The organism is Bradyrhizobium sp. AUGA SZCCT0283 (genome assembly GCF_018130385.1).
GTDB lineage: Bacteria > Pseudomonadota > Alphaproteobacteria > Rhizobiales > Xanthobacteraceae > Bradyrhizobium.
In genome coordinates this window covers 1-55,010 of the sequence record NZ_JAFCLU010000039.1, presented here as the reverse complement: position 1 = coordinate 55,010, position 55,010 = coordinate 1, and the positions used below count along the sequence as shown (strand labels likewise).

At 63.3% G+C, this 55,010-nt stretch carries 60 protein-coding genes and 1 tRNA gene (1 of these 61 running past the window's edge); 25 read left to right on the top strand and 36 right to left on the bottom strand.

Annotation, left to right across the window (positions count from 1 at the left end):
• A protein-coding gene (locus JQ624_RS33330) for an AI-2E family transporter (protein WP_212423133.1) crosses the window boundary here: on the top strand, positions 1 to 14 show its final stretch. 1,117 nt of this gene lie to the left of the window's left edge; the window shows 14 of its 1,131 coding nt (coding positions 1,118-1,131); its start codon lies off the left edge, out of view; it ends in the stop codon at positions 12 to 14.
• Positions 15 to 20: 6 nt separating this feature from the next.
• Here the strand turns inward: JQ624_RS33330 and JQ624_RS33325 are convergent, their stop codons facing one another.
• From JQ624_RS33325 to JQ624_RS33300, 6 genes are all read right to left on the bottom strand, one after another.
• Positions 21 to 323 carry an antibiotic biosynthesis monooxygenase gene (locus JQ624_RS33325; RefSeq protein WP_212423132.1) on the bottom strand — a complete coding sequence of 101 codons (303 nt, stop codon included), beginning with the start codon at positions 321 to 323 and terminating at the stop codon, positions 21 to 23.
• 101 nt (positions 324 to 424) lie between these two features.
• Entirely contained in the window at positions 425 to 661 is a 237-nt protein-coding gene (locus JQ624_RS33320; RefSeq protein ID WP_212423131.1) for a hypothetical protein, read from the bottom strand.
• 117 nt (positions 662 to 778) lie between these two features.
• Positions 779 to 1,996, bottom strand: coding sequence for a GGDEF domain-containing protein (locus tag JQ624_RS33315; protein WP_212423130.1), 1,218 nt, complete (start codon positions 1,994 to 1,996; stop codon positions 779 to 781).
• A gap of 234 nt (positions 1,997 to 2,230) precedes the next feature.
• Positions 2,231 to 2,707: a 30S ribosomal protein S9 gene (rpsI, locus tag JQ624_RS33310; protein ID WP_108513524.1), complete on the bottom strand. Its 477-nt coding sequence runs from the start codon at positions 2,705 to 2,707 to the stop codon at positions 2,231 to 2,233.
• A 1-nt stretch (position 2,708) separates the two neighbouring features.
• Complete coding sequence (gene rplM, locus JQ624_RS33305) at positions 2,709 to 3,173, bottom strand: 50S ribosomal protein L13 (protein WP_212423129.1); 465 nt, start codon at positions 3,171 to 3,173, stop codon at positions 2,709 to 2,711.
• Between the two features lie 154 nt (positions 3,174 to 3,327).
• Positions 3,328 to 3,756 (bottom strand): PaaI family thioesterase, encoded by a 429-nt coding sequence (locus JQ624_RS33300; protein ID WP_108513525.1) that lies wholly within the window; start codon positions 3,754 to 3,756, stop codon positions 3,328 to 3,330.
• 86 nt (positions 3,757 to 3,842) lie between these two features.
• Here JQ624_RS33300 and JQ624_RS33295 point away from each other — a divergent pair, with 86 nt between their 5' ends.
• From JQ624_RS33295 to nadC, 8 genes are all read left to right on the top strand, one after another.
• Positions 3,843 to 4,667 (top strand): enoyl-CoA hydratase, encoded by an 825-nt coding sequence (locus tag JQ624_RS33295; protein WP_212423128.1) that lies wholly within the window; start codon positions 3,843 to 3,845, stop codon positions 4,665 to 4,667.
• Positions 4,668 to 4,759: 92 nt separating this feature from the next.
• Positions 4,760 to 5,344, top strand: a complete 585-nt coding sequence (locus tag JQ624_RS33290; protein ID WP_212423127.1) for a CoA-binding protein — start codon at positions 4,760 to 4,762, stop codon at positions 5,342 to 5,344.
• Between the two features lie 152 nt (positions 5,345 to 5,496).
• Positions 5,497 to 6,777: an O-acetylhomoserine aminocarboxypropyltransferase gene (locus JQ624_RS33285; protein ID WP_212423126.1), complete on the top strand. Its 1,281-nt coding sequence runs from the start codon at positions 5,497 to 5,499 to the stop codon at positions 6,775 to 6,777.
• Positions 6,778 to 6,939: 162 nt separating this feature from the next.
• Positions 6,940 to 7,458, top strand: coding sequence for a hypothetical protein (locus JQ624_RS33280; RefSeq protein WP_212423125.1), 519 nt, complete (start codon positions 6,940 to 6,942; stop codon positions 7,456 to 7,458).
• 36 nt (positions 7,459 to 7,494) lie between these two features.
• A complete protein-coding gene (locus JQ624_RS33275; RefSeq protein WP_212423124.1) occupies positions 7,495 to 8,448 on the top strand; it encodes an NrtR DNA-binding winged helix domain-containing protein in 954 nt (317 codons plus the stop codon).
• Positions 8,449 to 8,502: 54 nt separating this feature from the next.
• Positions 8,503 to 9,489, top strand: a complete 987-nt coding sequence (nadA, locus tag JQ624_RS33270; RefSeq protein ID WP_212423123.1) for a quinolinate synthase NadA — start codon at positions 8,503 to 8,505, stop codon at positions 9,487 to 9,489.
• Positions 9,486 to 11,039 (top strand): L-aspartate oxidase, encoded by a 1,554-nt coding sequence (locus JQ624_RS33265; RefSeq protein ID WP_212423122.1) that lies wholly within the window; start codon positions 9,486 to 9,488, stop codon positions 11,037 to 11,039. Before nadA ends, JQ624_RS33265 begins: the two co-directional genes overlap by 4 nt.
• The gene (gene nadC / locus JQ624_RS33260; protein WP_212423121.1) at positions 11,036 to 11,905 is read left to right on the top strand and encodes a carboxylating nicotinate-nucleotide diphosphorylase; all 870 of its coding nucleotides are present in this window, start codon (positions 11,036 to 11,038) and stop codon (positions 11,903 to 11,905) included. The genes JQ624_RS33265 and nadC overlap by 4 nt, the downstream gene beginning before the upstream one ends.
• Before the next feature lie 10 nt (positions 11,906 to 11,915).
• Here the strand turns inward: nadC and JQ624_RS33255 are convergent, their stop codons facing one another.
• Together JQ624_RS33255 and JQ624_RS33250 are read right to left on the bottom strand one after the other, a co-directional pair.
• Positions 11,916 to 12,728: an FTR1 family protein gene (locus tag JQ624_RS33255; RefSeq protein WP_212423120.1), complete on the bottom strand. Its 813-nt coding sequence runs from the start codon at positions 12,726 to 12,728 to the stop codon at positions 11,916 to 11,918.
• Between the two features lie 150 nt (positions 12,729 to 12,878).
• Entirely contained in the window at positions 12,879 to 13,970 is a 1,092-nt protein-coding gene (locus JQ624_RS33250; protein ID WP_212423119.1) for a COX15/CtaA family protein, read from the bottom strand.
• Positions 13,971 to 14,088: 118 nt separating this feature from the next.
• On the opposite strand from JQ624_RS33250, the gene JQ624_RS33245 reads away from it, so the two are divergent.
• The gene (locus JQ624_RS33245; RefSeq protein WP_212423118.1) at positions 14,089 to 14,301 is read left to right on the top strand and encodes a DUF2842 domain-containing protein; all 213 of its coding nucleotides are present in this window, start codon (positions 14,089 to 14,091) and stop codon (positions 14,299 to 14,301) included.
• Positions 14,302 to 14,387: 86 nt separating this feature from the next.
• Here the strand turns inward: JQ624_RS33245 and JQ624_RS33240 are convergent, their stop codons facing one another.
• Positions 14,388 to 15,440, bottom strand: a complete 1,053-nt coding sequence (locus tag JQ624_RS33240; protein WP_409334403.1) for a polysaccharide deacetylase family protein — start codon at positions 15,438 to 15,440, stop codon at positions 14,388 to 14,390.
• A 131-nt stretch (positions 15,441 to 15,571) separates the two neighbouring features.
• On the opposite strand from JQ624_RS33240, the gene JQ624_RS33235 reads away from it, so the two are divergent.
• Positions 15,572 to 16,762 carry a GNAT family N-acetyltransferase gene (locus JQ624_RS33235; RefSeq protein ID WP_212423117.1) on the top strand — a complete coding sequence of 397 codons (1,191 nt, stop codon included), beginning with the start codon at positions 15,572 to 15,574 and terminating at the stop codon, positions 16,760 to 16,762.
• A gap of 54 nt (positions 16,763 to 16,816) precedes the next feature.
• Here JQ624_RS33235 and JQ624_RS33230 read toward each other — a convergent pair whose 3' ends face one another.
• Positions 16,817 to 17,779, bottom strand: coding sequence for a LysR family transcriptional regulator (locus JQ624_RS33230; RefSeq protein ID WP_212423116.1), 963 nt, complete (start codon positions 17,777 to 17,779; stop codon positions 16,817 to 16,819).
• A gap of 102 nt (positions 17,780 to 17,881) precedes the next feature.
• Here JQ624_RS33230 and JQ624_RS33225 point away from each other — a divergent pair, with 102 nt between their 5' ends.
• Positions 17,882 to 18,862, top strand: coding sequence for a tripartite tricarboxylate transporter substrate binding protein (locus tag JQ624_RS33225; RefSeq protein WP_212423115.1), 981 nt, complete (start codon positions 17,882 to 17,884; stop codon positions 18,860 to 18,862).
• A 104-nt stretch (positions 18,863 to 18,966) separates the two neighbouring features.
• On the opposite strand, the gene JQ624_RS33220 is transcribed toward JQ624_RS33225, so the two are convergent.
• Positions 18,967 to 21,237 carry an exopolysaccharide transport family protein gene (locus JQ624_RS33220; protein ID WP_212423114.1) on the bottom strand — a complete coding sequence of 757 codons (2,271 nt, stop codon included), beginning with the start codon at positions 21,235 to 21,237 and terminating at the stop codon, positions 18,967 to 18,969.
• A 181-nt stretch (positions 21,238 to 21,418) separates the two neighbouring features.
• Here JQ624_RS33220 and JQ624_RS33215 point away from each other — a divergent pair, with 181 nt between their 5' ends.
• The 4 genes from JQ624_RS33215 (at position 21,419) to JQ624_RS33200 (ending at position 26,309) form a co-directional block, all read left to right on the top strand.
• Positions 21,419 to 22,069, top strand: a complete 651-nt coding sequence (locus JQ624_RS33215; RefSeq protein ID WP_212423113.1) for a polysaccharide biosynthesis/export family protein — start codon at positions 21,419 to 21,421, stop codon at positions 22,067 to 22,069.
• Between the two features lie 2 nt (positions 22,070 to 22,071).
• A complete protein-coding gene (locus tag JQ624_RS33210) occupies positions 22,072 to 23,205 on the top strand; it encodes a glycosyltransferase family 4 protein (RefSeq protein ID WP_212423112.1) in 1,134 nt (377 codons plus the stop codon).
• A gap of 115 nt (positions 23,206 to 23,320) precedes the next feature.
• Positions 23,321 to 24,868 carry an undecaprenyl-phosphate glucose phosphotransferase gene (locus JQ624_RS33205; protein WP_212423111.1) on the top strand — a complete coding sequence of 516 codons (1,548 nt, stop codon included), beginning with the start codon at positions 23,321 to 23,323 and terminating at the stop codon, positions 24,866 to 24,868.
• 172 nt (positions 24,869 to 25,040) lie between these two features.
• Positions 25,041 to 26,309 carry an O-antigen ligase gene (locus JQ624_RS33200; RefSeq protein ID WP_212423110.1) on the top strand — a complete coding sequence of 423 codons (1,269 nt, stop codon included), beginning with the start codon at positions 25,041 to 25,043 and terminating at the stop codon, positions 26,307 to 26,309.
• Positions 26,310 to 26,410: 101 nt separating this feature from the next.
• On the opposite strand, the gene JQ624_RS33195 is transcribed toward JQ624_RS33200, so the two are convergent.
• The 3 genes from JQ624_RS33195 to JQ624_RS33185 form a co-directional block, all read right to left on the bottom strand.
• Positions 26,411 to 27,589, bottom strand: coding sequence for a trans-acting enoyl reductase family protein (locus tag JQ624_RS33195; protein WP_212423109.1), 1,179 nt, complete (start codon positions 27,587 to 27,589; stop codon positions 26,411 to 26,413).
• A gap of 129 nt (positions 27,590 to 27,718) precedes the next feature.
• Positions 27,719 to 28,504, bottom strand: a complete 786-nt coding sequence (locus JQ624_RS33190; RefSeq protein WP_212423108.1) for a DUF169 domain-containing protein — start codon at positions 28,502 to 28,504, stop codon at positions 27,719 to 27,721.
• Between the two features lie 75 nt (positions 28,505 to 28,579).
• A complete protein-coding gene (locus tag JQ624_RS33185) occupies positions 28,580 to 29,383 on the bottom strand; it encodes a YdcF family protein (RefSeq protein WP_212423107.1) in 804 nt (267 codons plus the stop codon).
• Positions 29,384 to 29,450: 67 nt separating this feature from the next.
• Between JQ624_RS33185 and JQ624_RS33180 the strand changes: the two genes are divergently transcribed.
• Positions 29,451 to 30,392, top strand: coding sequence for an acetamidase/formamidase family protein (locus JQ624_RS33180; protein ID WP_212423106.1), 942 nt, complete (start codon positions 29,451 to 29,453; stop codon positions 30,390 to 30,392).
• Between the two features lie 8 nt (positions 30,393 to 30,400).
• Here the strand turns inward: JQ624_RS33180 and JQ624_RS33175 are convergent, their stop codons facing one another.
• Complete coding sequence (locus tag JQ624_RS33175; protein ID WP_312014532.1) at positions 30,401 to 30,820, bottom strand: GrlR family regulatory protein; 420 nt, start codon at positions 30,818 to 30,820, stop codon at positions 30,401 to 30,403.
• A gap of 217 nt (positions 30,821 to 31,037) precedes the next feature.
• On the opposite strand from JQ624_RS33175, the gene JQ624_RS33170 reads away from it, so the two are divergent.
• Together JQ624_RS33170 and JQ624_RS33165 are read left to right on the top strand one after the other, a co-directional pair.
• Complete coding sequence (locus tag JQ624_RS33170; RefSeq protein WP_057839093.1) at positions 31,038 to 31,238, top strand: hypothetical protein; 201 nt, start codon at positions 31,038 to 31,040, stop codon at positions 31,236 to 31,238.
• 50 nt (positions 31,239 to 31,288) lie between these two features.
• On the top strand, positions 31,289 to 31,759 hold the full coding sequence (locus JQ624_RS33165) for a GcrA family cell cycle regulator (protein WP_212423105.1): 471 nt from the start codon (positions 31,289 to 31,291) through the stop codon (positions 31,757 to 31,759).
• A gap of 89 nt (positions 31,760 to 31,848) precedes the next feature.
• Here JQ624_RS33165 and JQ624_RS33160 read toward each other — a convergent pair whose 3' ends face one another.
• The 3 genes from JQ624_RS33160 to JQ624_RS33150 all read right to left on the bottom strand — a co-directional run bounded on the left by JQ624_RS33160 (position 31,849) and on the right by JQ624_RS33150 (position 34,543).
• A complete protein-coding gene (locus JQ624_RS33160; RefSeq protein WP_212423104.1) occupies positions 31,849 to 32,817 on the bottom strand; it encodes an SDR family oxidoreductase in 969 nt (322 codons plus the stop codon).
• Between the two features lie 473 nt (positions 32,818 to 33,290).
• On the bottom strand, positions 33,291 to 33,824 hold the full coding sequence (locus JQ624_RS33155) for a hypothetical protein (RefSeq protein WP_212423103.1): 534 nt from the start codon (positions 33,822 to 33,824) through the stop codon (positions 33,291 to 33,293).
• 146 nt (positions 33,825 to 33,970) lie between these two features.
• Complete coding sequence (locus JQ624_RS33150; protein ID WP_212423102.1) at positions 33,971 to 34,543, bottom strand: hypothetical protein; 573 nt, start codon at positions 34,541 to 34,543, stop codon at positions 33,971 to 33,973.
• Between the two features lie 629 nt (positions 34,544 to 35,172).
• Here JQ624_RS33150 and JQ624_RS33145 point away from each other — a divergent pair.
• The 3 genes from JQ624_RS33145 (at position 35,173) to JQ624_RS33140 (ending at position 37,344) form a co-directional block, all read left to right on the top strand.
• On the top strand, positions 35,173 to 36,249 hold the full coding sequence (locus JQ624_RS33145) for an acyltransferase (RefSeq protein ID WP_212423101.1): 1,077 nt from the start codon (positions 35,173 to 35,175) through the stop codon (positions 36,247 to 36,249).
• Between the two features lie 127 nt (positions 36,250 to 36,376).
• Positions 36,377 to 36,505 (top strand): hypothetical protein, encoded by a 129-nt coding sequence (locus tag JQ624_RS39420; RefSeq protein ID WP_283816993.1) that lies wholly within the window; start codon positions 36,377 to 36,379, stop codon positions 36,503 to 36,505.
• 392 nt (positions 36,506 to 36,897) lie between these two features.
• Positions 36,898 to 37,344 (top strand): hypothetical protein, encoded by a 447-nt coding sequence (locus JQ624_RS33140; RefSeq protein ID WP_212423139.1) that lies wholly within the window; start codon positions 36,898 to 36,900, stop codon positions 37,342 to 37,344.
• A 91-nt stretch (positions 37,345 to 37,435) separates the two neighbouring features.
• Here the strand turns inward: JQ624_RS33140 and JQ624_RS33135 are convergent, their stop codons facing one another.
• From JQ624_RS33135 to JQ624_RS33100, 8 genes are all read right to left on the bottom strand, one after another.
• Entirely contained in the window at positions 37,436 to 37,699 is a 264-nt protein-coding gene (locus tag JQ624_RS33135; RefSeq protein ID WP_212423100.1) for a hypothetical protein, read from the bottom strand.
• A 231-nt stretch (positions 37,700 to 37,930) separates the two neighbouring features.
• Positions 37,931 to 38,008, bottom strand: a tRNA-Pro gene (locus JQ624_RS33130).
• 90 nt (positions 38,009 to 38,098) lie between these two features.
• Complete coding sequence (locus JQ624_RS33125; RefSeq protein WP_212423099.1) at positions 38,099 to 38,653, bottom strand: MerR family transcriptional regulator; 555 nt, start codon at positions 38,651 to 38,653, stop codon at positions 38,099 to 38,101.
• A gap of 78 nt (positions 38,654 to 38,731) precedes the next feature.
• Entirely contained in the window at positions 38,732 to 39,061 is a 330-nt protein-coding gene (locus JQ624_RS33120) for an integration host factor subunit alpha (protein ID WP_212423136.1), read from the bottom strand.
• A 131-nt stretch (positions 39,062 to 39,192) separates the two neighbouring features.
• Positions 39,193 to 40,170: a beta-ketoacyl-ACP synthase III gene (locus JQ624_RS33115; RefSeq protein ID WP_212423098.1), complete on the bottom strand. Its 978-nt coding sequence runs from the start codon at positions 40,168 to 40,170 to the stop codon at positions 39,193 to 39,195.
• Positions 40,167 to 41,204: a phosphate acyltransferase PlsX gene (plsX, locus tag JQ624_RS33110; protein ID WP_212423097.1), complete on the bottom strand. Its 1,038-nt coding sequence runs from the start codon at positions 41,202 to 41,204 to the stop codon at positions 40,167 to 40,169. The genes JQ624_RS33115 and plsX overlap by 4 nt, the downstream gene beginning before the upstream one ends.
• A gap of 302 nt (positions 41,205 to 41,506) precedes the next feature.
• Positions 41,507 to 42,079 carry a DUF177 domain-containing protein gene (locus JQ624_RS33105; protein WP_249130252.1) on the bottom strand — a complete coding sequence of 191 codons (573 nt, stop codon included), beginning with the start codon at positions 42,077 to 42,079 and terminating at the stop codon, positions 41,507 to 41,509.
• An 11-nt stretch (positions 42,080 to 42,090) separates the two neighbouring features.
• Positions 42,091 to 42,642 (bottom strand): ubiquinol-cytochrome C chaperone family protein, encoded by a 552-nt coding sequence (locus tag JQ624_RS33100; RefSeq protein WP_212423095.1) that lies wholly within the window; start codon positions 42,640 to 42,642, stop codon positions 42,091 to 42,093.
• Positions 42,643 to 42,758: 116 nt separating this feature from the next.
• Here JQ624_RS33100 and JQ624_RS33095 point away from each other — a divergent pair, with 116 nt between their 5' ends.
• Both JQ624_RS33095 and JQ624_RS33090 read left to right on the top strand, forming a co-directional pair.
• Positions 42,759 to 43,235 (top strand): outer membrane protein assembly factor BamE, encoded by a 477-nt coding sequence (locus tag JQ624_RS33095; protein ID WP_249130251.1) that lies wholly within the window; start codon positions 42,759 to 42,761, stop codon positions 43,233 to 43,235.
• A 126-nt stretch (positions 43,236 to 43,361) separates the two neighbouring features.
• Positions 43,362 to 44,366 (top strand): tripartite tricarboxylate transporter substrate binding protein, encoded by a 1,005-nt coding sequence (locus JQ624_RS33090; protein WP_212423093.1) that lies wholly within the window; start codon positions 43,362 to 43,364, stop codon positions 44,364 to 44,366.
• Between the two features lie 76 nt (positions 44,367 to 44,442).
• Here the strand turns inward: JQ624_RS33090 and JQ624_RS33085 are convergent, their stop codons facing one another.
• The 3 genes from JQ624_RS33085 to thiL form a co-directional block, all read right to left on the bottom strand.
• Positions 44,443 to 46,563, bottom strand: coding sequence for a sodium-translocating pyrophosphatase (locus tag JQ624_RS33085; RefSeq protein ID WP_212423092.1), 2,121 nt, complete (start codon positions 46,561 to 46,563; stop codon positions 44,443 to 44,445).
• 324 nt (positions 46,564 to 46,887) lie between these two features.
• Complete coding sequence (locus JQ624_RS33080; protein ID WP_028345703.1) at positions 46,888 to 47,097, bottom strand: cold-shock protein; 210 nt, start codon at positions 47,095 to 47,097, stop codon at positions 46,888 to 46,890.
• Between the two features lie 208 nt (positions 47,098 to 47,305).
• Complete coding sequence (gene thiL, locus JQ624_RS33075) at positions 47,306 to 48,289, bottom strand: thiamine-phosphate kinase (protein ID WP_212423091.1); 984 nt, start codon at positions 48,287 to 48,289, stop codon at positions 47,306 to 47,308.
• Between the two features lie 174 nt (positions 48,290 to 48,463).
• Between thiL and JQ624_RS33070 the strand changes: the two genes are divergently transcribed.
• Positions 48,464 to 48,844, top strand: a complete 381-nt coding sequence (locus JQ624_RS33070) for a hypothetical protein (RefSeq protein WP_212423090.1) — start codon at positions 48,464 to 48,466, stop codon at positions 48,842 to 48,844.
• Here JQ624_RS33070 and nusB read toward each other — a convergent pair.
• The 7 genes from nusB to JQ624_RS33035 all read right to left on the bottom strand — a co-directional run bounded on the left by nusB (position 48,841) and on the right by JQ624_RS33035 (position 54,419).
• Entirely contained in the window at positions 48,841 to 49,335 is a 495-nt protein-coding gene (nusB, locus tag JQ624_RS33065; protein ID WP_212423089.1) for a transcription antitermination factor NusB, read from the bottom strand. The genes JQ624_RS33070 and nusB overlap by 4 nt on opposite strands.
• 2 nt (positions 49,336 to 49,337) lie before the next feature.
• The gene (gene ribH / locus JQ624_RS33060) at positions 49,338 to 49,829 is read right to left on the bottom strand and encodes a 6,7-dimethyl-8-ribityllumazine synthase (protein ID WP_212423088.1); all 492 of its coding nucleotides are present in this window, start codon (positions 49,827 to 49,829) and stop codon (positions 49,338 to 49,340) included.
• Between the two features lie 85 nt (positions 49,830 to 49,914).
• The gene (locus JQ624_RS33055; RefSeq protein WP_212423087.1) at positions 49,915 to 50,523 is read right to left on the bottom strand and encodes a riboflavin synthase; all 609 of its coding nucleotides are present in this window, start codon (positions 50,521 to 50,523) and stop codon (positions 49,915 to 49,917) included.
• Positions 50,523 to 51,674 (bottom strand): bifunctional diaminohydroxyphosphoribosylaminopyrimidine deaminase/5-amino-6-(5-phosphoribosylamino)uracil reductase RibD, encoded by a 1,152-nt coding sequence (ribD, locus tag JQ624_RS33050; protein WP_212423086.1) that lies wholly within the window; start codon positions 51,672 to 51,674, stop codon positions 50,523 to 50,525. Before ribD ends, JQ624_RS33055 begins: the two co-directional genes overlap by 1 nt.
• Positions 51,671 to 52,153, bottom strand: a complete 483-nt coding sequence (gene nrdR, locus JQ624_RS33045) for a transcriptional regulator NrdR (protein WP_108513565.1) — start codon at positions 52,151 to 52,153, stop codon at positions 51,671 to 51,673. Before nrdR ends, ribD begins: the two co-directional genes overlap by 4 nt.
• A 12-nt stretch (positions 52,154 to 52,165) precedes the next feature.
• Positions 52,166 to 53,476 carry a serine hydroxymethyltransferase gene (gene glyA / locus JQ624_RS33040; protein WP_212423085.1) on the bottom strand — a complete coding sequence of 437 codons (1,311 nt, stop codon included), beginning with the start codon at positions 53,474 to 53,476 and terminating at the stop codon, positions 52,166 to 52,168.
• A 319-nt stretch (positions 53,477 to 53,795) separates the two neighbouring features.
• On the bottom strand, positions 53,796 to 54,419 hold the full coding sequence (locus JQ624_RS33035) for a glutathione S-transferase family protein (protein ID WP_212423084.1): 624 nt from the start codon (positions 54,417 to 54,419) through the stop codon (positions 53,796 to 53,798).
• Between the last annotated feature and the right edge of the window lie 591 nt (positions 54,420 to 55,010).

Genomic DNA, 55,010 nt, shown 5'->3' with positions numbered 1-55,010 from the left:
TCACGACAGCCTGAACGATGTCAGCCGGCGGTCGTCAGCACCGTCTCGGTGTGTTCGACCTCCGGAGGTGCTGCAAAATACTGCCCAACGAGGGCGCGCCACGCCGTAAAATCTTCCGAGCCGCGAAAATCCACGGTGTGGTTCTCGAGCGTCTCCCATTGTGCCATCAGCCGGTAGCGCTGCGGCTTTTCGATCGACTTGTGCAGCTCAAAGCCCCTGCCGCCCTTGGCGCGGAGGAACAGCGGACGCGCCTTGGCGACGGCAGCCTCAAAATCCTTCTCGGTGCCCGGCTTGACGTCGATCTGTGCGATTTCGGTGATCATCTGAGTTACGCCTTCTCGTGAGAATGAGCGTGTCTAACCCAGACAAATCAAAAGAAAAAGGCGCCCTGCGGCGCCCTTGCATCGGCAAATGGCCCGGCAACTCAGCCGAACAGCAGCACCGTACCGGCGACCATCAGCGCACAGCCGACGAATAGGATGGCAGGCCAGCGCATTCTGCGCTGATCATAACGCCCCTGCGCACGACGCTCCGTGATGAGCGCCATCTCGAATTCTTCCGAGGTCGAGAACATGCAGCCAAAACCGCCGCGGGCCGAGGCTGCTGCCGCTTCGAGCGACATCAGAGCGGCTTGCGAATTTCGTCTGCGAGGTGAATCCATGCCGCAGATGATATGGACGGAATGGTAAACGCAAGGTTACCGCGCGTCATTTCCGGAGAGAGCGGCCCAAAGTGTTGGATCAATCTCCGGAGGTATCGCCTTGTTCGGGCGAAGCGTTTAGGACGCCGCCGGCACCTGGCGTTGCGAAGCGGTGCGGCCGGCGGTCTTGCGCCGCCATTTCTCCAGCGACAGCGGCAGCTCTTCGGCGGCCTCGACCCGGTTACGGCCGGAGCGCTTGGCCTGATAGAGCGCGGTATCGGCCGCCGCCAGCAACACGTCGAGCTCCGTGCCCGCCGGTCCGCCGGCGACGCCGATGCTGACGGTGGTGTCGACCGGGCCTTCCTCGCAGGCGATGTTGGACGCTTCGAATGCCTCGCGCACGCGCTCGGCCACGATCACGCCCTCTTCCAGCGGACAGGCCAACAGCGCCGCGAACTCCTCGCCGCCGATCCGGCCCGACAGATCGCTGATGCGCAAGTTGCTGACCACGACGGTGGAGAACAATTTGAGGATCTCGTCGCCCGCGGGATGGCCGAAGCGGTCGTTGATGCTCTTGAAATGGTCGATGTCGAAAATCATCACCGTCACCGGCCGCCCCGCGGCGGCCTCGCGTTCGATCACCTGGTTGCTGGCTTCCGAAAAACCGCGGCGGTTCAGCATTCCGCTCAAGGGATCGACCGAAGCGGCGGTCTTGTGCACCGTCACCGCGCGGTCCGACACCAGCATGAAGATGACGAACACCGTGCCGATCGCATACAGCACCAGTTCGATCGAGAACGCCGTCACCCAGATGCTGCTGGTGAAGGTTTCGTCATGCGGGCGCAGCAGACTGCCGAGCAGGATCGGCAGCGCCAGTACGCAACCATGCATCACGGGCACGACAATCGTCGGCCAGCGCTTGTGCATCGTCCGCCGCCGTTCGTTCCACAATTCGGAAGCCGTCAGCCCCGCATAGATCGCGACGATCGCCGCGCCGACGATCAACCGCATGGCGGGATTCAATGATGGCACAGCCAGCACCATGCCGACCCAGACGACCGCGCCAAACAACAGCCCCGGCAGATTGGGCTTGCGGCCGTGGAAGACGCGCGAGGCGTTCCAGACCATGCCGCAGGCCACGAAGCCGAGCGCATGCAGCGCCAGCAACAGCGGCTCGCCGAGTTTGGTGCCGCCGATGGTCCAGATCGCCACCGACGATGCGCCAAGCAGATAGGCCGTCCCCCACCACTTCAAGGCTGGAATGTTTTCCTGCTTGCCGAACAGCAACAGCATGGCCCCGAGCATGCCTGCGACCATCGTGGCAAACAGATATAACGTGGACGTATCGAACGACATGGGCTCACCCGAACGCGTGTGATGCAACTGTTCGGCGCACACTGAAAATGCAATTTCGCGCCAGCGCATTGGGGACACTAGGAGCGCCGTGTTCCAATTTCGTTTGTGCGGGTAAGCAAGTTTTCACGAAAATCCGTGGTAACCCATCACTAAATAGTAAGCACAAAGGGCGCCGATCGGCGCCCTTTTTCGTCTGGTGAATGCAGCAATCCGCTGCAAATTTTAGCGAAGCAATTAGCGCTTCGAGAACTGGAACGACTTGCGCGCCTTCGCCCGGCCGTACTTCTTGCGCTCCACGGTGCGGGAGTCGCGGGTCAGGAAGCCGCCCTTCTTCAGCACGCCGCGCAGATCCGGCTCGAAGTTCGTCAAAGCCTTCGAGATGCCGTGACGCACGGCACCCGCCTGGCCCGACAGGCCGCCGCCGGCGACCGTGCAGATGACGTCGTACTGGCCGGCGCGTGCGGCGGCGACCAGCGGCTGCTGGATCAGCATGCGCAGAACGGGGCGGGCGAAATAGACTTCGACTTCGCGGGTGTTGACCACGATCTTGCCGGCGCCGGGCTTGATCCAGACGCGGGCGACCGCGTCCTTGCGCTTGCCGGTGGCATAGGCGCGGCCGTATTTGTCGACCTTCTTGACGTATTTCGGCGCTTCCGGAGCCGCCGTCTTCAGCGACGCCAACTGATCGAGAGACTGCATGGTATCCGACATCTTATGCGGCCCTCATGTTCTTGCGGTTCATCGAAGCGATATCAACCTTCTCGGGCTGCTGGGCTTCATGCGGATGTTCGGCGCCGGGGTAAACGCGCAGATTACCCATCTGCACGCGGCCGAGCGGGCCGCGCGGGACCATGCGCTCGATGGCCTTCTCGAGCACGCGCTCGGGGAAGCGACCCTCGAGGATCGACTTCGCAGTGCGCTCCTTGATACCACCGATGAAGCCGGTGTGCTTGTAGTAGACCTTGTTGTCGCGCTTGCGACCGGTCAGCACGACGTGCGCCGCGTTGATGATGACGACGTTGTCGCCGCAGTCGACGTGGGGCGTATAGGTCGGGAGGTGTTTGCCGCGCAGGCGCATGGCGACCAAAGTGGCAAGCCGGCCGACCACCAAACCCTTGGCGTCGATCAAGACCCACTTCTTCGTCACATCGGCGGGCTTTGCCGAATAGGTTTTCATGTGAGGAAATCCGTGAAAAAGGAAATCGGCGCCAGATGCGCCGAACTGGCGGGTTTCTAGAGAACGGCGCGTCGTCCGTCAACGCCGACGCGCATAAATTATCTACGCAATAACAGCAACTTAGAAATATGGTGTAATAATACCGCTAAAAACTCTACGTATTTGGAATGGAATAGGTCGCCGTCACATGGGCGATCGGATCGGGCGACGAACCCGACAGCAGGTTCACCTCGCCGACCGCAAGCCGTTTGCCGAGCTTCAGCAGCTTCGCCGCGGCCAGCACGTCCTGCCCCGGCAGGCCCTTGCGCAGGAAATTGATGTTGAGATTGGTCGTCACCGCGAGGCCCACCGGGCCGATTGCCGAGAGCAGCACCACATACATCGCGAAATCGGCCATCGCCATCAGCGTCGGCCCCGACACGGTGCCGCCCGGACGCAGCATGCGCTCGTCATAGCGCCGCCGCAGCAGGCAGGTTTCGCCGTCGGCGCTCTCGATGGTGATGTCGCCATCGCTGAAGGCTTGGGGAAATTCCTCGCGAAGGAACTTCTCCAGCTCAGCCACGCTCATTTTCGCTGCCGCCATGCTACCCCTGCCCTCGATTAAGGGTGCCTGTTACATTAGGTTGTCATCAAAACCCAACTGAAAATCTCGGAGTGGAAACCTCGGAAATGCCCGCCCAGACTGCTCGCGCGCCCACGCCGCAACCTCCGATCCTGCTGCAGGAAAATGTCGGCAGCATCCGCCTGCTCACCCTCAACCGGCCGGCGGCGCGCAACAGCCTGTCGGAGGGCCTGATCGCCGAACTGCACGGCGCACTGAAAGAAATCCACAACGACAACAGCGTCCGCGCCGTCGTCATCGCGGCCAACGGTCCGGCCTTCTCCGCGGGCCATGACATGAAGGAACTGACCGCGCGCCGCAGCGATGCCGATCGCGGCCGCGCCTATTTTGGGCAGATCATGAACGCCTGCAGCGCGATGATGCAGGCGGTCGTGCATCTGCCGAAGCCCGTGGTCGCCGCCGTGCAGGGCATCGCGACGGCCGCCGGCTGCCAGCTCGTGGCAAGCTGCGATCTCGCGGTCGCCTCCGAGACCGCAGGCTTCGCCACCCCCGGCGTCGATATCGGCCTGTTCTGTTCGACGCCCATGGTGGCGCTGTCGCGCAACATCCCGCGCAAGCAGGCGATGGAGATGCTGCTCACGGGCGAGCCGATCTCGGCGGCGACGGCGAAGAATATCGGCCTCGTCAACCGCGTCGTCGCCGCCGGCACCGAGCGCGATGCGGCGATCGCGCTGGCGCAGAAGGTCGCGCTCAAATCCGCCTATACCATCAAGCTCGGCAAGGAGGCGTTCTATCGCCAGGCCGAAATGAGCCTTGCCGACGCCTACCGTTATACGGCGGAAGTGATGACCGAGAACATGATGGCGCGCGACGCCGAGGAAGGCATCGGCGCCTTTATCGAGAAGCGTGAGCCGAAATGGCAGGATAAGTGACCGTCATTGCGAGCGCAGCGAAGCGATCCATAGCGCGGCATAACGGATGGATGGATTGCTTCGCTGCGCTCGCAATGACGTATGGATAAAAAATGAACCACGACAGCTACGACGACAACTACATCCGCGGCATCCTCAACGGCGTGAAGTCGATCGCGATGGTCGGCGCCTCGCCGGTCAATGTGCGGCCGAGCTACTTCGCCTTCAAATACCTGGCGCAGCGCGGCTACGACATGATTCCGGTCAATCCCGGCCATGTCGGAAAGAGCCTGCTCGGAAAACCCTTCGTCGCCTCGCTGTCGGATATCGGCCGTCCCGTCGACATGATCGACATCTTCCGCAACTCCAGCCATATCATGCCTGTTGTCGACGAAGCGCTGACATTGTCGCCGCTGCCGAAAGTGATCTGGATGCAGCTCGGCGCGCGCGACGACGCGGCCGCCGAGAGGGCCGAAGCGGCCGGCCTCAAGGTGGTGATGAACCGCTGCCCGAAGATCGAATATGGACGGCTATCGTCGGAAATTTCATGGATGGGAGTCAATTCGCGCACGCTGAGCTCGAAGCGCGCGCCGATCCCCACCCAAGGCATGCGGCTGTCGCTGAACAGGACGAGCGTCGGCGGCGGCGCGACCACCGCATCGGATCGCGCCGCAAAGAACAGAAGCGAGCCAACGTGACGCAATGCGAAACAATTATTTCGACGACGCGGCCTAACGAAGCAGACCCGTTTCCAATCCGCCAGATGTGAACCCCTCGCCTTGACGGCGGACGCGCCTGCGATCAGCATCGCCCGCGCATTTCGAGCAAGCTAACGAACAGGACGCAAAGAATGACCGACCGTCTCCCGGGATTTTCGACCCTTGCCGTGCATGCCGGTGCGCAGCCCGATCCCACCACCGGCGCACGGGTGACGCCGATCTATCAAACCACGTCCTTCGTGTTCAACGATGCCGACCATGCCGCCTCGCTGTTCGGGCTGCAGGCGTTCGGCAACATTTATACCCGCATCGGCAACCCGACCACCGCCGTGCTGGAAGAGCGCGTTGCGGCGCTGGAAGGCGGCACCGCGGCGCTTGCGGTCGCCTCGGGACACGCGGCGCAGGTCGTGGTGCTGCAGCAATTGCTGATGCCGGGCGACGAGTTCATCGCCGCGCGAAAACTCTACGGCGGCTCGATCAACCAGTTCACCCACGCGTTCAAGAGCTTTGGCTGGAACGTGGCGTGGGCCGATCCCGACGATATCGGCAGCTTCGAGCGCGCGGTAACGCCGCGCACCAAGGCGATCTTCATCGAATCGATCGCCAACCCCGCGGGCAGCATCACCGACATCGAGGCGATCGCGGAAGTGGCCCGCAACGCCGGCGTGCCGCTGATCGTCGACAACACGCTGGCCACGCCCTACCTGATCCGCCCGATCGATCATGGCGCCGACATCGTCGTGCACTCACTGACCAAATTTCTCGGCGGTCACGGTAATTCGCTCGGCGGCATCATCGTCGACGGCGGCACCTTCGACTGGTCGAAGGGCAACAAATATCCGATGCTCAACGAGCCCCGGCCGGAATATCACGGCATCAGGATCCAGGAGACTTTTGGCAACTTCGCCTTCGCGATTGCCTGCCGCGTGCTGGGCTTGCGCGACCTCGGCCCGGCGATCTCGCCGTTCAACGCCTTCATGATCCTGACCGGCATCGAGACGCTGCCGCTGCGCATGCAGAAGCATTGCGAGAATGCCAAGGCGGTCGCGGAATTCCTTGCCGGACATTCTGCGGTCGCGTCGGTGAACTATGCCGGCCTCGCCAGCGACAGGTACAACAAGCTCGCGCGCAAATACGCGCCGAAGGGCGCCGGGGCGGTATTCACCTTCAGCCTGAGGGGCGGCTACGACGCCGGCGTCAATCTGGTGTCGAACCTGAAACTGTTCTCGCATCTGGCCAATGTCGGCGACACCCGTTCGCTGGTGATTCACCCGGCTTCGACCACCCATAGCCAACTCGACGACGCCGCCAAGGTGAAGTCCGGCGCCGCGCCCGATGTCGTCCGCCTGTCGATCGGCATCGAGGACAAGGAAGATCTGATCGCGGATCTGGAGCAGGCGCTGACGGCCTGATCGTATTACCGTCATGGCCGGGCATAGGCGAGCGGAAGCGACGCCGTCCTTAGACGGCTATGCCCGGCCATGCATGACGGCTCCCGAAATCACAAGCCTCTCGTTAACGCTCATTCCGGCATAAAGTGGCGCTGAGCCGCCCTTGATGATTCGGAGCAAACGATGCTGCGCTGGATGACGCCATTCCTGGTCGCGATTTTCGCGATCGGAACCGCCGCCGCCGACGACACTCCCGCTCCCACGAGCGCGGACAGCCCCGCCACCACGAGCGCTGGCGGCACCCCCGCCCCCAAGAGCGCCGTCGGCAACCCCGCCCCCAAGCGCGCCGCCCGCAAAAACGCCGCGGTTCGCGCCGCCAGCCAATTGCCGCCCGGCCTGCCCCGCGCCCACTATAATTACCGAACCACGGTCGCGCCCGCTCCCGCGCCGCTCTATGTGCGCCGTGGCCACACGTTGGTGGTCGAGGAAGAGGATCCCGATGTGCTGTTCACGCCGGTGGGCGTGGTGCCCTATGCGCCGCGCGTCTTCGGCACGCCGCTGCTGCCGGGCTCATCGACACTGCCTGGCTATTACGGCACCAACCATTCCTACAGCTATGACGGCCCCTATTACGGCGGCCCATCCTATGGTCCGTACTGGAACCGTCTGCCGTACGCTTGCGGCGTGTACGGATATTGCTAAACGCGCATTAGCAAACAACGGAGACGGACGACCGACGTGGCAGGGGCACGGAAAGCCAGCAAGACGGGCGCAGCCAATGCGACCACGGCGGACCTGGTCGCCGTGCTCGTCGCCGTCACCGACGGCGAGCCCAAGATCATGACCATCGCCAACGCCAGCGCGCTGCCGAGTGGCCCGTTCGAATTTGCGCACCGCTCGTTGCAGACGGGATTGCGGGCATGGGTCGAGGCGCAGACCGGCCACCCGCTCGGCTATGTCGAGCAGCTCTACACTTTCGCCGATCGCGGGCGGGCGGGCGATGCCAAGTCGCCGCATTCGATCTCGATCAGCTATCTGGGCCTGACCCGCGAAGACAAGGTCGGCCAGGGTTTTGAGGCGCATTGGTCCGGCTGGTACGAATATTTCCCCTGGGAGGACCATCGTGCCGGCCTCCCCGCAGCGCTGGCGAAGACATTGGCATCCCGGCTGCGGGCGTGGTCGAAATCTGCAGACACCGCCAGCCTGCAGCGCGAACGCTGGCAGCGCGTCGCCATCACGTTTGGCCTCGACGAGCGCGAATGGAACGAGGAACTGGTCCTGCAGCGCTATGAACTGCTCTACGAGGCCGGCTTGCTTCCGGAAGCCGTGCGCGACGGGGCAAGCGCCGCTGTGGTCATTCCCGGCCGGCCGATGAGCGGAGATCACCGCCGCATTCTCGCCACCGGGATCGCGCGACTGCGCGCCAAGATCAAATATCGGCCCGTGGTGTTCGAACTGATGCCGGCGGAATTTACCCTGCTGCAACTGCAACGCACCGTTGAGGCGCTTGCAGGCCGGCTGGTGCACAAGCAGAATTTCCGCCGCTTGATCGAGCAGCAGCAACTCGTTGAGGAAACTGGCGCAATCGCCGCCGATACCGTCGGCCGCCCCGCCAAGCTGTTCCGGTTCCGCCATGGCGTGCTGGCGGAACGGGCGGTTGTCGGAACCAAGCTGCCGCTTTCGCGCACTTGACATCGGTTATGCTCAGGATAAGTATAAGCCAAGATATACTCAAGGAGAGTATAAATGGCTGACCTGAGTTCCGCCGTGTTCGCCCGCGTTTCGCCGCTTTACGACCGCGTTAAACGGGTCATCCCGCCGCCTGAATGGGCGACCTTCGCCGAGGACGTCGACGCCATCCTCGAACTCAAGCGAAGCCGCAATGCCGTCGTGCTCGCGCATAATTATCAGACGCCTGAAATCTTCCACGGCGTCGCCGACATCGTCGGCGACAGCCTCTTGCTGGCGCGCGAAGCCACCAAGGTCGATGCCGACATTATCGTGCTTGCCGGCGTGCACTTCATGGCCGAGACGGCCAAGCTGTTGAACCCTGAAAAGACCGTGCTGATCCCCGACCTCGCGGCGGGTTGTTCGCTGGCCGACTCCATCACCCCGCAGGACGTGCGGCTGATGCGGCAGCGCTATCCCGGCGTCCCCGTCGTCACCTATGTCAACACCTCGTCGGCGGTGAAGGCGGAATCCGATATCTGCTGCACCTCGGGCAACGCGCTGAAGGTCGTGGAATCGCTCGGTGTCGAGCGCGTGATCATGCTGCCAGACGAATATCTCGCGCAGAACATCGCCGCGCAGACGAACGTGAAGATCATCGCTTGGAAGGGCCATTGCGAGGTGCACGAGCTGTTTACGGCGTCGGACGTCCGGCAACTGCGCGAAAACCACCCTGATGTGACCATCCTGGCGCATCCGGAGTGTCCGCCCGAAGTGGTGGCGGAAGCCGATTTCTCCGGCTCTACGGCGGCGATGTCCGATTTTGTCGGCAAGCAGCGGCCGCCCCGCGTCGTGCTGCTGACGGAATGCGCGATGAGCGATAACGTTTCGGTGCTCCACCCCGACGTGGAGTTCATCCGACCCTGCAATCTGTGCCCGCACATGAAACGGATCACGCTGAAGAACATCCGCCACGCGCTGGAAACCGGCCGGCACGAGGTGACGATCGATCCCGCCATCGCCGCATCAGCCCGGCGCGCCGTCGAAAGGATGCTGGCGCTATGAGCCCGGAGATTTCAGCGCTCAACAACCGTCCCGTCGTCATCGGCGGCGGTGCGGCCGGATTGATGACGGCGCTGCAGATGGCGCCGGAGCCGGTGTTGCTGCTGTCGAAGGCGCCGCTGGGTGCGGAAGCTTCCAGCCTGTGGGCACAAGGCGGGCTTGCTGCGGCGATGGGGGATGACGACGACCCCACCCTGCATTTGGCCGACACGCTCGCAGCGGGCGCAGGCCTGTGCGATGAAGCCGTCGCGCATCGGATCGTTCACGCAGCCCCTGCGGCCGTCGAGCATCTCGCGAGGCTTGGCGTCGCCTTCGACCGGCGGCCCGATGGCGGCTGGCGGCTCGGCCTGGAAGCCGCGCACAGCCGCAACCGGATCGTGCACGCCACCGGCGACGGCACCGGCCGCGAGATCATGCGCGCCTTGATCGCAGCGGTGCGCCGCTGCCCGACGATCACGCTGCTGGAGGGCGTCGAGGCGCGCAGCCTGATCGTCGAGGACAATGCCATCAAGGGCGTCCTCGCGGTGAACGCGCACGGTCCGCTGGTGATCGACACCGGTCGCGTCGTGATCGCGACGGGTGGAATCGGCGGGCTGTTTTTGGACAGTACCAACCCGGCCGGTTGCTTCGGTCAGGGGCTTGCACTCGCGGCACGCGCGGGCGCAAAACTCTCCGATCTCGAATTCGTCCAGTTTCACCCCACCGCCTTCGACGGACCGTCGCGCCCGATGCCGCTGGTGACCGAGGCCGTGCGCGGCGACGGCGCGGTGCTGATCGACGACACCGGACAGCGCTTCATGGCGGATCAGCCTGGTGCCGAACTTGCGGCCCGCGATATCGTTGCGCGCACGGTGTGGCGCCGCCGCGCCGAAGGACATCGCGTCTTCCTCGATGCACGGAAACATCCGGGACAGGACTTTGCCAAGCGCTATCCCGTCATCTCAGCGTTCTGCAAAATGGCCGGGATCGATCCTGCAACTGATCCGATTCCCGTGAGGCCGGCGGTGCACTATCACATGGGCGGGATATCCGTGGATATCGAAGGCCGCAGCACCGTGAACGGCCTGTGGGCCAGCGGCGAAGCCAGCCGTACCGGACTGCATGGCGCCAACCGGCTCGCCAGCAATTCGCTGATGGAAGCCATCGTCTGCGCGCAATGGGTCGCGGAGAGCGTCCAGGGCGCGAGCCGCGGCCCGCTGAAAGCGCGCGCGGCCAATGCGCGTTCATCTGCGTCCGACCCTTCCGCCGTGCGGCCGATCCTGTCGCAAGGCCTCGGCGTGCTCCGTGACCGGCATGGAATCGAACGCGCGATCCGCGGCCTCTATCGGCTCGCCAACGGCCACAGCGCGGCTTCCGATCCCGCACTGGTGGGACTGATGATCGCGGTCGCCGCCTGGCGGCGCGAGGAAAGCCGCGGTGGACATTATCGGACTGACTTCCCCGACGCTCTGCCGGCGGCCGTGCCGTCATCCCTCTCGCTTGCGGACGCACTCGACGTCGCCCGCGAGGTTGTTGAAACCGAATTTCTGTCTGTTGGGAGTGCCAAGCCGTGACACTTACGCCGCTTCTGCCTTTCATGTACGAGCCGCTGGTTCGAACCGCCCTGCTCGAAGACCTCGGACGCGCCGGCGACATCACGGCGGATGCGATCGTGCCGGCCGACAGGCAAGCCTCACTGGTGCTGCGCGCGCGCCAGCCCGGCGTCGTGGCCGGGCTCGACATTGCGCGCTGTGCATTTCAGCTCGTCAATCCTGCCGTCCAGCTCACCGCCGAGCGGCCTGACGGAAGCGCCGTTGTGCCGGGAGATGTGATCGCCGTCATCGAGGGGCCGGCGCGCGGGCTCTTGACCGGTGAACGGACGGCGCTGAACTTCCTCAGCCATCTCAGCGGCGTGGCCACCGCGACGGCCTCGCTGGTATCAGCAGCGCAAGGCACCAAGGCGAGCATCGTCTGCACCCGCAAGACCACGCCCGGATTGCGGACGCTGGAAAAATATGCGGTCCGCGCCGGCGGCGGCAGCAATCACCGTTTTGGCCTCGACGATGCCATGCTGATCAAGGACAACCACATTGCGCTGGCTGGCGACGTCAGAACCGCGATCGAGCGCGCGAGAGCGCATGCCGGCCACCTCGTCAAGATCGAGGTCGAGGTCGATACGCTGTCGCAGCTCGAACAGGCCCTTGCGATCGGCGTGGATGCCGTTCTGCTCGACAACATGACGGTCGAGCAACTGCGGCAGGCGGTGGCGATGACCGGCGGCCAGGCGATCACGGAAGCCTCCGGCCGCATCACCGCCGAGACCGCCAGGGCGATCGCCGCCACCGGCGTCGACCTGATTTCGGCCGGCTGGCTGACCCACAGCTCCGCCGCGCTCGATATCGGGCTCGACTATCTCGGACTCAATCGGCAGGCAGCGTAGTTGCGGCGGATTACTCGGCCGCGCGCATGGCGGCCTTGTCCTCGCGCATCAGGCGGTTGTTGCGCTGGACCACCGAATAGGTCGCCAGCGCAAACAGGATCACCAGGCCCTGGATCGACAGTGCTTCCATCGATGGATTGAGGCCGATCGCGCTCAGGAAGGCCGAGCCCTTGACCTCGGTGACTGTGATGATCGCCTGCTCCTGGAACTCCTGCACGGCCTCGCCGATGAACTTGATCGCCATCACGAACAGGAATGCCGAGGTGATGATGAACAACGGCCGCAGCGGCAGCTTCCGGGCAATCAGGTTGATGAAATAGAACAGCACGCCAAGGCCCGCGGTCGCGGCCGCCAAGCCGGCGAACAGGCCGGCGCTCCAGCCGCCCTCGGTGGTCGCGAGCGCGTTGATGAACAGCACGGTTTCGGCGCCCTCGCGGAACACCGCGAGGAAGGCCAGCGCGCCGACCGCCAATACCGTGTCCTGCGACAGCGCATCGTCCGCCTTCTGCGCGAGATATTCCTGCCAGCCGCGCGGATCCTGCTTCACCATCAACCAGCCGCTGACATAGAGCATCAGGGCGGCGGCGACGAGAATGATGATGCCTTCGAGGACGTCGCTGTGCTCGCCCGAATTGAGCACTGCAAACAGCCAGGCCGCAATGATGCTGGCGCCGACGGCTGCGAGCGCGCCGCCATATAGCGCCCGAATGCGATGACCGGCACCGGCCTTGGTCAGATAGCCCGCCAGCGCTGCGATCACGAGCATCGCTTCGAGCCCCTCGCGGAGCAGGATGACGGCGGCCTGGACAAATGCTGACGACATGAAACGAACCTGTTTTGTTTCGTTGTATCGCCCAAACCATCCAAGTAAAGCGGTGCGGCCCCACCCAAACGCGTCAAGCGCGTCGTGCGGCAAGAAACCCCTGCAAATCGGGCACTTCCTGAAATCCCGGCAGATTAGAATTGCTCAATTTCAGCCGGCTTGACCGAGCGGCAGAACCAGTCTCGGCCGGTCGTGCCCGACGCGGCGGGCAACCAGGCGTTCGGTCTGCAGGACCGCAAGCGTCAGCACCACGATCGCGACGGCCTGATGCGCCAGCGCCAGGTCGATCGGCACCTGATGCAGCAGCGTGAGGATGCCTAGCGCAGCCTGTAGAATGATCGCTGCCACCAGCGACCACGCGCCGCCGGTTACGGCCGCGCCGGCCCGTGACCGCACGGCGTCGATGGCGTGAAGCACCGCCAGGATCAGCAGCGCATAGGCGGTCATGCGGTGCTCGAACTGCACGGTGAGCGTGTTGTCGAACAGATTGCGCCACCATGGCTCTTCGAACCACAGCCGCGCCGCCGACGGAATGAGGGCGCCGTCGATCTCGGGCCAGGTGTTGTACGCCCTGCCCGCCCGCAACCCCGCGACCAGCGCGCCGAAATAAAGCTGGACGAAAGTCAGGGCGAGCAAAGCCACCCCGGAAACCTTCAGCCGCCCGGGGACAACCGGCTGCGGGCGCGCGCTCATCCGCCGCAGCGTCCAGACGATCGAGGCAAAAATGATCAGCGCCAACATCAGATGCGTCGCCAGCCGATACTGCGACACCTCGGTCCGCTGTGCGAGGCCCGAGGCGACCATCCACCAGCCGACCGCGCCCTGCAGCGCGCCGAGCGCGAAGATCAGCCATAGCCGCCGCTTCAGCTCAGCGCCCAACGCGCCACGCCACAGGAAGTACAGGAACGGCAAAAGATAGACCGCGCCGATCACACGCCCGAGCAGGCGGTGGCTCCATTCCCACCAGAAGATGGTCTTGAACTCCGAAAGGCTCATGCCGGCGTTGAGTTCGCGGTACTGCGGGATGGCCTTGTAGCCTTCGAACGCCTGCGCCCATTGCGCCTCGTTGAGCGGCGGCAGCGTGCCGGTCACCGGCTTCCACTCCACGATCGACAATCCGGATTCCGTCAGCCGCGTGGCGCCGCCGACCAGCACCATGACCGCGATCAGCACGGCGACCACGATCAGCCACCATCTGACGGCGCCGAGAGACGGGGCCTGCTGTGCGGAACTACCGGTCATAAAATCCGTCTTGAAATCCGTCCTGGCTCGCCTCGAAGGCGCGCTTGATTGAACTGGCGCGCCCCTTATAGTCCGCCCCTTCCCGCGCGCAACCCGCCACGAGCCTCACATAACCGCCATGACGATACGCACCCGCAAATTCTTCGGAACCATCGCACTTCTGGTGCTGGTCGTGGTGTGGTCGCTCTTGGGGATGACCATCGCCCAGACGCCATGGCTGGCCAATTCCGGCCTGCTGCAGGCGATCTTCTATGTCGTGGCGGGGCTCGGATGGGTGCTGCCGGCAATGCCGATCGTCAGCTGGATGTCACGGCCGGACCGCGCCGCTTAGAAGATTCTTGTCTTGACGCGTTTTCTTCACGCGAACCGGTATCCACCCCGGATCAAGTCCGGGGCAGGCTTTCGCTTGAAAACGCTCTAAACCCAATTGTCCCGGGTCGGTCTGACCCGCGGAAACATCATCCCCGACAGCATCACCCGCATCATGCGCAGCGACCGCTGCCGTCCGTCCCAGGCGATCCGCGGCAGCGCGTGCAGATTGGTATAGCCTTTGGCCTCGACGACGCCCGGGATCGTCGATACCGCGCTGGCGAAGCCTGCCTCCTGCCCCATGACGACATGCTCGCGGCGCCAGGATTGCCGATCGCCGAATGGATAGGCGAAATGCCTGACGGCGCGATGCAGGGCCGTCTCCACGACCGCCTTGCCCATGGTCATTTCGCGTTGTGCGTCGGCCTCCTTCAGGTTCGACAGCGCGGGATAGTTCACCGTGGCGCTGCCGATCGTCGCCAGCGGATCGGCCGCGAGCTTCGCCAGATCCTCCCAATCCATCGACGAGCTGCGCGACAGCGCCGCTAGATCGACGGAGTAGCGCTTGCAGAGATCGTGGATCGCGAACGAAAGATCCGGCGGCGGCAATGTCCGCATCCAGCTCGTCAGAAATTCGAAAGTGCCATATTTCTCCGGCATGCTGCCGGTCGCGAAACGGCGCTCCTTGCGGTCGATCATCAGGCTGATGCGGTCCTCGCGCGCGATCATGTCTTCCAGCGCGAGCCACCAGGCTTCGCCGATCCCGTCCGGAAACGCGGTCGGCAGGTAGACGGTGAAGGGCACGCCGTGTTTCGACAGCACGGGATAGGCCTGCGTGATGACATCCTTGCAGCCGCCGTCGAAGGTCAGGCAGGCAAACCGATTGGCCTTTGGCAGCGTGACCGCCCGCCGGCACACCTCGTCCATCGTCACCAGATCGAAGTTCCAGCGCTTCAGCGCACGAATCGTCCGGTCGAGAAATTGCGGCGTGATTTCACGCCACCGGTTGGGTTGAAACGGGCGGGAATCGCGCGGACGCACGCGCTCGAACCGCAGAATGACGCCTGCGCCCCCGGTCTCCCGCTGCTTCAGCCTGAAATAGCCGCTGAAATAGCCGAGCTCCATCCAGGCCCGCCGCAAAATTCCGAGATCCGACGTCAACGTTCCGCCCCTAACCTACGGTCGCGCTGCCCCCGCCGCGGCCGGATTGTATTACCCTTTGTTGACATTTCCCTGCGAAGGTCGGCCAAAGCTGAAAATTGTGAACAATTTCATATAGCACGGGCTCTGCGATGACCATGGCTGCCGCGATTGAAGACCGGACGGCGGATTCAAATGCGTGGTCGAAGGCAAGCCGCATCGCCGGCATCGACATCGTTCACGACCTCACCGCCGCGGAAGGCATCTGGCGCGACCTGGAAGGCGCGCAAACCTTCTTCACGCCGTATCAGCGATTCGATTTCCTCAGCCCCTGGCAGCGCCAGGTCGGCGAGCGCGAAGGCCTCGTTCCCTTTGTCGTGATCGCCTATGACGCCGAACGCCGTCCGCTGGTGCTGCTCCCGTTCGCGCTCAGGCACGCCTACGGCGCCCGTTGCGCCAGTTTCATGGGCGGCAAACATTCCACCTTCAACATGGCGCTGTTCGACCGCGATTTCGCCGCAAGCGCAACGCAGGCCGATCTCGAAGGCCTGATATCGGCGATAGCGCAGCGATCCGAAGCCGACGTGCTCGCACTGCATCAGCAACCGCTTCGCTGGCGCGATCTCCCCAATCCGCTTGCCTTGCTGCCGCATCAGCCCTCCGCCAATGATTGCCCGGTACTGGTGATGGAGCCCGGCGCCGCGCCCGCGGCGCTGGTCAGCAATTCGTTCCGGCGCCGCCTCAAGGGCAAGGAACGCAAGCTGCAGTCGCTGCCCGGCTATCGCAGCCACGTGGCGTCGTCACAGGCCGACATCGCGCGGCTACTCGACTGGTTTTTCCGCATCAAGCCGCTGCGTATGGCCGAGCAGAAGCTGCCCAACGTATTCGCCGATCCCGGCATCGAGGAATTCATCCGCGGCGCCTGCACCGCCCCGCTCGCCGCGGGCAAGCACGCCATCGACATTCATGCGCTCGAATGCGACGAGGAAGTGATCGCGATCTTCGCCGGCGTCGCCGACGGCCATCGCTTCTCGATGATGTTCAATACCTACACGATGTCGGCGAACTCGAAATACAGCCCCGGCCTGATCCTGATGCGCGACATCATCGATCATTATGCTGCGCAGGGTTATCGCGCCCTCGACCTCGGGATCGGATCGGACGATTACAAGCGGCTGTTCTGCAAAGACGACGAGCCGATCTTCGACAGCTTCATTCCGCTCAGCCAGCGCGGCAAGCTCGCCGCCAGCGTGATGTCGGGCCTCAACCGCACCAAGCGGCTGGTGAAGCACAATCCGGCGCTGTTCGAGATGGCGCAAAAGCTGCGCAGCGCGTTCAGCTAAGGCATGCAATCGATTTCCAGGTGACAGGGTCGTCCAATTGCGGCCGACAGCAGTTCACGACTTGTGAGCGCGCGGCTTGCCCGCCATGGACCTCGAGACTTCACGAACACATTCGATGAATATCTCGGCAGCCGGGCTCAGCGTGCGGTTCTTCAACGTTACGATAGCCACCGACACAACCGACGTTCGTGGGAGTTTGACCGGAAGCATCTTCAGTCCTAAATCGCGACCACTGAACTGCACAATCGAGCTTGGAAGGAAGGTTACAAAGTTTCCGGTCGCAGCCAGCCTGCAGCAGAGGTGAATCGATAGCGTCGTGAGAGACGCGCGAGGTATGCTCAATCCGCTTTCGCGAAACAGATCAGCGGTTGCGGAACCTACAAAAGTATCCGGAGGAGGCAAGATCCAGGCCTCATCGGCAAGATCGGCCAGGGTTAGCTTCGACGACCGTGCCCATTTGCTTTGCCGTCCCACAACCACGACCCGCGGATCACTTAACATAGGCTCCACCACCAGATCTTCCTCGCCGAACGGTGTCGGAATCCATCCCAGCAACAGATCAATGCTCCGTTCGCGAAGTTCGCTGTAATGCGTGGTGCTGAGCACAGTTTGCACAACGCTCAATCGAATGCCCGGATGCCGTCGTGCGAATCGATCGATCACAGCCGGCAGCAGGCCAGCCGCAACGCTCTCGGAACTGCCGATGCGCAGCTGTCCCGTAGTCGGATCGGCAAGAAATTCGAGTTCTTGCAGGCCCTGCGTCAACTCGTCGAAAATTGCCGTGCCGCGCCTGACGAGCGCGCGGCCGTAGGGCGTTGGCTCTATGCCATTGCGGCTGCGATCGAGAAGTCGAAGCCCGAGCTCATGTTCCAAGTCAGCTATCGCTCTGGACACCGCCGGCTGAGAGATCGCCAGCTCAGTCGCGGCCTTCGCCATGCTGCCCCGCTGTGCGACGACAAGCAGGATATGCAGATCGCGCAGTTTGATACGGCGTCGGGCCCGGTTGATGTATGGCATGTCCGATCCTTATCAAAACAGTTATGGAACCCTCACATAGTAGCATTGGACGGACATCTCTGCCTCCAGCATTCTCCTGCGGAACGACCACGGAGACATTTCATGATGACACGTCGTGATTTGTTGACTGCGTCAGCGGCCAGTGTCGCGTTCTCTGCTACTGGTGTCGTGCCGCGAGGCATCGCACAATCGCGCTTGAAAGCCGCGCACGTCCTGACGGGCTTCACGCCCGGCCTGCCTGACGCCGTGGCAAGGCTCATTGCCGGTCAGATGAAAGACTACGCGGATTCTATCGTCGTCGAGACCCGACCGGGTGCGAGCGGCCGTGTCGCGGCGGAGGCCGTGAAAGGATCTGCCGCCGACGGATCGGTCATTCTGTTCGCACCCCTTGGCTTCATGATGCTCTTTCCGCACGTCTACAAAACGCTCAGGTACGAGCCGCAGGATTTTACTCCGGTGTCGACGGCGGCCTCATTTCCGACCTTGCTGACGGTGGGTCGGAAGGTGCCTGGCCAGATAACAACCCTCGCCGACTTCATCACGTGGTGCCGCGCCAACCCAAAGGATGCTACCTACGGCACGGCGGGTGTTGGAAGCACGTTGCATTTCATCGGCGCGATGCTGGGCCGCGCGGCGCGCTTCGAATTTCTTCACGTGCCCTATCAAGGCGCAGCCGCAATTCAGGACGTCCTCAAAGGCGAGATTGCATCGGCAATTATGCCGCTCGGCAGTTCCTTGGGCCTCGTCAGATCCGGGGAGCTTCGTGCGCTGGCGACCACCGGTCCCCGCCGTAGCTCATTTCTTCCCGATGTGCCGACGATCGCGGAAACGGGTTATCCCACGCTCGAGGATCTCTCATGGTTTGGGTATTTCGTTCCGGCGAAGACACCGGCGGACATCGTCAAAAGGCTCAATAGTGCTATCCAGGAGGCCCTGCGCACCGACGAGGTAAAATCCGGCATGGCAAAATTATCAGTCGAGATCGACGCGATCTCCATGGACAGCTTTGCGCAGCTGATCGCATCCGAATCCGAACGGTGGAAAGCGATCGTGCGAGCAACAGGTTTCACCCCGACTGACTAAGGTCTCTTGGCTCCCCACGAAGCAAGCACTTCGGCCCTTTTTTCGAACCTGGTGCGTTCGGACCTACATGCTTGGAGTCGCGCCGCAGACAGATGTCCGCGCGTTCACGCCGCCACCACACGCGGGCCCGGTTCAACGGCATCCGAAGCCTCGCACGGCTTGCTCAGCATCGTCACCTCAAAGAAGCCGGCCGCCCTGAGCTGGTCGCACATCAGCGCGCGCGCGTCCTGCGCCATCGACGCTTCGGGCACCACGACGGCCCGCGCCTGTGAGGTCAGCAATTCGGCCGGCAGATCGGAGGCCGAGCCGGCATCCAGCAGCACATGGTCGTAGACCCGCAGCAGCGCGTCGATCGCAAGCGTCAGCCGCGGCGACTGAAGCTGCGCGCGATCGAAGCCGGGGCGTCCGGCGCCGACGAGATGAACGCGCGACAGCCGGTCCCTGGTGATGATTTGCGCGAACGACGCCTCGCCCTGCATGAGTTCGGCAAGCCCGGGCGCCGCCGGATCGACCGACACTGCGGGAATCGTCTGTGAGGATGCCACGAGATCGACGACCACGACTTTTGCCTGCTGCGCCATCAGCCGCGCCAGCGTCAGCGCGGTCAGCGTGATGCTCTCGCTCGATGCTGTACCGAGTACGGTCACCTTGCGCGCCGCGGTGCCAGCGCCAACCAGCGTATCCGCCACCTGCTCGATTTCACCGGATTCCACCACGGAATCCATCCGGGGGGCATCTATCGTGGGCTCAATCAGCACCGGCTCGGGGAAGTCGTCTGCTTCGACGGTTGGGGCAGCGGGAAGCTCGGGCGCGATCGCCGGCGCACGCACCGGCTCCGGCGGAGCAGCCAGGACGATTTCGGGCGCAATTTCGCGCACAACTTCCGGCGAAGCCGCACCGGGTCTCCGCGGCGCGGTCACGCGCAAGAGTTCGCCGGTCGCGATGGCACCTGAAGTGAGCAGCAAGGTCGCCAGCGTCGCGATCAGCACGATTGGCAGCTTCTTCGGATAGGCCGGGGTATTGGAAACGGAGGCGCGCGAGATGATTCGGCCGTCAGCCGGCGCCGCCTCGATGTTTTCGCGGGTGTTCGCCTCGCGGTATTTGGCGAGATAGGATTCCAGCAGATCACGCTGGGCCTTGGCTTCGCGCTCGAGTGCGCGGAGCTGCACGTCCTGGCCGTTGTTGGAGGAAGCCTGCTTCTTCAACTGGTCGAGGCTCGCCACCAGGCCATCGACCCGGCCGACCGCGAGGCGCGCGTCATTCTCGAGCGAGCGGGAGATCTTGCTCGCCTCCTCGCGCAACTGCCGATCGATATCGGCAAGCTGCGCCTTGAGTTCCTTGATGCGGGGATGACCACCGAGCAGCGTCGAGGACTGCTCGGCGAGCTGGGCGCGTAACGTCACCCGCTGCTCGGACATGCGTCGGATCGTTTCGGAATTGAGCACCTCGGAAGCTTCGATCGGCTTGCCGCTCTGCAGCATTTCCTTGATCAGCCGCGCCTTGGATTCGGCATCCGACTTCAGTGCGCGGGCGTTGTTCAACTGCGTGTTGATTTCGCCCATCTGCTGGTTCGACAGCGTGGTGTTGTTGGTACCGACGAACAGGCTCGACTTGGATCGGAATTCCTCGACGCGGGATTCGGCCTCGGCCACTTTCTTGCGCAGGTGCTCGATTTCACCGGACAGCCACTGGCTCGCAGACCTTGCCTGTTGCTGGCGCGCATCCTGCTGCAGCACCAGATAACCTTCCGCGATCGAGTTCGCGACGCGCGCGGCAAGTTCGGGATCGCGCGACTGGAATTCGACGACGATGACGCGGGATTTGTCGACCGCATAGGCGGTGAAGCGCTCGTAATAGGCTTCCAGCACGCGCTCTTCCGGCGTCAGCGAGAACGGGTCGCGTCCGATGCCGACCAGGGCCAGCAATGATTTCAGCGGCGAAGATCCCTGCAGCACCGGATCGAATTCGGGGCGCTCGGCGAGCTTGTTCTTCTTGATGATTTCGCGAGCGAGATCACGCGATTGCAACAGTTGCACCTGGCTCGTGACGGCTTCGGCGTCGAGCGGATTGCGCTCCTCGTTGCGCTCGCCGCTCGGCCGCAGGAACACGCTCTCGCGCCCATCGATCAGGATGCGCGCTTCAGACTTGTAGCGGGGCGTGATCATGTTGACCGCGGCCAGCGACGCTACCAGCGCCAGCACCGTCGGGACGATGATCCAGCTCCGCTTGCGCATCAGCGCATGACCGAGCGCCTGCAGATCGAGATCGCCGGATTCGGATGCGGCGACGGGCTTCGGGGCCGAAGGCGCAGGCCTAACCATCGCCCGTTGCACCACCGGCTTATCCTTGCCTGCACGCCAGAACGCCAAACGCATCGCACACTCCCGCGGACGCAACTGCTGGTCCACCCGAACCCGGCCGAGTACACTCCATTATGGTTGCCGCTGGGTTAATTTGACCGGTTTGCGCCCCGAGACGGCGTCCTGCATGTACTCGGTCATTTTTTGTTAACCATGAAAGCCCTTAATCGCGGGATACTTTTCCAGGATTCCCGTGATGCGAGGCGTGCTCGCCCCGATTCCATGTCTGGTTGCTGCGCTGGCGCTTGCGGGCTGCATGGGCCGGACTGCGCCGGTCGCGGTTACATCCGAAGGCAGTGCCGATTCCGTGGCGTACGGCACGCCCTCCCCCGCCGGCCCGGCCCCGATGGCGGCCGCCTATGCCGAGCCGGCGCCGGTCCGTCACGACGCGGCCTATCATCTCGATGCCGGCGACCGGCTGCGCGTCGTGGTCTACGGCCAGGAAGGCCTCACCAACACCTATGCGATCGACGCCGGCGGCGCGATCACGATGCCGCTGATCGGCGCGGTTCCGGCGCGCGACCGCACCACGGCGGGGCTTGCGACCGAGATATCGGCCAGGCTGCGCCGCGGTTTCATCCGCGAACCCTCCGTGGCCGTGGAAATCGAATCCTACCGGCCGTTCTTCATCCTCGGCGAAGTAGCCGCACCGGGCCAATATCCCTATGTACCCAACATGACCGTTGAAAGTGCCGTAGCCATTGCAGGCGGCTTCTCGCCACGCGCACGGCGCGACCGCGTCACGCTGACCCACACCGACGCATCAGGACCGGCGCGTTTCGTCGTGCCACCAGGCACCCCCCTCAGCCCCGGCGACACCGTGCTCGTCGGCGAGCGCTGGTTCTGATCATGCCTCTCGTTGACGGCCAGCCGCTTCGCATCCTGCACGCCACGCGCGCGCCTGTCGGCGGCATTTTCCGCCACATCCTCGATCTCGCCAACGGCCAGGCCGACCGCGGCCATCACGTCGGCATCATCGCCGACAGCCTCACCGGCGGCGAACGCGCCGAGCAGGCGCTGGCGGAAATCGCTCCCAAGCTCAAGCTCGGCGTCCACCGCACGGCCATTCGCCGTGAGCCGCTGCCGAGCGATTTTTTGGTGTGGGCCCGATTCCAGCGCATGATCCGTCAACTGAAGCCGGACGTGCTGCATGGGCACGGCGCCAAGGCCGGCGCCTACATGCGTCTCAAGACCGCCTCCCGCGACAGGATCCGGGTCTACACGCCGCATGGCGGCTCGCTGCACTATCCGCTGTCGACGCTGAAGGGCAACATCTATGCCCGCGTCGAACGCGCGCTGATGAACGATACCGACCTGTTCCTGTTCGAAAGCGCGTTTGCGCGCAACACCTATCAGCGCACCATCGGCACGCCGAAGGGACTGGTGCGATGCGTATTCAACGGCGTTACCGCCACTGAATTCGACGCGGTCGTGAAGGCCGAAGACGCCACCGACCTGACCTATGTCGGCGAGTTCCGGCACATCAAGGGCGCCGACCTCCTGATCGACGCGGTGGCGAAGCTGCGCGCCGGCGGCCGTCCGGTGACGCTCACGCTCGCCGGCGACGGCGAGGAAAGCGCAAGCCTCAAAGCCCAGGCGGAACAGCTCGGCCTTGGCGAGGCCGTGCGGTTCATCGGCCATGTCAAGGCGCGCTACGGCTTCTCCAAGGGCTCGCTTCTGGTGGTTCCCTCCCGCGGGGATTCAATGCCCTATGTCGTGATCGAGGCAGCCGCCGCAGGCATTCCGATGGTTGCCGCCAATATCGGCGGTATCCCCGAGATTTTCGGCCCGCACGGCGACGCCTTGTTCGCTCCCAGCAACGTAGCCGCCATGGCCGATGCGATCGAAGCTGCGCTCAAGGATCCGGCCGCAGCGCGCGAGCGGGCCAAATCGCTGCGCGAACGAATCTTCCAGCATTTTTCGCAGAAGGCGATGGTCGAGGGCGTCTTTGCCGGCTACCGCGATGCGTTTGCCAATCGTTAACCGTTCTTTACCAACGTAACCGTTTCTTCCGATTTGTCCCGTAAGCCGTTTGTGTGGGGAATTCCGCACCGGCAGGCACGTTCTTATGTGCATGCTCCAGAACGGACGTGGACCAGTGGAACCGATTAACGCACGCTCGATGTTCGACTCCGCGGCAACGGCCGCGAAGACTGCCACCGTCGATCGCCCGGTCGAACGGCGCCGCAGACTTACCCCGGCCGCCCTCGCCGTCAGCAACCAGAAAGTCGGCCGCGCCTACTCGCCGATCGTGATCGCGGGCGTGGTTCGCGTCATCGACTTCGCGATGCTGGGCGCGATCGGCATCGCGCTCTATTTCGCATATGTCGTCCCCCTCAGGGGCTTTTCCTGGGAATTTCTTGCGGCGATCTTCGGCGTGGCCGCAACGGCCGTGATCTGCTTCCAGGCCGCCGATATCTACCAGGTGCAGCTATTCCGCGGCCACCTCCGCCAGATGACCCGGATGATTTCATCCTGGGCGTTCGTGTTCCTGCTGTTCATCGGCGCATCCTTCATCGTCAAGCTCGGCAGCGAAATTTCGCGGCTCTGGCTCACGGCATTTTTCCTCAGCGGCATTGCGGCGCTGGTGACCGGGCGGGTGTTCCTGCGCTCACTGGTACGCAGCTGGGCCCGTCAGGGCCGGCTCGATCGCCGCACCATCATCGTGGGCGCGGACGAGAACGGCGAGCAGCTGGTCCAGGCGCTCAAGACCCAGGATGATTCCGACATCAAGGTGCTCGGCGTGTTCGACGACCGCAACGACGACCGCGCGATGGATACCTGCGCCGGCAGCCCCAAGCTCGGCAAGGTCGACGACATCGTCGAACTGGCGCGCCGCACCCGCATCGACCTCGTGCTGTTCGCGCTGCCGATCTCGGCCGAGACGCGCATTCTCGAGATGCTGAAGAAACTGTGGGTGTTGCCGGTCGATATCCGCCTGTCGGCCCATACCAACAAGCTGCGCTTCCGTCCCCGCTCCTATTCCTATCTCGGCGAGGTGCCGACGCTGGACGTGTTCGAGGCGCCGATCACCGACTGGGACCTGGTGATGAAGTGGCTGTTCGATCACGTCGTCGGCTTCGTGATCCTGGTGCTGGCGCTGCCGGTGATGGGACTGGTCGCGCTTGCGGTCAAGCTCGACAGCCCCGGGCCGGCGCTGTTCCGCCAGAAGCGGTTCGGCTTCAACAACGAGCGCATCGACGTCTTCAAGTTCCGCTCGATGTACCATCATCAGGCCGATCCGACCGCCTCCAAGGTCGTGACCAAAAACGATCCGCGCGTCACCCGCGTCGGACGCTTCATCCGCAAGACCAGCCTCGACGAACTGCCGCAGCTCTTCAACGTCGTGTTCAAGAGCAACCTCTCGCTGGTCGGTCCCCGTCCCCACGCCGTGCAAGGCAAGCTGCAGAGCCGGCTGTTCGACGAGGCCGTCGACGGCTATTTCGCACGCCACCGCGTCAAGCCTGGCATCACCGGCTGGGCGCAGATCAACGGCTGGCGCGGCGAGGTCGACACCGACGAGAAAATCCAGAAGCGCGTCGAGTTCGATCTCTATTACATCGAGAACTGGTCGGTGCTGTTCGACCTCTACATTCTGCTCAAGACACCGCTGGCGCTGATGACCAAGAACGAGAACGCGTATTGAGGTGGAGGAATATCGAACGTCATTGCGAGGAGCGATAGCGACGAAGCAATCCATCTATCCCCAAGTGGCACCATGGATTGCTTTGCGGAGCCTGTCATCGGGCGGCGCTTTGCGCCGACCCGTTGACTCGCAATGACGATCCAATTGTTCTGTTGAGTTGCGTGAGTGTGTAATGGCGTATGCGGCGACAGCCGGGGGCTCCCTACCATCGATGACGGCCGCGCCCGGCGTGCTTGCCCTGCAACGCGCGCTGGTCTGGCTGGTCGGTGCATCCGGCGCCATCGTCTTCATCGAACCCTCGCCCTATGAGCTGGCGACGCTGGCCGCCTCGCTGATCTTCTTCGCAACGGGGTTGCGGATGCGGTTGGTGTTCATGCCGCTGCTGCTGCTGCTGTTCCTGCTTAACCTCGGCTACAGCATCGCCGCGGTCGCGGTGATGGACCGCCCCAATGTTCCGAACTGGATCGCGACGTCCTGGTACATGGCGGTCACGGTCATCTTCTTCGCGATGGTGATCTCCGAGGACACCGCGGCGCGGCTCGACATGCTCCGCCGCGGCCTCATTGTCGGCGCCGTGATTGCGGCGCTCGCCGGCATCGCTGGCTATTTCAATCTCGTCCCCGGCGGGCGTGACCTGCTGACGCTGTACGACCGCGCCCGCGGCACCTTCAAGGACCCCAATGTGTACGGCGCGTTCCTGATCCTGCCGGCGCTGCTCGCCCTGCAAAGCGTCGTTTCGGACAGGTTCGGCAAGGCGTTCCGCAGCGCGATCGCCTTCGGCATCATATCGCTGGCAATCCTGCTGGCATTTTCACGCGCCGCGTGGGGCGTGCTGGTATTGACCTCCGCGTTGATGCTGGTGCTGATGGTGCTGACGAGCCGATCGCAGTCGCAGCGTTCGCGCATCATCGTGATGGCACTCGTTACCGTCGTGCTGGCGGCGGCGCTGATCGCGGTGCTGCTGTCGTTCGATTCGATCGCGCAGCTGTTCAAGCAGCGCGCCAGCTTCGACCAGAGCTATGACTCAGGCCGCTTCGGCCGTTTCGGCCGGCATATTCTCGGCGCCGAAATGGCGCTTGGGCTGCCGTTCGGCATCGGGCCGCTGCAGTTCAACCGCTACTTTCCCGAAGACACCCACAATTCCTACCTGAACGCGTTCATGTCGGGTGGCTGGCTCTCCGGTGTCTGCTATCCCGCGCTGGTCTTCATCACCGTGCTGATGAGCTTCCGCTATGTGTTCGTCCGCGTGCCCTGGCAGCCTGCCTTTCTGGCGGTCTTCGCCGCTTTCCTCGGCACTGTCGGCGAGAGCTTCATCATCGATACCGACCATTGGCGGCACTTCTGGATGATGCTGGGCGTGATGTGGGGCATGTTCGTTGCCGCCGAACGCTGGAAGGCGGACGCCAATCCCGCCCTTACGGTGCCTGCGAAAGCTTCGTAGCATCCACCCACGATCGTCATCTGAACGGTCGGCGCGCGGAGCCTGTCATCGGGCGCGCGTTCGCGCGACCCGTCGGCTTTGCCCATCCTACGATTCTGCGACTACTTCTCCACCGTGAACGTCAATCCGGCGTGATCGACCAGGCGCTTGATCAGCTTGTGCTGCATCGCCGCCCCCGGCGTCCAGATTCCCGCCGGCACATCAGGCGTATCGCGCAGCAGGCAGATGGCGCATTCCGAGATCATCTTTGACGTCGACCCGTAGCCGGGATCGCGGTCGCCCTTCACGGATGCGCGGACCTGACGGCCATCGGGTGCGATGGCGACGTAGAGCAGATCATAGAGGCCGTTCTCGCGCTCTTGCTTCGACGGCCCTTCGCCCGGCTTGGGTGCACCGGGGCCAGTCTTTTCGGTGTTAGCGGCCATCACGAGCTTGGCGTTGGCCTCGCCCTTCTCGCCAGCACCCGTCAGCACCATTTCGTCGTAGACGAACTCCTTCCCGTACGGAAAGCCCATCAGCATGTTCGAGCGATGGATGTTGCGCGTGTTGATGAGCGCCATCATGAACGGCGCCGCCCAGGACTGCAGGTCTTCCTCGTAGGCCGGCTTGCTGCCCGGCGGCTGTTTCGGCCCCTTGAACCCGGGCGTCAGCGCGAACGGATCCTTGAGGGTCGCGACGAGGCTGAGATCCTTGGCAACTGCGTCGAAGGTCGCCTTGGCGCTCGCGGCGGTGCCGCCGGACAGGGTGCCGCGCATGTCGCGCACGCGGCCCTTGACGCGCAAAGCCGGCGCGCCGAACACCCGCTTGGCTTCCTCCTGCACAAAGAAGGCGCCGAGTTCGAACGGCACCGAGTCGAACCCGCATGAAAACACGATGCGCGCGCCGCTCGCCTTCGCCGCTGTTTCATGCTTGTCGATCATCTCCCGCATCCACAGCGGCTCGCCGCAAAGATCGAAATAATCGGTACCCGAAGCCACGCAGGCGGCAAGCAGTTCGTTGCCGTAAAACTGATACGGGCCGACGGTCGAGATGACCGACTTGGCCTGCTCAACCATCGCCTTCAGCGACGCCGGATCAGCCGCGTCGGCCACGATCAGCGGCGTATCGGCGGGCGCACCAATTGCATCCCGGACCGCGGCAAGCTTGTCCTTGCTGCGACCGGCCATCGCCCATTTCAGACTGGCGTCGCCCTTGTAGTGCGCGGCGAGATATTCGGCGACGAGCTGCCCGGTGAAGCCGGTGGCGCCGTAGACGACGATGTCGAATTTCGACGAAGACATGTTGCGGAGTTCCTTAAGATGAATTCTCGGGCGTTCTTGTCATTGCGAGCCAAGCGAAGCAATCCATAAAATGGCCCCGCTGCAGCAGTACGGATTGCTTCGTCGCTATCGCTCCTCGCAATGACGTGGCTATTTCTTCGCGTATGACACGCCCATGCCGGCGCGCACGTCGGCCTGGATGCCATAGGGCGCAATCGGATAGCGCAGGCCGTTCTTCGCCAATTGCTTCATGCCGACGATGGCCTTGGCAAGATGCTCAGGCTTGAGCGCCATCAGCATCTCTTCGTCGGGCACGCCGCCATAGCGCCGCTCGGCAAAGCACGGCAACGAGAGCGACGGCTCTCCGGTCTTGAGCGCCCTGCCCCAGGAATCCGCGCACGCGGTCTCGCCGACCACGCCCCATTCGAATTTCTTGTAGCCGGTATATTGCAGGCCGTTGATGAGAATGATCATCTGGCCGGGCGTGGCGTAGACCAGACAAATATCCGGCGGATTGAGCCGGCCGCTGGTGAGCGGGCTCACCGCCATCGCCTGATACTGGCCGTAGGGCACGACGTCGAGCGCTTCCTGGCGCTTGCGCGCGTCCTCGGCCGTGCCATGCCAGACGCCAACATAGTTTTCGCCGGCGAGAAACTTTTCGTCCTGCGGCGCCAGTCCAATCACTGCGCGGCACTGCGCGCCGACGAGATCGTCGCCCGTGATGCCCACGGTCCAGCCGAGCCGCGAGGCCATACTGACGATCTGGTCGGTGGTATGCACCGCCGAGGGACGCCGGATCTTCGGGATCGCGGTCATCTCCTCGACGCGGGCAAACATCTTGATGCCGATCACGGTCGTCTTCAGCCGAAGCAGGCTGTTCAGGTCGGCGACCATGCCGGCCAAATCGAGCGCTTCCGGCGGCGTTTGCTGTTGCATGGCAAAACTCCCAATCGGCGCGCTGAACAAGCGCCTTGCGTGATTGTAGCCCGGCTGGATGGGGGGTGCGACCTCTTACTTCGGCGCCGGCCCCGGCAACAATTCATCGATCTTGCCGGTGAGCCGGTATGCAATGAGGCCCATCCATTCGCGCACCGCGAGGTCGGTCCGCGCCAGCCCTTCGATGGCGACGTTTGAAAGCGTCATCAGGTCGTCGCCTCCGCCGACCCGCCAATCGACGGGATAGGGCTCGACCGCAAACCCCGCTTTTCGAAACAAGCCGACCGATCGCGGCATATGAAAGGCCGAGGTCACCAGCAACCATCGTTCGCCGTCCTTCGGCTTAACCAGCGCCTTGGAGAATTCGGCGTTCTCCTGCGTGTTGCGCGATCGCCGTTCCATGATCAGCCGCGATTTGTCGACGCCGAGGCTTTCGAAGATAGTGCCCGCGAAATCGGCTTCCCTGGCATCGTTCGAGACGAGGTTCGCGCTGCCGCCGGAAAAAACTACGCGCGCGTTCGGATATCGCCTCGCCAGCGCGGCGGCCGCGATGATCCGGTCCGGCGCGCCTCGAACCACCGGCGTCCCATGCGCCAGGGAGAGATCGGCTTCGATCGACGCCCCCAGCACGATGATGCCATCAGGCGCGCCGTGAGCGGCGTCCCATGACGGAAAGCGCTGCTCCAGGGGATAGAGCAAAGCTTTTCCGAGTGGCGACAGCCCGCAGATCACGAGAAGCAGCACGGCCGCCATCACGAGCTTGCGGCCGAGCGATGCAAAGCGCGTCACCATCAGAATGGCGCCGACGAAACCGATAGCGATCAGGAAATTCGTCGGCAACAGCAGGTAGCCGAGCGTTTTGGACAGGACAAAAAACAAGGGAAGCCTCTGACAATGTCTGGTACAGCGTCATACGATGCCATTGCAGCAACCAAAAGCCCTCCTCATGCCCCATCATCACCTGCATTCCAGCCCCGAAACCTGCCACTGGGGCTTCTTCGAAGCCAAATTGAAGCCCGTCTTGACCATCGCCAGCGGCGACGAAGTCACCATCGACACCGTGACCGGCGGCCCGGACGTGGTGCCGGACCGCAGCAAGTTTCACGTCCCTCCCGAGCTTGCCGACATTCACGCCCGCAGCGAGCGCATGGTGCCGGGCCACATTCTCACCGGCCCGGTTGCGGTTGCCGGCGCCGAGCCCGGCGACGTGCTCGAGGTCGCCATCCTCGACGTCCAGCTCCGGCAGGACTGGGGTTACAATCTGATCCGTCCGCTGGCGGGCACCCTGCCCGACGATTTCCACGAGACGCGGATCCTGAACATTCCGCTCGATCGTGAACGCATGGTGGGCCGGATGCCGTGGGGGCTCGACCTGCCGCTTAAGCCGTTCTTCGGCGTGATGGGCGTGGCGCCTCCACCCGCCTGGGGCCGCATCACCTCGCTGATCCCGCGCGCGATGGGCGGCAACCTCGACAACAAGGAACTGGGCGCCGGCGCTAAATTGTATCTGCCGGTATTCGTGCCGGGGGCGCTGTTCTCCTGCGGCGACGGCCACGGCGTGCAGGGCGATGGCGAAGTCTGCGTCACCGCGATCGAGACCGCGCTGCAGGGCCGCTTTCGGCTGACGCTGCGCAAGGATCTGCGGCTTGATTATCCCCGCGCGGAAACGGCTGATCATTACATGACGATGGCGATGGATCCCGATCTCGATCAATGCGTGGTGCGCGCGCTGCGCGACATGATCGTGCTGCTCGGCGAGAAGCGCAATCTCTCGCGCGAGGACGCCTACACGCTGTGCAGCCTCGCCGCCGATTTGCGCGTCACGCAGACCGTCAACGGCTCCAAGGGCATTCACTGCATGATCGCGAAGACGGTCGTGCACGGCTGACGCCGCGTTCAGAACTCCGAACGCAACTGCAGCCTGGCGTGAAACACCACGCTGGTCTTTCCGACCAGCGCCGTTCCATTCACTTCCGCCGCGTCGGCGGAATAGGCGCCGGTAAAGCCGCAGGCGACTTCGCGCCCGCCGAACAGCGGCCGGCTGCCGACCGACTTCGTGTGCTCGTTGGTGATCAATTCGCCGCGCCATTTGCCGCGATCGGCGCGATAGGAGCCCGTGTAATAGAAATATGAGTCGCCGCCGGCGATCTTGCCGTCGTGCAGCACGATCACGCCGTTGGCGCGGCCGTGTCCGCCGTCCGTCATCTCGATCTGAATGGTGTAGAGACCGTTCGTTACCGTCATTGCGCCCTTGCCGCCGTCCCCGGACATCATCGGCATTCCCTGCAGCGCGAGGCAATCAAGAAATTGACGCACGGCTGGATCGTTTCGCCGCGGCAGTGAATGCGGCCGAGCACCGCCGGGAGCTCCGCGCACGACGTGCGCAGCCAATCCACAGACCCACCCTTGGATTTTTAACCGCTTTTTCAAATGGATAGGAAGCTATCCACAAGTCGTTTGACTCATGTGTGCAAAACTAAATAGAGTCTAAATAGTAACTTTTCAGTACATCGTTTAAAAGTTAGCGTTCTCCATGGCTACAGAAAAAGCCGAAACCGACCGCGTTCCCGTTACGTTGGCGCTCTCGACCATCAACTATCTCGAAAGACTGGTGAGACAGGGCACCCACGGCACCAGCGTTCCCGGCGTCGCAAGGACTTTGATCGAGGAAGGCATTCGGCTCGCCATCAAGGACGGGCTGCTTGCGATCCGCGACAACGGAAAGGCGTCCTGACGGGAATTTTCGGAACGCGGCGGTTCACACAGAATGTGGAACCGAGAAACATGCTTACGAATGTACCGACCTGGACTACCGATCGCATCGAATTGCTGAAGAGTCATTTTGAAGCCGGCCTCACCTGCCGCGAGATCGCAGCCAGCATCGGCGTCAGTCGCAACGCAGTGATCGGCAAACTTGCCCGCCTCCAGTTGACGCGCGGCCCGGCCCGTGCCGAACCGCGTCCGACCAAGGCCGCCCGAGAGCGCACCAGGAAATCCGTTCCCCGGCTGCAGTATCAAATCCTGCAGGCCGTCTACGAAAACGCACAGCCACTCCAGGAGGAGCCGATCGCAAGCGAACGCCGCTGCTCGCTATTCGAACTCAGCAACAAACGGTGCCGTTGGCCGATCAGCACGCCCGGCGCCGAGGATTTTTGCTTTTGCGGCAACACGCCGGTGGAAGGCATGCCCTATTGCCCAGGCCACCACCGCCTCGCCTATCGTCCGGGCTCGCGCCAGCGCGTTGTGCGCGGATAAGGCAATCGCGCTTTCGGCAAGGCCTCGCGAGAAAACGCGTCAACAAAGAGGAGCCGCGGTTCTGATTCAAAAATCAGAACCGCGAGACTCTATCCGAGCCGCCAGCCGACCTCTTCCGTAAAGCTCTTGTAGAACTCCGGCGTGTAGGCCTTTTCCGGGGTCTGCCGCACCCGCTCGTCGAGCTTGTGGGCGTCGTCGCCGACGAGAATGCGCCAGCGCTCGGCCTTGACGCCGTCGAGGATGATCTTTGCTGCGGCCGCCGCCGTGGTCGGCGCCTCGTCGCGGAAGGTGCGCGCGCGGTCGAGTGCGATCTTCTGGATGTCATCGTCCGACATCGGCGCGGTATCGATGCCCATGCCCTTCAGGCGCTGCCGCGTGGCCAGGATTTCATTCGGGCTCAGTTCTTCGGATTCCGATCCGCTTTGGATCTTGCGCGAATTGGAAACGATCGAGGTGCCGATATGCCCGGGCATCACGACAGAGCATTTGATGTGCGGCGCGTTGAGCCGCAGGTCCGTCATCAGCGCTTCGGTAAACCCTTTCACCGCGAACTTGGCGGCGCTGTAGGCGGTGTGCGACGCACCCAATCCCACGGACGCCCAGAAGCCATTGACGCTCGATGTGTTGACGATGTGGGCCTCGTCCGCCTTCATCATCAACGGCAGGAAGGTGCGGACGCCGAGATAAACGCCGCCCCAGCAGATGTTGAAGGTGCGCTCCCACTGCTCGCGCGTGTTGGTGAACAGGCTGCCGCCGCCGCCAATGCCGGCATTGTTGAACAACAGATGGATATTGTCGGTCGCCTGCTGTTCGATCAGCTCATCGCGAAAACGCTGGAGATGGTTCTCGATCGAGACGTCGGCGACATGCGTGGTGACGCGCAGCCCCTGCGGCAACTTTTCCGCCTCGCACAGCCGCTTGGTCTCGGCCATCGCCTCCGGGGAAACGTCGCACATCGCGACATTGCAGCCTTCGGCCACGAGCTGGCGCGCGAGTTCGCGGCCCATGCCCGTGCCGCCTCCGGTGATCACGGCAAACTTTCCGGCAAAATCCTTCATTGAGATCGCTACCTCGGCTTTTTTGAGTTGGAGCCCTCATGGAAACGGAGCCCGTGCCAACAGGCACAGTAACAGCTCGCGACTGCCGGTAAAGCCGCCCGTGCGAAAGGCGGGTTCGAAGTCTCGCGGACGTTTTCGTGCGGCGGAATTTACGGCCGCCTCGCGAGAGCTACCCAGCGCGCCCAATCCTTCCAGCGCTTTTCCGGATGGCGGCCTGCTGCACGGGCGAAGCTTCCGGCATCGGTGCGCGAGAGAATATCGTTGGCTGCCCTGCAGCGACTGCGCGTCGCGCGTGCACGCCGGCATAGCTGGCGAACAGTTTCAGATCGCCCGCGCTCTGCTTGACGCCGACGACCCGCGGCACCTCGTTCATGATGCGGGTCAGCAGCGCCGTATCGGAAACGCCGCGTGAACCGGTTGTCGATCAAAACGGGCCCGGCGCTCGCAGCTCGCAATATTTCATCGCCCGGACGTCAACGCTTGCAGATATCGCGGGTCTCTTTCTCCTCACGCATGATCCGCATGATCTCGGGCGCGGTGAAGCTGCCGAAATCAGCAGCAACAAGCGTGCCATAGCGCCGGTGGTTCTTGAGTGCGTTCAACAATTTATCGCTGAAATTTTCGATGACGCTTGCGTCGCCACCTGCGATCGGCGACTTGGACGCTTCCGCCTGCTTTGCGAAAGCAAAGAACTTCGTGGTGGCCTCGACCATCGCCGCACGGTTATCGGGGTCGCAGAGTTCGCGATCGTCCTGCGCATAAATGCAGCTCGCCAACTCTCCCCATTTGATAGCCGAAAGAACCGTCCGGAATCCGGATCTCGGATCATCTGGCTTGCCAGCCAGGGCGGCAACGCTCGCCTGCATGCTGCCGGCCTTCAGGATGAAATATGCAGCACTTGGCTCCATCTTCGTCGCGTCCGGACCGACGTCCACTACGCGGAAAATGCAGCTCCGCACGACCGGCGCGACCTCCGGCCGGCCGAGGCGATTGGCGTCGGCGAACAACGAAACACTGGGCCCGACCGAGACGAAACTTGACATCGCGCTCGATATTTGCGGCGCCCAGATCCACGCGCCGACCATGAGGAAGCCGCCGACGAAAGCCAGGATAAGGGTGAGAAGCTGACGGATCAATTTTCAAGCTCCCGCTGCTAGGCCCTGGGACAGTTGTCGGTCGTGCCCTTGTACCGGTCGAGCAACGGCTTCATTGCCGCTGGGACGGTCCAGCCGAAATCAGCCTTGATCAGGCGGCCATTGCCGGTGACCTGCATCAAGGCCGCGTTGATCGCCCGGTTGCGAGGGCTGTCCCAGAGATTCCTGACCGTGGACATCTCGGATTCGCCATATCGCTTGGCGGTATTCATCATTTCATCGAACGTCGCGAAATAGCGGTTGATGTAATCGATGATGTAGGCGCGATTGTTCCGCTCGCAGATTGCGTTCGGATGGGTGACGAGATAGCAGTTCAGCGCCGCCGTCATCTCTTTCGCCCGGTTGAGGTCTCGCCAGTCGACACGATGTTCGTTGCTCGTGAGCTTTGGCAGCAACTCATCGCGCTCGGGGCTTTCAAGCGCGGGATAACAGGCTTCGCGTATCTTGGCCTCTTTCCATTCGCCCATACGTTGTCCGCCCGGCAGGTAGTCCCCGGTGTGGCCGAGGACGAAGTAGTTGATCAGGTTTACGCCCAGAAAAATGCCACCCAAAACAAAGGCCGCACGCATCAAGAGATTCATGGCTCAACGCCCAATAACGGTTGTATCGGGATATCTATAACACCCAGAGTATGCCGGGAACGTTAATCGCGGATCGATGCGTGGGTGGGGTTAAGGCGAACTTACCGGGCCGGCGGCGCGGCGCGGCCGTTCTCGGGACTGTCCTTGCCGTTTGGTTTCTCGGGATCTAGCGGCGCTCAAAGCCGCCATCAAAATCATTCAACGAATGGTCGGCGCGAAGCAGAATTCTGGACCGCGCAGCGATTCAATGACCGGCCTTGTTGGATCGCAGCACGATCCCGCCCCACAGCCGGTCATTGAAGATACTTAAAAATCCCCTAAAAATGCGAGAGCGTTGATCCGACTGCCGTGAAGTTGCATGGCGAGATCAATACTCCTTTCACAGTCGCGCACTATTTGTGGGTTCTCAATGAATCGGGGACTCGCATGGTTGAGGATGCTGCCAACTTTGTGGCTTCGTCGTACGGCGTTCGCAACGTTGCGCGCAAGTTTGGCGCTACGGCTCGAAAAGCCTGCGTAAACTCACCAAATCGGGTCGCGATGTCCCGGGATCGCGCGGTTTCGGCCGCGCTCCATCGATGACTTTCCCACCGGTCGCGCCGACGGACGCCTCACCGAATATGTCCTCGTTCGATCCGCGGCTGGAGAGCTTGCGGGGCCTCGCGGCGCTGCTGGTGTGCCTGCACCACGGAATGAGCGTGTTCGCTGACAATGCGCGCCTTATTGTCATGGACGCGCTGCTGTTTGCGTTCAATTCGGCGGCGGCGGTAATCTTCTTTTTCGTGCTGAGCGGCTACGTGCTCGGTCGCGGGTTGGAGCGCGACGGCGCATTCGTGGCCTACCTGGTACGGCGGCTGTTCCGATTGCTCCCACCCTTCGTGGTCGTGGTGCTGTTCACCTTCGCCTGCGAGCGGCTCTTCCGTATCGATCCCGCACCGTCCGGCTTGATGCCGGGCTTCCAGCGCATGTTCTGGCCGCAGCCGACCTGGGATGCGCTGTGGGATAACCTGCTCCTCAGCTCCTTCAAGGTGAACGGTCCGACATGGACGCTCTTTACGGAACTGCTGGGCGCCCTGATGCTGCCATTTGTCGTCGCTGCGCACGTCAGAATCGTGCCGCAGTGGCGCTGGGCGCTGTTCGTCGCGATCGCGACGCTGCTCGCAATCAGCCTTTATCACACGCTGTTGTGGTTCTATTGCGGCTACTTTCTCGCCAAGGAGATTGGCACGTTGCTGGCGGGACGGCGGCGGCTTGCCGCAATCACGTTCGTCGTCGGCCTGATCGGCCTCGCGATGGCCGCCACCAACAGCGAATTCTATGCGGTCGGCATCGTGATCCCGTCAGCGATCGCAGCGGCGCTGATGATAGGCTCGGTGGCGGCATCGCGCGAGCTGCTGCAGTGGACGACGGTCGCGCCGTTGCGGTTCCTCGGACGAATCTCCTACAGCCTCTACCTGGTGCACTGGCCGATCTTCTACGTCTGCGCCTTGCTCGCCATTATGTGTCGCCCGATCTTGCCGACCCATATCTGGGGGAATCTGGTCGTGACGGTGACGTCCGTGATCGTCGCGGTTGGCCTCGCCGCGCTGTCATATCGATTTGTCGAAGCGCCGTCGATCAGAGCGGGCAAGTCGATGGCGCGTGCCCTGACGCAGACATGGACGAGGATTTGGCGACCGCAAGCCGAGGCGGGTTAGAGCGACGCCTGGGCTCCAGCTCGGGCCGGGAATCGGCCACAGGGCGCGACTCCCGCGCGCGTTGAACCTTTGACCTCCGCCCAACGACCTACTGACCAGAGGCAGTATCGATCCAAAGGAGACCGCCGTGAGCCAGTGGCGCGATAGCATGGTCGATCGACCGGAAACCGATGGTGCGGCTTACCTGACCGGCTGGACCATCAGCGGCGTAGCTGTGCTTGCGGCCATCGTGGCCGTCTGGGCGCTCGGCATCTAGCGGACGTCCGCCAACGCCCATCTATTTTATGAGTTCACGCCCTAAACACTGATCGGCCGGTGTTAGGCAGAGGTTGGCGACTATCTGTCAAAAGCGAGCGGAGGCGCTGCCATTATACAACCACTGCCGGGTCTCTTCGTCGGTCCATCCGGGAACCGCTAATCGCGGCGAGGGAGCGGTGACACGTTGGATCGGGCGTAAGTGACCCTCGCGCGGTTTGGAGCGATGCGCCGCCGCCGCGGTGTTGGCAGAAGCGCACAAGGTGATCAGTAGGCTGAAGGCAATAATCGCTCGCATCGTATTTGCTCCGCTATCATTGACATCACGCTGACATATGCACACGCGCGGCCGCCTCCGAAAGCTGAAACGGCTTCACGATCAGTCAAATACGTTTGATGCCGCTGGCTCGTATGCCTGTCAAAACGCACGGAATAAAAATCAATTTAAATGGTGTCGGCGGATTGCGAACTTGCATCCATCTTCAGGAACATCGGGCAACGAATTTCGCAGAACGGCTACATCGCGCACTTCCGAGACTTCCTAGCGCGCGGCGTCAAGGCCCGCGAGCTGCGTCGCCAGGCACGATCGTCAAGGGCGAGCATGGCCTGCCGGTCCGCGCGCGCAGCTACGGCAACTGGTTTCGCGACATCGCGCGTGCGGCCGGCATTCCGGATGCGGTCTGGAATATGGACGCCCGCGCCGGCGGTGCTACCGAAGGCGGCGCCGCGCTGGTGGCAATTCAGGGCGCGCTGACCCACACCGACAAGGTGACGACGCTGCGGTACCCTTCGCGGCCGGCGCACCAAGAAGCTTTCGGAAATCGCCGAAGCGCGCAATAGCATGTGCTTGGGGCCATCGTTGCCGTCTGGGCGCTCGGCATCTAGCGACGGAGACCACGGCTGAAATAGCCGATGCTATCGAACAGGCAGGTTACGCGTAGAGCCACCGGCGCGCGAACCACAGCGCGCCCAAATAGAGCGTGCCGACGGCCGCGGCGAAAATCAGCGTGAGCGGCCACAGGTTCGAGCCGTCGTGCAGGGAGAACAGGCTGAAAACAAGCGCGGGCACGGTGAGCAGCAGAGGCGCCAGCGCAGCAATGCGCCAGCCGCCGGGCCATCGCCACAGCGTTGCTGGCTGGACGACAAAATAGGCCGGAACGCCGGCCATGACCACGAGGCCGAGGAGCGTCTCCATAACGCCTCCTTGCGGTGGATCGGAATTGGTCCGGAGCAAGCCTAGCCTGCTGGAATTGTGCTTCCGTTAATCGCCTCCGCACCACGCGTTGCTGGGTGGGCCGGCGTGCTGGGCGCCGGCGGCCGCGGCGCGCCCTGTGGAGATCGTGCTTGCACGTTGCTGACAACGCCCGGACGCCCAAATTGGACATCCGCAAAAAGGGCAATAAGCAATTGACTTCAAATCTTATTTTGGTCGGAGCGAGAGGATTTGAACCTCCGACCCCTAGTCTCCCAGACTAGTGCGCTAACCGGGCTGCGCCACGCTCCGATGCCGTTCCATTAGCTGCGATCAGCGCCCGGCGCAAGGCGCGCGAGCGGCCTCTTTGAAGCCGGCAGCCGGCCAGTTCCACCCACCCGCTCAGCCGTCCTTCAGCGCGTTGTCCAGCAATTGCCGGCAGGCAACCAGATCCTGCAGCACCCGTTCGAGGCGTTCGCGATCGGCGTCCGAGGGCCCGGGCTTGGCCTTGGCGAACGGCAGCAAGATGCCGTCGTCGTCGGTATCGACAAAGCGGTAGTCGATTTCTTTTTCTTCGGTCTCGTAATCCTCGTCGTCGGCATTGACGGTCGGTGTCTCGCCCTCCTCGGGCTCCTGCAGGCTGAGGCCGATCGCCTCCTCGACGGCGCCGAAGGTGACGGCGGAAGTCTGGTCGGCAAGGCCCTGCACCGATTTGATGCCGTGCTCTTTGAGGATCCGCTGCACGCCGCGGATGGTGTAGCCCTCGCCGTAGAGCAGCCGGCGGATACCCTTGAGCAGGTCGACGTCGTCGGGGCGGTAGTAACGCCGCCCTCCGCTCCGCTTCATCGGCTTGATCTGGGCGAACCGCGTCTCCCAGAACCGCAGCACGTGCTGGGGAATATCGAGTTCTTCAGCGACTTCGCTGATGGTGCGGAACGCGTCCGGCGCCTTGTCCAAAGGCCAACTCCTCTCAACTCACATGGAGTGTGAAGACGATGTACGCTACACGGTACGCGGTCGTGCTACGCGTGTTGTCTAGTCAGCCTTGCTTTCGCCGTTGCCGGGCGCGTGGCCGTTGATCCGCTGCTTCAGAATAGCCGACGGCTTGAACACCATCACACGACGCGGCGAGATCGGCACTTCTGTACCGGTCTTCGGGTTACGTCCGATACGCTGACCCTTCTTGCGCACCATGAAGGAGCCGAATGACGACAGCTTCACCGTCTCCCCCTTCTCCAGGCAATCAGTGATCTCTTTCAAAACGAGCTCGACAAACGCCGACGATTCCGTTCGCGACAGGCCCACCTTCTGGTAGACGGCCTCGCACAAATCGACGCGTGTGACTGTTTTTCCGGTCCCGGTCATCGCCTGCCCCGCACTCTCGGCGAACAATTTATTCTCTGAAATTATGAGGTTAGCACGCAATGGTCAACAGTGACCATCATGCAGAAGCATGAAACAAGGCTATAATTTTAATCGATCGTTCGACGCCGCGCCTACCAGCGCACGAGCGCGGAACCCCAGGTGAAGCCGCCGCCCATGGCTTCAAACAGCAGCAGATCGCCCTTCTTGACGCGTCCGTCCTTGACCGCGACCGCCAGCGCCAGCGGAATCGATGCGGCCGATGTATTGCCATGCAGGTCGACGGTCAACACCACCTTCTGCGGTGCAATATGAAGCTTGTTGGCCGAAGCATCGATGATTCGTTTGTTGGCCTGGTGCGGAATGAACCAGTCGATGTCGTCGGCCGTCAGACCGGTGGCGTTGAAGGCATCCACGATCACGTCGGTGATCATGCCGACCGCGTGCTTGAACACCTCGCGGCCTTCCATCCGCAAAAGGCCAACGGTCTGGGTTGATGACGGACCGCCGTCGACATAGAGCTTCGACTTGTGGCGGCCGTCGGAACGCAAATGCGTCGTCAGCACGCCGCGGTCGCTCGATTTGCCCGGCTCCGTCTGCGCCTCCAGCACGACCGCGCCAGCGCCATCGCCGAACAGCACGCAGGTGCCGCGGTCGTTCCAGTCCAGAATCCGCGAAAACGTCTCGGCGCCGATCACCAGCGCGCGCTTGTAAGTGCCCGTGCGCAGGAAATTGTCCGCGGTCGCCAGCGCAAAGACGAAGCCGGAGCAGACCGCCTGCAGGTCGAAGGCAGCGCCGTGGTTGATGCCAAGGCCGTCCTGCACCGCGACCGCGGTGGCCGGAAAGGTGTTGTCCGGCGTCGAAGTCGCCAGCACGATCAGGTCGATCGCTTGGGCATCGAGCCTCGCATGATGCAGCGCCGCGCGCGCAGCCTTGATCGCCAGATGCGAGGTGAACTCGCCCTCGGCGGCAACGTGGCGCTCGCGGATGCCGGTGCGCTGCACGATCCACTCGTCGGACGTATCAATGCGGGTCGCCAATTCGGCATTGGTCAGAATCCGCTCCGGCAAATATGAGCCGCAGCCGAGCACGACCGAACGTATTGCAGTCACGACACAACCTCCTGCGCGATCTGCGCCTGTACCAGCGCACTGATCTTGGTGAGGAGATCGCAGCGGACCATCTCATAGCCAACATCGACTGCGTAGGCAAAGCCTTCGGCATTGGTTCCGCCATGGCTTTTGACAACCACACCTTTCAATCCGAGCAAAACACCACCATTGGATTTGTTCGGGTCGAGCTTGTCACGGAGCGTCTTGAAGGCGCTGCGGGCGAACAGATAGCCGATCTTGGATTGCCAGCTGCTCGCCATCGCATTGCGCAGAAAATCCGCCATCTGGCGCGCGGTGCCTTCGGCGGCCTTCAACGCAATGTTGCCGCTGAAACCTTCCGATACGATGACGTCAGCCGCGCCGGCGCCGATCCCGTCGCCCTCCACGAAGCCGATATAGTCGAGTTCGGGCAGGTTCATCGCACGGAGTTGTTCCGACGCCTTGCGAATCTCCTCGCCGCCCTTGACCTCTTCGACCCCGATATTGAGCAATCCCACGGTCGGACGCTTCAGGCCGAACAGCACGCTCGCCATCGCACTGCCCATGATCGCGAGCGACACCAGATGATGCGCGTCGCCGCCGATGCTGGCGCCGAGATCGAGGACGACGGAATCGCCGCGCGCCGTCGGCCATACGCCGGCAATGGCCGGCCGGTCGATGCCGGGCATGGTGTGCAGATGGAAACGCGCCATCGCCATCAGCGCGCCGGTATTGCCGGCGGAAACCACCGCGTCGGCCTCGCCCTTCTTTACCGCGTCGATCGCAAGCCACATCGACGAGTTCTTGCGGCCGCGGCGCAGCGCCTGGCTCGGCTTGTCGTGCATGCTGACGGTGACGTCGGTATGGACCACGTGCGAGGCCTTTTTCAGCGCCGGATATTTGGCAAGCTGCTCGTCGATCAGCTTGCTGTCGCCATAGAGCAGAAATTCGCTGTCGGGATGCCGTTTCAAAGAGATGGCGGCGCCGGGAATGACGACCGATGCGCCGACATCGCCACCCATGGCGTCAAGCGCGATTCGAACCTTTTGCGGCATGAACGTCCCGGAAACCTGATCTCTTGCGGCCCTCGTAGAGCCCGGCCGCGCACTGGAATGGCACCGCCAAAGCGATGCTCGGCAAAGCGCAATACCACGCCCCCGCCGGGCCGCGACAATAGCGTGTCCCCGTCCCGACACAACCTCTTGACCACGCTCTTTTGGCGAAAGGCAAGCGCTGTGGCCCGAAATCAAGAATACAGGATATCCTGATATAATTCAATATCTTACGGTACATTCTCGGCGATACGTCACAACTGCCTCCAACCGATGGCAGCTTCGCCGGCCACTTTAACTGCCGGCTACTTGCCCTTGGGCTTCCTGCTGCCCGATTTTTTCGATTCTGCCTTCAACGCCTTGAGCGCCGCGAACGGGTGATCCTCGGGATCGGCGGCTTCAACCACCGGTTCAAATACGGCGCCGGGTTTGCGCGGATATGGATCGACCGCGAGATACAATGCGTCGGTGGCGACCCGGCCAAGATCGATCGTTCCGTGCTCGATCGGCTCGGGCGGATCGGGCGTCTCCTCGTCGCCTTCCTCGGCCTCATCGACCAGCGCGGCCATCTGCGAGATTTGCTCGGGCGGCGCAAAGGTCAGGTCGATCGGCTCGTCTATATCGTTCTCGATCTCCTCCAGCGTCACCACGCAGGTCTGTCCGATCCGCGCGCGCACGTGGCCGGCTACGTGAAAGCGGCCGCCGCGCTCTGGCGTGACGTCGAACGAGGCCTGCACCGAAAGCACCTCACGCAAGCCCCCGACATCGGCCACCGCTTTGCGGATGGCCTGGTCGGCTTCGATGTCGCGATGCAGGCCCGTCTCCGGAATCTGCGCCACCGCGACGGGGACGCGCCACGGGTCGGGCTTGTCTGTCATGCCAGTCTTGCTCATTGCTGCGCGCCTGCCTTCTCCGGCAAAGGAAACCTGGCCGAACCGCTCACCAGCGCCGCCTCGTCGAGGCGGTCGAGAGCGGCTATCGCCGCCTCGGCATAGGCTGCAAGCAGGTGGGCCTTTTCGATGTTCTCGCCGTTCAGGATATTCTTGCACATCGCCTGCGCCAGTGCCTCGCGGCCCTCCGTCAGCGCAAAGTCATAGGCCGCCGTCCGGCCATAGAAGGCTTCCCCGAAGGCCTGCATGCGCTTCGGCACCGTGAGGTCGCCGACCCCCATCTCGCGCAGATTATCGTCCATATCGTTGCAAAAATGGTCGAACAGCCCCTGCGACAGGGCCGCACCGCCCTCCGCCGACTTCAGTCGCCGCAACAACAGCCACAAATGCAGCAGAAGCAGGTCAAAACGGCCGTTAACCGTGTCCGGAACCCCAAAGTCCCGATAAAACAACGGTTCTCGCGCCTGCGTCACGATCATGCCATAGATGGCCTCGATGGTGCCGCGCGACGGCGTCCGGGGTTTCCTGAAGTGATTGAATGGCCAAAGCATTGTGGGTTCCGCAAGCGAGCCCTCCCGGGCCACGCGTGTTGCAATCCAGCGTGCTGCCCGGTACGTCAACGCACCGCGCGATGCAAGAGGACGGGCTAATTCCTGAGATGACCGAGATGAGCCACCTGAGCACCTGCGTGCCCTTGCCGCGCCGCCTGACTGCGCGCCAGCGCGGCTTCCGCGCGGCCGCGGCCGTGGCATTGGTCTGTGCGGCGCTTGCCGGGTGCACCGGCGAACAGTTCCAGAAGGGCTATATCCTGCCGCCCAACGCGCTGGAGCAGATCCCGATCGGCGCCAGCCAGGATCAGGTGCTGATCGTGATGGGAACGCCGTCGACGGTAGCGACCCTGAACGGCGAGGTATTTTATTACATCTCGCAGCGCTCCGAGCGCAAAGTCGCGTTCATGAATCAGCAGGTCGTCGACCAGCGCGTGATCGCGATCTATTTCGACAAGAACCGCCAAGTGCAGCGGCTCGCCAATTACGGATTGCAGGACGGCAAGATCTTCGACTTCATCAGCCGCACCACGCCGACTTCCGGCCAGGAACTCAGCTACCTGACGCCGCTGTTCAAGCTGCTCAGCTTCAACTAGCGCCCGGTCAAGTTCTGGTTCACTCCGTTCCGCGACGCGGAAATCCTGCGCCAAGTCGCCCGCTTGCCCTGCGGGCGCGAGCTGCCTACGGTCCCTGCAAGCAACCACCAAGCAGGGAGTGAACTTGTGACCTTTAGAATTCTTTCTCGCCGCCGCGTGTTGACCGGCGCCGCAGCCGTTTCGGCAGCAGCCATATTGCCGCGCGCGAGTCTCGGCGCCGACTGGCGGCCGACGGAGACCGTCCGCCTGATCGTGCCGGCGGCACCAGGAGGCACCACCGATGTGATGGGACGGTTGCTGGCCGCACATCTGCAGAAGGCATGGGGCCAGTCCGCGGTCGTGGAGAACCGCTCCGGCGGTGGTGGCACCATCGGCACCGCCGAAGCCGTGCGCAGCAAGGGTGACGGACACACCATCCTGGTCGGCAATCCCGGCCCCAACGCGATCGCCTACAGCATTTTCCGCAACATGCCCTACAAGGCGGATCAGCTGCAGCCGGTTTCCAACCTGATCCGGATTCCAAACATCGTATCGGCGCATCCGTCGGTGCCGATCAAGTCGATCGCGGACCTGATCGCCTATATCAAGGCCAATCCGGACAAGCTCACCTATGGCTCGTCCGGCATCGGGCAGAGCCCCCACCTTACCGGCGCCTGGTTCCTGCAATTGACCGGGCTCAAGATGGTGCATGTGCCGTTCCGCGGCGCCGGGCCGGCGCTGCAGGCTGCGCTTGCCGGCGATATCCAGGTCCTGTTCGACAATCTCTATCCGACGCTGCCGCAGGTTCTGGACGGCAAACTCAATGCCCTGGCGGTGACCACGCCGGAGCGCGCCGCGCTGGCGCCCAACGTTCCGACCATGCGCGAGAGCGCGCCGGAACTCGCGAAGTTCGATGTGTCGTCCTGGTTCGGCATCTTCCTGCCGAAGAGCGCGCCCGCTCCTGTGGTCGACACGCTCAACAAGGAAATCAAGGTGTTCCTGGAGCGCGAGGACATCAAGGAAAGCATGAACAAGATCGGCGCGCGCACCGATCACGGCACGCCGCAGCAGTATTCCGACTTCATCCAGGCGGAGACCGCGAAGTTCGGCGATATCATCAAGCGCGAAGGCCTGCAGATGGACGCAGGCTGATCGCCTGATCGCAATGCCAAGCAAAAACCCCGCGGCTCGCACCGCGGGGTTTTCATTTTGATCGACGTTACGCCGCTCAGTGCGCCAGGATCGCCAGCAGCAACAGCGCCACGATGTTGGTGATCTTGATCATCGGGTTGACGGCGGGACCCGCCGTATCCTTGTAGGGATCGCCGACGGTGTCGCCGGTCACGGCCGCCTTGTGCGCGTCGGAGCCCTTGCCGCCGTAGTGACCATCCTCAATGTACTTCTTGGCGTTGTCCCAGGCGCCGCCGCCCGAGGTCATCGAGATCGCGACGAACAGGCCGGTCACGATCACGCCGAGCAGCATGGCGCCGACGGCCGAGAACGCCGCGGACTTGCCGGCCGCGCCGCCGCCCGCGATGGCGTAGATCACGAAGTAGACGAAGATCGGCGACAGCACCGGCAGCAGCGACGGGATGATCATTTCCTTGATCGCCGCCTTGGTCAGCAGGTCGACGGCCTTGCCGTAGTCCGGCTTGTCGGTGCCCTGCATGATGCCGGGCTTCTCGCGGAACTGGCGCCGCACTTCCTCGACGATGGCGCCGGCCGCACGGCCGACCGCCGTCATGCCCATCGCGCCGAACAGATACGGCAGCAGGCCGCCGAACAGCAGGCCGACCACCACGTAGGGGTTGTTGAGCGAGAAGTCGGGCAGCACGCCCTGGAAGTACGGATGCTTGGCGGAGTTGGCGATGAAGAACTTGAGGTCTTCATTGTAGGCCGCGAACAGCACCAGCGCGCCGAGACCGGCGGAGCCGATCGCGTAGCCCTTGGTGACCGCCTTGGTGGTGTTGCCGACCGCGTCGAGCGCGTCGGTCGACTTGCGGACTTCCTTCGGCAGGCCGGCCATTTCGGCAATGCCGCCGGCATTGTCGGTAACCGGACCGAAGGCGTCGAGGGCCACGATCATGCCGGCCAGCGCCAGCATCGTCGTGGTTGCAATCGCGATGCCGAACAGGCCGGCAAGGCTGTAGGTGATGAGGATGCCGGCGATGATGACGAGCGCGGGCATCGCGGTCGATTCCATCGAGATCGCCAGCCCTTGGATCACGTTGGTGCCGTGGCCGGTAACCGACGAAGCGGCGATCGACTTCACTGGCCGATACTCGGTGCCCGTATAGTATTCGGTGATCCAGATGATCAGGCCGGTGACAGCGAGGCCGACGACGCCGCATTCGAACAGCGCCATGCCAGTGTATTTCACCCCCGCGAGCGAACCGAAACCGATCAGCCAGTTGATGACGGCGGCAACGCCGAGCAGCGACAGGACGCCGGTTGCGATCAGGCCCTTGTACAGCGCGCCCATGATGGACTGGCTGGCGCCGAGCTTGACGAAGAAGGTTCCGATGATCGAGGTGATGATGCAGACGCCGCCAATGGCGAGCGGCAAGGTCATCATCGGCACCAACAGTGGCGAGGTCGCGAAGAAGATCGCGGCGAGCACCATGGTGGCGACCGCGGTCACCGCGTAGGTCTCGAACAGGTCGGCCGCCATGCCGGCGCAGTCGCCGACGTTGTCGCCGACGTTATCGGCGATGGTCGCCGGATTGCGCGGATCGTCCTCGGGAATGCCGGCTTCGACCTTGCCGACGAGGTCGCCGCCGACGTCAGCGCCCTTGGTGAAGATGCCGCCGCCGAGACGGGCGAAGATCGAGATCAGCGAGGCACCGAAGCCGAGCGCCACCAGCGCGTCAACCACGACACGGTCGTTGGCCTTCAGGCCCATGAACTGCGTGAGATAGGCGAAATAGATGGTAACGCCGAGCAGTGCGAGACCAGCAACGAGAAGACCGGTGATCGCACCCGCCTTGAAGGCAAGCTCGAGGCCGCCCGCCAGCGAGGTGGTCGCGGCCTGGGCGGTTCGCACGTTGGCGCGAACCGAGACGTTCATGCCGATGAAGCCGGCCGCACCCGACAGCACCGCACCGATCAGGAAACCGATCGCAACCAGCATGCCGAGGAAGTAGGCCAGAAGGGCGAAAATCACGATGCCGACCATGCCGATCGTCATGTACTGGCGCTTGAGATAAGCCTGCGCGCCTTCGGCGACCGCAGCCGCGATCTCCTGCATGCGCGGGTTGCCGGCATCCGATTTCAGAACGGAAGACGTCGCCCAGATGGCGTAAACGATCGAAAGCGCTCCGCAGAGCACAATCACCCATAATGCTGTCATAGAAGTTGCCTCAGATGCTGGTTTTCCGCCCCACGCCATCCCGCGAGCGCGGCCGGCGCAAATTATGGAAGCCTTCCCTGCCCAAAAGGGTGGCCTCAAATCGGCGGGACCATGCCAAAATCGTCTCCCCGGCGCAACGCCGCGGAGGCCAGAATCCGTCGATTTTTGAAAGGATTCACCGGTAACCGGGCCAGCCAGATTCTCGCCCGCGCGGCGGCGGGTGCTGACCCTGGGCCCAAAATACAAGAACCCGCCCAATCCTGTCCGGATCGAGCGGGCTCACTAGCCATTCCAGTACATCCGTGAAACGACCGTTTCGAGGCCTTAGACGAGCGACAGGTTTTCCGCGCTCACCTTGCCCCGCATTTTGTCGGTCTTGAGTTCGAACTGAACCTTCTGACCTTCGGCCAAACCGCCGAGGCCCGCACGCTCGACGGCCGAGATGTGCACGAACACATCCTTGCTGCCATCGCTCGGCTCAATGAAACCGAAACCCTTTTGACCGTTGAACCACTTCACTGTTCCCGTAGCCATTTTCTATTCTCCAAAGCACATAGGCTTTCATTCCGCACGGCGATCGCGCGGATTCAAATCCGTTCTCGACGATGTCTCTGGAAGAAGCCCCTTAAGGAGCGCGTTCGAAAAGGCACGACGGTAATCGAATGGCAATACACCTATAGGTTTTCCGCGAAATTGCAATGGCTGGCGGGAAATAAAGGCCGCGGGGTTAACGAGGCCACCTTCAGAAATGGCTGTAAGACAGCCGTTCCAGCGCGATTTCCCTGCCCTGCCCGTCGATGAACTTCGGATCCGCGCTTCCCGCGACCACCGTTCCGATGGAACTCACGGCGACGCCGGCATCCCGCGCAGCTTGCGCAAACGCCTCGACACAATCCTCCGGCAGCGTGCACAGGATCTCGTAATCATCGCCGCCGGCGATCAACGTCTCCAGTCCGACGATGCCACGCGACACCAGATCCTGCGCCGCATCGGACAGCGGGATCGACACCAGATCGATCACCGCGGATACGCCGGACACCCCGCAGAGCTTGGCGAGGTCGCCGGCAAGGCCATCCGACACGTCCATCGCCGCGCTGGCATGGCCGCGAACGATCTCCGCCATGGCCACGCGCGGCTGCGGCACGCGATAGCGTCCGATCAGCGCCTCACGCGTGGCCTTGTCGGATGCGGCGGCATGCACCTTCCCGCCGCGCAAGATGGCAAGCCCCAGCGCGGCGTCGCCGATCGTGCCCGTCACCATCACGCGCTCGCCGGCCTTTGCCCCGCTGCGATGAATCATCTTGCCCGGCGGCACCCGGCCGAACGCAGTGACCGAGACCATCAGCGGTCCGGGCGTCGACACCGTATCACCGCCCAGCAGCGGACAGGCGAACTGCGCGGCATCCTCGCCCAGCGCCGTCGCGAACGGTTTCAGCCAGGCCTCGTCGGCGTTGCGCAACGCCAGCGTCAGCACGAAGCCGGCGGGCATTGCCCCTTTCGCTGCGAGATCGCTGAGGTTCACCCGCAGCGCCTTGCGCGCGACGGTGTCGGGCGGGTCATCGGACAGGAAATGCACGCCTTCGATGATGGCGTCCGTCGTCACCACGATGTCGTTGCCATCAGGCCTCAACACCGCGGCGTCGTCGTCGAGATGAAACGCGCCCGGGTCGGTCGCGATCGGCCGGAAATAGCGCGCGATCAGCGCGTCCTCGCCGGAGACGGCCATTGCTAGTATCCTGAAGCCGAAGTGCGCATGCCTAATCGTACCATCTTGGCGAACTTGGGGCTGAACAAATAACACCGGAAATTTTGATTTGATCGTAAACTCATGGCCACTCGACTATGCTTGCGGACAATTCCAAATTCATGTCCTCCTTGCCCGCCCGGTAACTTGACGCCCATGAGCACTAGCAACTCGTTCATCAGGAACACGTTCGGCTGGGGTTTCCTGCTTTGGCTGATCGGCTACCTGCTTGGGTTCGTTTTTTACGCACTGGTGCCCCCAACGCATATCGGATGGTATGTGATGCCTCTCGGCATCATGATCACTTGCTTTGTTCTGTGGAAGTGGGTTCGCGTCGATGAGTTGCGTGAGGCCGTTCTGCTTGGCCTCGGGTGGAGCGCCATTGCCATCGTTTGCGACTATGTCTTCATCGTGAAGCTGCTCAATCCTCCCGACGGCTACTACAAGCTCGACATCTATCTGTACTATCTGCTGACGTTCCTGCTCCCCATTGCCGCCGCCTGGTTACGACGTGGGGCGCCCCAGTCAGCCCGCTAGCCACGCGCGAACTCTTCGGCGCGGAACTGGCGCGCGATCTGGTCGAGCACGGCATTCACCATGCCGGTCTCTTCCTTTTCGACGAAGGCATGCGCGACGTCGACATATTCGGACACGACCACACGGCCCGGCACGTCCTTGCGGTGCTCCAGTTCGTAGGAGCCGGCCCGCAGCACCGCGCGCAAAATCGCGTCGATCCGCTTCAGCGGCCAGCCCTTCTGGAGCGCATCGTCGATCAAGGGATCGAGCCTGGCCTGGTCGCGCACCACGCCGGCCACCACATCCTTGAAGAACGCAGCCTCCGCCGGCAGATATTTGTCGCCTTCGACCTCGTTGCCGAGCCAGTGGCTTTCGAACTCGGCAAAAATATCGTTGATTCCCGCACCCGCGATGTCCATCTGGTAGAGCGCCTGCACGGCGGCAAGCCGCGCCGCACCACGGCGGTTGGCTTTCTTGTCGGGACTTTTCGCTGGCTTCTTGCTGTCTGCCATCGTCAGGCCTTTGTCAGCCGGCGCTTGATCCGCAGCATCGCGAGTGCCGCACGCGCGGCGTCGCCGCCCTTGTTCAACTCGCTGGCGCGCGCCCTCGCCCAGGCCTGCGCGTCGGTATTGACGGTGATGATGCCGTTACCGAGCGGAACTTTTCGCGCAACCGCCAGGTCCATCAGCGCGCGCGAGGATTCGATCGAAACGATTTCGAAATGGATGGTATCGCCACGCACCACGCAGCCAAGCGCGATTGCCGCATCATAAGGCTTGCCGTTCTTTTCGGCAGCATCGAGCGCGATCGCGATCGCCGCCGGAACTTCCAGCGCGCCGGGCACCGTGATGATGTCGTGCGTCACGCCGGCCGCCTTGAGCTCGGCAACGGCGCCTTCCAGCAGCGCGTCCTGGATGTCGTCATAGAATCGCGCCTCGACGATCAGGGCGCGCGCGCCTGTGATGTCGGTCTGATCCTTCAGCGGTGCGCGCCGTGCGTCTGCCATTATTCAATCCATCTCCACGCGCTGACAATTTGTATTAGCGCCAATTGTCAACATTCGCGCGTTTTAAGCGCCGTATGTCTGCCTGTCACTTCATTTCCGACAGCCGCGCCGCATAGCGGGCCATCAGATCGACCTCGACATTGACCTCGCTGCCTGCGCGCCAGCCGCTGAGCGTGGTGACGTTGAGCGTGTGCGGGATGATCAGCACCGAAAATACGACACCCTCGACCGTGTTCACCGTCAACGACACGCCGTCCAGCGTCACCGAGCCCTTGGCGGCGATGAAACGCGCCAACTCCCGCGCGGTGCGCAGTTCGAACCGCGCCATGTCAGGCAGATCGTCGCGCTTGACGATGGTCGCAATGCCATCGGCATGCCCCGCGACAATATGGCCGCCGAGTTCGTCGCCGATCTTCAGCGCACGCTCGAGGTTGAGTTTGGTGCCTTTGACCCAATGTTTGGCGGTGGTCATGCCGAGCGTCTCGGCGGCGGCATCGACATCGAACCAGGTGTTGCCGCCCTCGACGCCGGAAGCGACCACGGTCAGGCAGACGCCATTGCAGGCGATCGAGGCACCGTCGGCGATGGTGGTCTGGTCGTAACGGCAGGCAATGCGCATGCGGTGCAACTGGCCCTGCGCCGTTGGCGTCAGGGCTGCGATCTCGCCGATGTCGGTGACAATTCCGGTAAACATTAGGCACGCTCGTAGATGGTAAGGGTGTCTTTGCCGAGGCTTTCGCTAGCACGTGTCTTGAAGGCAGGCGACCCGGTGAGAGCCGACAGCGGCAATGCGTCCAGCGCGGGAATGCCGTCGGTCCCGATGGTTTCAGGCCCGCGCAATAGCCAGACTTCATCGACCAGGCCGCTGGCGACAAAGGACGAGGCGACCCGCGAGCCGCCTTCCACCATCAGCCGCGTGATGCCCTTGTCGGACAGCGCGTGCAGCACCGCCAGCAGATCGAGCCCCGGCGGCTGCGCGGTAGCCGCAACGCGCATCACCTGCGCGCCGGCCGCGCCGAGTTTCATGGCCGCGGGGGCTTCGGCGAAGTCCGACGTCATGACCCAGAGCGGCGTCTGGCGCGCGGAATGGACCAGCTTGCTGGTGCCGGGCAGCCGCAGCGCGCGATCGAGCACCACCCGCACCGGCGACCGCGCTTCCATCCCCGGCAGGCGGCAGGTCAGAACCGGATCGTCCGCCAGCACGGTGCCGATGCCGATCAGGATGGCGTCGCATTGCGCGCGCAGCAGATGCACGCGTGTCTTCGCCGCCTCGCCCGTGATCGCGACCGGCTTGTGGCCGGCGGCGCCGATCTTGTCGTCGGCGGAGACCGCGAGCTTCAGGATCACATGGGGCCGCTTGTCGCGGATGCGGCGGAAATGCCCGGCGTGATCGTGGGCGGCTTCCCGACCGCCGACGCCAACATCGACCGCAATCCCCGCGGCACGGAGTTTGGCGTGCCCCTGCCCGGCCACTTCAGGGTTGGGGTCTTCGATCGCGGACACCACGCGCGCAATGCCGGAGGCGATCACCGCATCGACGCACGGCGGCGATTTGCCGAAATGCGAACAGGGCTCCAGCGTCACATAGAGCGTGGCGCCGCGCGCGGCTTCCCCGGCACGCCTCAGCGCCTCGGGCTCGGCATGCGGCCGTCCACCGGCTTGCGTCCAGCCACGGCCGATGATGATGCCGTCTTTCACCACGACTGCACCGACGGCCGGGTTCGGCCAGGTGCGCCCCAGCCCACGCCGGCCGAGCGACAGCGCAAGCTGCATGAAGCGCTGGTCCGCCGCTTTGGCCTCTTTAGATTTCTGCGCGTACTGGTCTTCCAGAATACGGAAGATCATTTGCGTAACGTGGCGACCCGTGCGTCGTCTTCGGCGGAGAGCTCGCCGAGCACGGCCTCGAAGTCCTTGGCCTCGCGGAAATTGCGATAGACGGAGGCGAACCGCACATAGGCGACGTCGTCGAGCTGGCGCAGATGCTCCATCACGATCTCGCCGATCGCCTCCGAGGATACTTCCGCCTCGCCGCCGCTTTCGAGCTCGCGCACGATCGCGGAAACCATCTTCTCGACCCGCTCAGGATCGACCGGCCGCTTGCGCAAGGAAATCTGCAGCGAGCGGACCAGCTTGTCGCGGTCGAACGGCACCCGGCGGCCGTTGCGCTTGATCACGGTCAGTTCGCGCAACTGCACCCGCTCGAAGGTCGTGAAGCGGAAGTTGCAGGCGATGCACACCCGCCGCCGCCGGATCACGGCCGAATCCTCGGTCGGACGCGAGTCCTTCACCTGCGTATCGAGACTGTTGCAGCTGGGACAGCGCATCCAATGAAGCCTTTACTGATAGATCGGGAAGCGGTCGGTGAGCGCCTTGACGCGTTCCTTGATCGCGGCTTCCACCAGCGGCGCCTTGCCGTCTTCCGACTGCGCCAGCGCGTTCAGCACCTCGGCGATCATGCCGCCGACCTGCTTGAATTCGGCGACGCCGAAACCGCGCGTAGTGGCTGCCGGCGTGCCGAGACGCAGGCCGGAGGTGACGAATGGCTTTTCGGGATCGAACGGGATGCCGTTCTTGTTGCAGGTGATCGCGGCACGCACCAGCGCCTTCTCGGAGACGTTGCCCTTCAGGCCCTTCGGCCGCAGGTCGACCAGCATCAGATGGTTGTCGGTGCCGCCGGAGACGATGTCGAGGCCGTGGCCGCGCAGCGTTTCCGCCAGCGCCTTGGCATTTTCGACCACGTTCTTCGCATAGACCTTGAAATCCGGGCGCAGCGCCTCGCCGAATGCGACGGCCTTGGCTGCGATGACATGCATCAGCGGACCGCCCTGCAGGCCCGGGAAGATCGCCGAATTCAGCTTCTTGGCGATCGCCTCGTCGTTGCAGAGGATCAGGCCGCCGCGTGGGCCGCGCAGCGATTTATGCGTGGTGGTGGTGGTGACGTGGGCGTGCGGCACCGGCGAGGCGTGGACGCCGCCCGCGACGAGGCCGGCGAAATGGGCCATGTCGACCAACAGATAAGCGCCGACAGAGTCGGCGATTTCGCGGAAGCGCTTGAAGTCCCAGGCACGCGAATAGGCCGATCCACCGGCGATGATCAGCTTCGGCTTCACCTGCTCGGCCAGCTTTGCGACCTCGTCCATGTCGATGATCTGGTCCTCGCGCCGCACCGTGTAGTGCGCAGCCTTGAACCACTTGCCGGACATGTTGACGGGCGAGCCATGGGTGAGATGACCGCCGGCGGCGAGGTCGAGGCCCATGAAGGTATCGCCGGGCTGCAGCAGCGCCAGGAACGTGGCCTGGTTCATCTGGCTGCCGGAGTTCGGCTGCACGTTGGCGAATTGCGCGCCGAACAGCTTCTTGGCGCGCTCGATCGCCAGCGTCTCGGCGACGTCGACCCATTCGCAGCCGCCATAGTAACGCGCGCCCGGATAGCCTTCCGCGTACTTGTTCGTCATCACCGAACCCTGCGCTTCCAGCACGGCCCGGCTGACGATGTTTTCCGACGCGATCAGCTCGATCTCATGCCGCTGGCGGCCGAGTTCGCCCTTGATCGCGGCAGCGATTTCCGGGTCGGCCTCGGCGAGCGTCGCCGTGAAGAACGAGTCGGGCGCGGAGGCGGTCTTGGAGCTCGAGGACGAGGAGGTCATTGGGCGAAATATCTCCACCGCCGCAAGCCCTTAGGGGCAAGACGGTCGGCTATGTGTGGCGGTCGAAAGAAGTGCCTGCGAGATACCACATCGCCCGGAATTGGCCAAGCACTTGCGGTACAGGGCTGATATTTATGCCAGATATGGTGGGGATGAAGGGGGCTGCCCAGTCCCCCCTCCCCAACCGTCGCCCCGGCTCCCCCTCTTCGTCATGCCCGGACTTGTCCCGGGTATCCACTTCCTTGCCTGCCGCGCCTAGGATGGCCGGGTCAAGTGTCCCGGCCATGACGGAAAGAGCGATGGAGGCGTTCCCATCCCCTCACGCAAACCTGTAGGCCCCGCCCTTTTCCATGCTCCGCTGGAACGCCGGACGGGCGTGCATGCGCGTCAGCCAGGCCGCCAGGTTCGGGTAGGGCTCCAGCTTCCCGAACACTTTTGCCATCTCGCCCACAAAACTCATCTGGATATCGGCCCCGGTCAGCGACGCCCCGACAAAGAACTCCCGCCCCCTCAGCGCGCCGTCGACATAGCCGAGATGGTTGGCGAGTTCGCTGTCGATACGCGGATGCAGCGGCGCGCCCGCTTCCTTCAGCCGGGACACGTAGAGGTTCAGCATCAGCGGCAGCATCGCCGAGCCTTCCGAGTAATGCAGCCACTCATTGTAGGCTTCGTAATCGGCGCTTCCCGGCGCCGGCATCATCGCACCCTTGCCGTAATGGCGGATGATGTAATCGACGATGGCGCCGGATTCGGCGATCGTCGTGTCGCCGTCGGTGATGACGGGCGACTTGCCGAGCGGATGGATCTGCTTCAACTCCGGCGGCGCGAGCCGGGTCTCGGCGTTGCGCTGATAGCGCTTCATCTCATAGGGCGTGCCCAGCTCCTCGAGCAGCCACAGAACTCGCTGCGAGCGGGAGTCATTGAGGTGATGAAGCGTGAGCATGGGATTTCCTCTGGTTGTTGTCGGGTGGGCGCGGTTGGCTAAAGAGTGTCATTGCGCGCGAAGCGAGGCAATCCAGCTCGTCGCTTGTAGCCCGGATGAGCGGAGCGATATCCGGGGCGGTGTCAGAGTGGTCCCGGATGCCGCTTCGCTCATCCGGGCTACGAACTGAATATGACTTCGCGTTCTCGCGGCGCTGGTCGCCCGAGGTTTGCATCTTCGTTTGCCCTCTTCGAAATCAGAGGGCGCAGGGAAGACCGGGTGCTTGCTGCACCCGCGGTCTCGCGTGCGATTTGCGCAAACAAAAGTGCACACGAGCATACAGGGCAGCGGGAGCATTCCGGCCTTCCCTGCGCAATGGCTTTACGGCTTACTTCGAGCTCTCCCCGGTGAACGGCTTTCTTGCCACCGTCGTCCTCAAGAAGCTTGCTTCTCAAGAACTTGACGCCAGCACCGCGGCGTCAGGACCACACGACTTCGCCGTACGCTCGAGCCACACACGTCAGTCGCAGCTCTCGCGTCCATCGCATCTCACCGCACGTTCGTGACCATGGCCAACGCCCCTCATCTGCCGTGAGACGCGCGGAGTTATGC

Excerpts from the sequence above, each read along its gene's own strand:
- JQ624_RS33070 (WP_212423090.1), top strand. The coding sequence starts at position 48,464 with ATGAGCACTAGCAACTCGTTCATCAGGAACACGTTCGGCTGGGGTTTC.
- JQ624_RS33145 (WP_212423101.1), top strand. The coding sequence starts at position 35,173 with ATGTCCTCGTTCGATCCGCGGCTGGAGAGCTTGCGGGGCCTCGCGGCG.
- glyA (WP_212423085.1), bottom strand. The coding sequence starts at position 53,476 with ATGACCTCCTCGTCCTCGAGCTCCAAGACCGCCTCCGCGCCCGACTCG.
- nadA (WP_212423123.1), top strand. The coding sequence starts at position 8,503 with ATGGCTGACCTGAGTTCCGCCGTGTTCGCCCGCGTTTCGCCGCTTTAC.
- rpsI (WP_108513524.1), bottom strand. The coding sequence starts at position 2,707 with ATGTCGGATACCATGCAGTCTCTCGATCAGTTGGCGTCGCTGAAGACG.
- nrdR (WP_108513565.1), bottom strand. The coding sequence starts at position 52,153 with ATGCGCTGTCCCAGCTGCAACAGTCTCGATACGCAGGTGAAGGACTCG.
- JQ624_RS33085 (WP_212423092.1), bottom strand. The coding sequence starts at position 46,563 with ATGACAGCATTATGGGTGATTGTGCTCTGCGGAGCGCTTTCGATCGTT.
- JQ624_RS33230 (WP_212423116.1), bottom strand. The coding sequence starts at position 17,779 with ATGCCATACATCAACCGGGCCCGACGCCGTATCAAACTGCGCGATCTG.
- nusB (WP_212423089.1), bottom strand. The coding sequence starts at position 49,335 with ATGGCAGACAGCAAGAAGCCAGCGAAAAGTCCCGACAAGAAAGCCAAC.
- JQ624_RS33160 (WP_212423104.1), bottom strand. The coding sequence starts at position 32,817 with ATGAAGGATTTTGCCGGAAAGTTTGCCGTGATCACCGGAGGCGGCACG.
- ribH (WP_212423088.1), bottom strand. The coding sequence starts at position 49,829 with ATGGCAGACGCACGGCGCGCACCGCTGAAGGATCAGACCGACATCACA.
- JQ624_RS33235 (WP_212423117.1), top strand. The coding sequence starts at position 15,572 with ATGACCATGGCTGCCGCGATTGAAGACCGGACGGCGGATTCAAATGCG.
- plsX (WP_212423097.1), bottom strand. The coding sequence starts at position 41,204 with ATGCCGCAAAAGGTTCGAATCGCGCTTGACGCCATGGGTGGCGATGTC.
- JQ624_RS33035 (WP_212423084.1), bottom strand. The coding sequence starts at position 54,419 with ATGCTCACGCTTCATCACCTCAATGACTCCCGCTCGCAGCGAGTTCTG.
- JQ624_RS33135 (WP_212423100.1), bottom strand. The coding sequence starts at position 37,699 with ATGGAGACGCTCCTCGGCCTCGTGGTCATGGCCGGCGTTCCGGCCTAT.
- thiL (WP_212423091.1), bottom strand. The coding sequence starts at position 48,289 with ATGGCCGTCTCCGGCGAGGACGCGCTGATCGCGCGCTATTTCCGGCCG.
- JQ624_RS33120 (WP_212423136.1), bottom strand. The coding sequence starts at position 39,061 with ATGACCGGGACCGGAAAAACAGTCACACGCGTCGATTTGTGCGAGGCC.
- JQ624_RS33315 (WP_212423130.1), bottom strand. The coding sequence starts at position 1,996 with ATGTCGTTCGATACGTCCACGTTATATCTGTTTGCCACGATGGTCGCA.
- JQ624_RS33245 (WP_212423118.1), top strand. The coding sequence starts at position 14,089 with ATGACGATACGCACCCGCAAATTCTTCGGAACCATCGCACTTCTGGTG.
- JQ624_RS33265 (WP_212423122.1), top strand. The coding sequence starts at position 9,486 with ATGAGCCCGGAGATTTCAGCGCTCAACAACCGTCCCGTCGTCATCGGC.
- JQ624_RS33290 (WP_212423127.1), top strand. The coding sequence starts at position 4,760 with ATGAACCACGACAGCTACGACGACAACTACATCCGCGGCATCCTCAAC.
- JQ624_RS33300 (WP_108513525.1), bottom strand. The coding sequence starts at position 3,756 with ATGGCGGCAGCGAAAATGAGCGTGGCTGAGCTGGAGAAGTTCCTTCGC.
- JQ624_RS33105 (WP_249130252.1), bottom strand. The coding sequence starts at position 42,079 with ATGACAGACAAGCCCGACCCGTGGCGCGTCCCCGTCGCGGTGGCGCAG.
- JQ624_RS33215 (WP_212423113.1), top strand. The coding sequence starts at position 21,419 with ATGCGAGGCGTGCTCGCCCCGATTCCATGTCTGGTTGCTGCGCTGGCG.
- JQ624_RS33285 (WP_212423126.1), top strand. The coding sequence starts at position 5,497 with ATGACCGACCGTCTCCCGGGATTTTCGACCCTTGCCGTGCATGCCGGT.
- JQ624_RS33180 (WP_212423106.1), top strand. The coding sequence starts at position 29,451 with ATGCCCCATCATCACCTGCATTCCAGCCCCGAAACCTGCCACTGGGGC.
- JQ624_RS33280 (WP_212423125.1), top strand. The coding sequence starts at position 6,940 with ATGCTGCGCTGGATGACGCCATTCCTGGTCGCGATTTTCGCGATCGGA.
- JQ624_RS33200 (WP_212423110.1), top strand. The coding sequence starts at position 25,041 with ATGGCGTATGCGGCGACAGCCGGGGGCTCCCTACCATCGATGACGGCC.
- JQ624_RS33100 (WP_212423095.1), bottom strand. The coding sequence starts at position 42,642 with ATGCTTTGGCCATTCAATCACTTCAGGAAACCCCGGACGCCGTCGCGC.
- JQ624_RS33165 (WP_212423105.1), top strand. The coding sequence starts at position 31,289 with ATGCTTACGAATGTACCGACCTGGACTACCGATCGCATCGAATTGCTG.
- JQ624_RS33055 (WP_212423087.1), bottom strand. The coding sequence starts at position 50,523 with ATGTTTACCGGAATTGTCACCGACATCGGCGAGATCGCAGCCCTGACG.
- JQ624_RS33210 (WP_212423112.1), top strand. The coding sequence starts at position 22,072 with ATGCCTCTCGTTGACGGCCAGCCGCTTCGCATCCTGCACGCCACGCGC.
- JQ624_RS33225 (WP_212423115.1), top strand. The coding sequence starts at position 17,882 with ATGATGACACGTCGTGATTTGTTGACTGCGTCAGCGGCCAGTGTCGCG.
- JQ624_RS33250 (WP_212423119.1), bottom strand. The coding sequence starts at position 13,970 with ATGACCGGTAGTTCCGCACAGCAGGCCCCGTCTCTCGGCGCCGTCAGA.
- ribD (WP_212423086.1), bottom strand. The coding sequence starts at position 51,674 with ATGATCTTCCGTATTCTGGAAGACCAGTACGCGCAGAAATCTAAAGAG.
- JQ624_RS33320 (WP_212423131.1), bottom strand. The coding sequence starts at position 661 with ATGGATTCACCTCGCAGACGAAATTCGCAAGCCGCTCTGATGTCGCTC.
- JQ624_RS33220 (WP_212423114.1), bottom strand. The coding sequence starts at position 21,237 with ATGCGTTTGGCGTTCTGGCGTGCAGGCAAGGATAAGCCGGTGGTGCAA.
- rplM (WP_212423129.1), bottom strand. The coding sequence starts at position 3,173 with ATGAAAACCTATTCGGCAAAGCCCGCCGATGTGACGAAGAAGTGGGTC.
- JQ624_RS33190 (WP_212423108.1), bottom strand. The coding sequence starts at position 28,504 with ATGCAACAGCAAACGCCGCCGGAAGCGCTCGATTTGGCCGGCATGGTC.
- JQ624_RS33325 (WP_212423132.1), bottom strand. The coding sequence starts at position 323 with ATGATCACCGAAATCGCACAGATCGACGTCAAGCCGGGCACCGAGAAG.
- JQ624_RS33170 (WP_057839093.1), top strand. The coding sequence starts at position 31,038 with ATGGCTACAGAAAAAGCCGAAACCGACCGCGTTCCCGTTACGTTGGCG.
- JQ624_RS33080 (WP_028345703.1), bottom strand. The coding sequence starts at position 47,097 with ATGGCTACGGGAACAGTGAAGTGGTTCAACGGTCAAAAGGGTTTCGGT.
- JQ624_RS33255 (WP_212423120.1), bottom strand. The coding sequence starts at position 12,728 with ATGTCGTCAGCATTTGTCCAGGCCGCCGTCATCCTGCTCCGCGAGGGG.
- JQ624_RS33095 (WP_249130251.1), top strand. The coding sequence starts at position 42,759 with ATGAGCCACCTGAGCACCTGCGTGCCCTTGCCGCGCCGCCTGACTGCG.
- JQ624_RS33195 (WP_212423109.1), bottom strand. The coding sequence starts at position 27,589 with ATGTCTTCGTCGAAATTCGACATCGTCGTCTACGGCGCCACCGGCTTC.
- JQ624_RS33295 (WP_212423128.1), top strand. The coding sequence starts at position 3,843 with ATGCCCGCCCAGACTGCTCGCGCGCCCACGCCGCAACCTCCGATCCTG.